Here is a 49,357-nt window from a genome sequence, read left to right as displayed (position 1 = left end):
GACTAAGCGTACATGGTGGATGCCTTGGCAGTCAGAGGCGATGAAGGACGTACTAACCTGCGATAAGCCGTGAGCAGTCGGTAAGAGACATTACGACTCACGGATTTCCGAATGGGGAAACCCACTTAGCATAAGCTAGGTATCGCTACGTGAATACATAGCGTAGCGAGGCGAACCGGGAGAACTGAAACATCTAAGTACCCCGAGGAAAAGAAATCAACCGAGATTCCCTCAGTAGCGGCGAGCGAACGGGGATTAGCCCTTAAGCATCTTGGAAGTTAGTGGAACGGTCCTGGAAAGGCCGGCGATACAGGGTGATAGCCCCGTACACGAAAACAACCTTGATGTGAAATCGAGTAGGGCGGGACACGTGACATCCTGTCTGAATATGGGGGGACCATCCTCCAAGGCTAAATACTCCTGACTGACCGATAGTGAACCAGTACCGTGAGGGAAAGGCGAAAAGAACCCCTGTGAGGGGAGTGAAATAGAACCTGAAACCGTGTACGTACAAGCAGTGGGAGCCCTTCGGGGTGACTGCGTACCTTTTGTATAATGGGTCAGCGACTTACATTTTGTAGCGAGGTTAACCGTATAGGGGAGCCGTAGGGAAACCGAGTCTTAACTGGGCGTCTAGTTGCAAGGTGTAGACCCGAAACCGGGTGATCTAGCCATGGGCAGGTTGAAGGTTGAGTAACATCAACTGGAGGACCGAACCCACTAACGTTGCAAAGTTAGGGGATGACCTGTGGCTGGGGGTGAAAGGCCAATCAAACTCGGAGATAGCTGGTTCTCCCCGAAAGCTATTTAGGTAGCGCCTCGGACGAATACTACTGGGGGTAGAGCACTGTTTGGGCTAGGGGGTCATCCCGACTTACCAACCCCATGCAAACTCCGAATACCAGTAAGTAATATCCGGGAGACACACGGCGGGTGCTAACGTCCGTCGTGAAGAGGGAAACAACCCAGACCGCCGGCTAAGGTCCCAAAGTTCTGGTTAAGTGGGAAACGATGTGGGAAGGCTCAGACAGCTAGGATGTTGGCTTAGAAGCAGCCATCATTTAAAGAAAGCGTAATAGCTCACTAGTCGAGTCGGCCTGCGCGGAAGATGTAACGGGGCTCAAACCAGGCACCGAAGCCGCGGATTCACACTTATGTGTGAGTGGTAGGGGAGCGTTCTGTAAGTCTGCGAAGGTGTATCGAGAGGTATGCTGGAGATATCAGAAGTGCGAATGCTGACGTAAGTAACGATAAAGGGGGTGAAAAGCCTCCTCGCCGGAAGACCAAGGGTTCCTGTCCAACGTTAATCGGGGCAGGGTGAGTCGACCCCTAAGGCGAGGCCGAAAGGCGTAGTCGATGGGAAGCAGGTTAATATTCCTGCACGACTTGTAATTGCGATGGGGGGACGGAGAAGGCTAGGTGGGCCAGGCGACGGTTGTCCTGGTGAAAGTGCGTAGGTGGTGTTTCTAGGCAAATCCGGAGACACAACACTGAGACACGAGACGAACGCACTACGGTGCGGAAGCCATTGATGCCCTGCTTCCAGGAAAAGCCTCTAAGCTTCAGATTACAAGTCATCGTACCCCAAACCGACACAGGTGGTCGGGTAGAGAATACCAAGGCGCTTGAGAGAACTCGGGTGAAGGAACTAGGCAAAATAGAACCGTAACTTCGGGAGAAGGTTCGCTCTTGATGGTGAAGTCCCTTGCGGATGGAGCTGTCGGGAGTCGCAGTGACCAGATGGCTGGGACTGTTTATCAAAAACACAGCACTCTGCAAACACGAAAGTGGACGTATAGGGTGTGACACCTGCCCGGTGCCGGAAGGTTAATTGATGGGGTTAGCGCAAGCGAAGCTCTTGATCGAAGCCCCGGTAAACGGCGGCCGTAACTATAACGGTCCTAAGGTAGCGAAATTCCTTGTCGGGTAAGTTCCGACCTGCACGAATGGTGTAACCATGGCCATGCTGTCTCCACCCGAGACTCAGTGAAATCGAATTCGCCGTGAAGATGCGGTGTACCCGCGGCTAGACGGAAAGACCCCGTGAACCTTTACTACAGCTTGGCACTGAACATTGAACCTACATGTGTAGGATAGGTGGGAGGCTTTGAAGGCGTGACGCCAGTTGCGCTGGAGCCGTCCTTGAAATACCACCCTTGTATGTTTGATGTTCTAACGCAGGGCCCTGAATCGGGCTCGCGGACAGTGCCTGGTGGGTAGTTTGACTGGGGCGGTCTCCTCCCAAAGAGTAACGGAGGAGCACGAAGGTTGGCTAATCCTGGTCGGACATCAGGAGGTTAGTGCAATGGCATAAGCCAGCTTAACTGCGAGACGGACAGGTCGAGCAGGTACGAAAGTAGGTCATAGTGATCCGGTGGTTCTGAATGGAAGGGCCATCGCTCAACGGATAAAAGGTACTCCGGGGATAACAGGCTGATACCGCCCAAGAGTTCATATCGACGGCGGTGTTTGGCACCTCGATGTCGGCTCATCACATCCTGGGGCTGAAGTCGGTCCCAAGGGTATGGCTGTTCGCCATTTAAAGTGGTACGCGAGCTGGGTTCAGAACGTCGTGAGACAGTTCGGTCCCTATCTGCCGTGGGCGTTGGATGATTGAAGGGAGTTGCTCCTAGTACGAGAGGACCGGAGTGAACGAACCTCTGGTGTTCGGGTTGTCACGCCAGTGGCACTGCCCGGTAGCTAAGTTCGGAATCGATAACCGCTGAAAGCATCTAAGCGGGAAGCGAGCCCTGAGATGAGTCATCCCTGACCCCTTGAGGGTCCTAAAGGGCCGTTGGAGACCACAACGTTGATAGGTGGGGTGTGTAAGCGTAGCGATACGTTGAGCTAACCCATACTAATTACCCGTGAGGCTTAACCATACAACACCCAAGAAGTGTTCTGAGACTTGTAGCAGATACCGAGAACGAATAACTAAATCAGCTTTTTCAGATTGAAGATTTTTGCCTGGCGGCAATAGCGCAGTGGAACCACCTGACCCCATGCCGAACTCAGAAGTGAAACGCTGTAGCGCCGATGGTAGTGTGGCATTCGCCATGCGAGAGTAGGACACTGCCAGGCACCCAATACAAGAAACCCCGCTCACTCGAGCGGGGTTTTTTTATTGCCTGAAATTTATTTTTTAGATAATAAGTCTGGATAATGCTAAAAATACAGTTTATTACATCGGTAAACATTGCTATTCAGCCAGTATCACTGCCTTTCAAACGGCTCAATCTCTCTTTCTCACCAGGTTGAGCGTCAAGTATCTCCGGCTCAAACGCTATTCCCTTCCTTGATAATCACTATCGCCGGAAACGGGAGTGACAAGTACTTCAGGATCCATAGACTGTTTCTTTCATGTACAAGGAGCTGTCTATGTTGGGGATCCACGATCTGGCGTTGTTTGTCGTTTCTGGCCTGCTGTTGAACATGATGCCTGGGCCTGACTCCCTGCTCATAATGCTGCGCAGCGGCTCCCAGGGCTGGCGTGCAGGGTCCATGGCGGCATTGGGTATCGGGACAGGTACCATGGTGCATGTGTTGGCGGCGGCGCTGGGACTGTCTGCCCTGTTGAGTGCCTCCGCCGAGCTGTTTGCCGTCATCAAGCTGATGGGGGCGCTCTATCTGGTCTATCTCGGTGTGTCCATGCTCTGGCAGAGGAGTGGCACTTCAACGTCTGTGGATGGGGCTGTGGCGCTGCCTGCGCTCTCTTATGGGCGCATCTTCCGGCAGGGGTTGCTCACCAATGTCCTCAATCCCAAGGTGGCGCTCTTTTTTCTCGCTTTTGTGCCCCAGTTCATCGATCCCGCTTCACCGCAAAAGGCGATGGCATTCATCGTGCTGGGCTGCATCTTCAATCTCAACGGCATGATCTGGTGCCATCTGCTGGCGTTTTCCACCGCGTTTGCAAGCCGCAAGGTGCGACTACCCACCCGGGTGGCCACCTGGCTGAATCGTGTGATGGGGGGGCTGTTCGTGGGGCTTGGTATCAAGCTGGCGGTGGAGTGAGCAGGTAAACACCGGGCATAGAAAAAGGCGTATCCCATCGCTGGGATACGCCTTCGTCTGCACTGCAGCAGAATGACCGGGATCAGTTCATGCCGTAACGCTTGAGTTTCTTGCGCAGGGTGCCGCGGTTGATGCCCATCATCACGGCGGCGCGAGTCTGGTTGCCACGGGTGTACTGCATGATCACGTCCAGCATGGGAGCTTCGACTTCGGAGAGAACCATATCGTACAGATCAATCACTTCCTGACCGTTCAACTGGGCCAGGTAGTTACGCAGGGCCTGTTGCACAGAGTCACGCAGGGGGCGTTGGGTCGGCTCGGCAGCGTGATTGTGAGTAGTTGTTACCAATGCATCAGAAGTCAGGGTTTGTTCGAACATATTCGGTCGGCTCTTTAGTTATGCGTTAACCTAATCCATCGAAATACGCTTCGAGTGCCTCGAGTTGTGCGTCTGCACAATCCAGGGCATTGAAGTGCTTACGGAATTCTCGGCCCGCCTCTTCTTCATCCAGATACCAGCCCACGTGTTTACGGGCAATGCGCGCTCCCAGATAGGCACCGTAAAACTGGTGCAGATTGGTGACATGCTCGTTCATCAGGGTGCGAACCTCTTCCCTGTCGGGAGGCGGCAGCTTGGTGCCCGTTTCAAGAAAATGGCGGATTTCCCGGAAAATCCAGGGTCGTCCTTGCGCAGCACGGCCGATCATCACGGCGTCGACACCGGTATAGTCGAGGACATACCGGGCTTTCTCCGGGCTATCGATGTCGCCATTGGCGACAACAGGAATCGATACGGCCTGCTTAATCGCCCTGATAGTGTCGTACTCCGCTTCGCCCTTGTAGAGGCAGGCACGGGTACGACCATGCACGGCAAGGGCCGCGATACCGCAATCTTCGGCGATTCGGGCGATCTCCTCGCCATTGCGGTTATCCGGATCCCATCCTGTGCGGATCTTCAAGGTGACAGGTACTTCCACCGCATCCACCACGGCCCGGCAGATGGATCTGACCAGGTCTGGCTGACGCAGCAGGGCGGAACCTGCCAGCTTCTTATTCACTTTTTTTGCCGGACATCCCATGTTGATGTCGACGATCTGAGCGCCCTGCTCCACGTTGTAGCGGGCAGCAAACGCCATCATCTCGGGGTCGGCACCGGCAATCTGGACCGATCGCAAGCCGCCTTCAGCAGAGTGATCCATTCTCATCCGGGTTTTCTGGGTATCCCAGACATCCGGGTTGGCCAGCAGCATCTCGGAAACGGCCATACCGGCTCCCAAACGTAAACAAAGTTCACGAAATGGTCGGTCTGTTACACCGGCCATGGGGGCCACGATCAGGGGAGTTTCAAGCGTGTGGGGACCTATCTGCATTCCACGGTTACCATCGGCTTAGGGCGGCGTATATTACGCATTTTTTAGTCAGGAGAAAAGGTTAGTATTTGAGCGTCAGCCATTTTTTTCTGAAAAAAACGTCGCGCCAAGGCTTGCAAATTCAGGAGTGCTTGAAAATCGGACATATTGTCTGTGACCATGGTCAGGAGGGCGCGAGTGAGGGAGATGGTGATTTGTGAGTCTCCCTCTCAAGCCGGTTTAGGCTATGATAGCGGGCCTGAATTGAGCAAAGACTCTACACAATTTCATTACAAACGGATCGGGGATGTATGACGGTAAAGTTCATCAAGTCGCTCTGCCCATGCCTGCTGGGTATCGTGCTGGGGTCGGCTCAGGCGCAGACGGTCAGCTTTACCGAGGCCTGGAGCCGGGTCATCCAGCAGGATGACGGCTTGGCGGCAGAGCAGGCCGGGGTGGAGCGGGCCCAGCAACTGCGGGAGGCGGCCAAGGCCATGTACCTGCCCAAGGTGGATGTGGGGGCCAGCTATACCCATCTCGATCAGCCGATGGAGCTGGACATGCTGGATCTCAACCCCATCGCCAATCATCCGGAATTCGGCAAGGTGCTGGGGCCTGTGATGCAGGCACTCAACCTCAGCCCGAGCGATTTCGTCACCCCCCTCACCAAGCAGAACGTGGTGACCAGTTCGGTCAAGATGCTATGGCCGCTCTTTACCGGCGGGCGCATCGATGCGGCCCAGGATATTCGTCAGGCCCAGGTGAGCGAGGCTGAGCAGTTGCTGGTGCTCAAACAGCAGTCCACCTTCGAGAGCCTCTCCCAGACCTACTTCGGGGTGGTGCTGGCGGCGCAGGTGGTGCAGACCAAGCAGGAGATCGAGCAGGGACTGGCACACCATCTGGATCATGCCAAGAAGCTCGAAGCCCAGGGGCAGATCGCCAAGGTGGAGCGCCTTTCGGCCCAGTCTGCCTATGACAGGGCACGTATCGATACCCAGAAGGCCAGGCGCAGCCTGGAGATCGCCCAGCTAGCGCTCGGCCACATGCTCAAGCTCAAGCAGGCTGAGCCCAATACCGCCCTCTTCATCAACGAAGGGATGCCAGCCTTGTCTCCCTTTGTGGAGGAGACCCTGTCGGTGCATCCCGGTCTCAAGCTGTTGACGGCCAAGAAGGAGCAGGCCCAGGGGATGATCAAGCTGGAGAAGGGCAAATACGCCCCCGAGCTCTTCCTGTTCGGCAACTACAACCTCTATGAAGATGATTCCATTGTCTCCAAGACCACACCGGACTGGCTGGTTGGTGTCGGGGTCAGCATGCCGCTGGTGAGTCGTGATGGCCGCTCCGAGACGGTCCAGGCAGCCAAGAGCGCCGAACTCCAGGTCAACCTGCTGCAAGCCAAGACCCGCCAGGATCTGGAGCTGCTGGTCGAGAAGACCTGGCGCGAGGCTGCCCAGGGACTGGAGGAGTATCACTCTCTCTCCTCGACCCAGGCGCTGGCCGAGGAGAACGTGCGGTTGCGTGACAAGGCATTCGGTCAGGGGCTCTCCACTTCCCTCGATGTGGTCGATGCCCAGACCCAGCTTGCCGGGGTCAAGACCCAGCGCGCCGCCGCCGCCTATCAATACGTGATCTCTCTAGCCCGCCTGTTGGCACTCTCCGGTCAGATGAACAGGTTCAACCAGTATCAGCATGGCCAGGCGATCGAGGTGAACTCATGATCGCGCGCTCTTCCACTCCGTTATTCATGTCCGTTTCGACCGTCAAGGGTCGCCCGTTTGCCGAGGTGAATTCATGAGTCATCCCCCCATCAAGAAGAAGATGAGCCAGGGCAAGCCCTGGCTGCTGCCACTGGCGCTGGTATTGCTTGTGCTCTGGCTTGGCTGGCGCTTCTGGCTGGCCTATCAGCCGGAGCCGGTGCGTCTGCAGGGGCAGATAGAGGCGCAGCAATATTCGGTTTCTTCCAAGGTGGCGGGCCGCATCGACGAGGTGCTGGTGAAGAAGGGGGATCAACTGGCCAGGGGCCAACTGGCGTTCACTCTGGCGAGCCCGGAGATCGAGGCCAAGCTGAGTCAGGCCAAGGCCGGGCAGGCCGCGGCTGGTGCCATGGCCGAAGAGGCCGAGAAGGGGGCGCGAGTGCAGCAGATCGCGGCCGCCAAGGATCAGTGGCAACAGGCCAAGGCGGCTGCCCTGCTTCATGGCAAAACCTACGAGCGCATTGCCAGCCTGCATCGGGACGGCGTGATGTCGCTGCAAAAGCGTGACGAGGCCTGGACGGCCTGGCAGGCGGCGAAGTACAGCGAGGGCATGGCCTGGCAGCAATACCAGATGGCACTGGAAGGGGCGCGGGAAGAGACCAAGATAGCGGCCCGCGAGCAGGCCAAGGTGGCGGCTGGCGGCGTGGCGGAAGTGGAAGCCTATCTGGCCGATACCCGCATCGCCAGCCCACACGAGGGGGAAGTTGCCCAGGTGCTGTTGCGTAGCGGCGAGCTGGCTCCCCAGGGCTTCCCTGTGGTGACCTTGCTCGACATGAAGGATGCCTGGGCCCAGTTCCATGTCCGTGAGGACCTCTTGCCAAGGTTCCCGGTCGGTACCGAGTTTGATGCCCGTATTCCCGGCCTGGGGGATCAGCTGGTGCGCTTCAAGGTGACCCATGTGGCCGTGATGGGGGATTTCGCCACCTGGCGTGCCACCGACACCCGCCAGGGGTTCGACATGAAAAGCTTCCAGGTGGAAGCGCGCCCCTTGCAGCCGGTTGACGGGCTGCGGGTCGGCATGAGCGTGCTGGTCGAGCTCTGATGGGACGCGAATGGCGGTTGCTCTGGCAGGACCCGTTCGGCCGGGCGCTGGCGAGCTGGGTCCCCTTGCTGCTGATAGGGATCCTGTGCTGGATCTTTTCAGCCGGCCTGGCGCGGGATCTCAAGGTCGGTCTGGTGGATCTGGATCGCAGCACCCTCTCCCGTCAACTGGCGTTCTCTCTCGATGGCTCCGCCGGGCTCAAGGTCGCCCAGCAGTTTGATTCCATCGACGCAGGGGCCAGGGCACTGCGAGGGGGGGACATCTATGCCCTGGTGGTGATCCCCTATCACCTGGAGCGGGCTGCCCGCGAGGGGACCCAACCCAGGGTGACCGTGTTCAACAATGGCCAGTTCATCCTGATTGCCAAGCTGGTCAACTCCGCACTGGCCCAGGTGGTGGGAACTCTCAATGGCCAGGTGGGCGTGCTCTCGGCCATGGCCGACGGCACGACGCTGCCCGGTGCCCTGGGACAATCCGTACCCATTGCGAGCCAGGTTACCGCGCTCTACAACATCAATTCCAGCTACGCCCAGTTTCTGCTGAGCGCCCTGCTGCCTGCGGTGTGGCAGATCCTGGTGGTGCTCTATGGCCTGAACGCCCTGGCCCGCACCGATCGCCTCGGGTTGGACTGGACCACCAGAGGGGTCTGGTTCGGCCTCTGGCGTACCCTGCTACCCCACGTGCTCATCGGCTGGGGGTGGGGTCTGGCGTGGAGTCTGCTGCTGTTCAAGGGGCTTGGGTACCCCATGCAAGGCAGTTGGCTGGTGCTGACGGCGGGGCTGGGACTGGCGTCAGCCGCTTGCGTCACCATGGGGGCTTTCTTCTACGCCATCATCCGGGATCCGGCGCGCGCTCTGTCGCTGGCGGGGGCTTACACGGCTCCCGGTTTCGCCTTTATGGGGGTCACCTTTCCGGTCACCGCCATGGGGGATGTGGCCCAGTTCTGGCGCAGCCTGCTGCCCATCTCCCACTATGTGGAGCTGCAAATCGGGCAAACCAACTACGGTCAACCGTTGACGGCGGCCCTGCCCCAGCTCGGGGCCCTGCTGCTGTTTCTGCTGCCCCTGCTGCTGGTGGTACACCGCTACCGGACGCCGTCGGGCGCGGCCCTGCCCCATGAGGAGTCCAGGCCATGATGGGATTCTGGGATCTGGTGCGCCTTGAGCTGCGCACCCTCTTGGCGGATCGCGCCATCATGCTGACCCTGTTTGGCGGCGTCTTCTTCTACTCCTTCCTCTACCCCCAGCCCTACCTGCACCAATTGCCCAGGGAAGAGCCCGTGGTGGTGGTCAACGAGGATGGCAGCCAGCTCTCCCGCCAGCTGGAGTTTATGGCCGATGCCACGGCGCAGGTGAAACTGGTGGCCCGTGCCGGTTCGCTCGACGAGGCCCGCCAGATGATGCTGACCGGCAAGGCGAGCGGCATCTTGCACATTCCCCGCCACTTCTATCGGGATCTGATGCTGGGCAGGAGCGTGACCCTGGGTTATGCCGGGGATGCCTCCTACTTCCTGGTCTATGGCACCATTGCCGAAGGGCTGGCCCAGGCGGGGGGCACGCTCGCCGCCCAGGTGAAGGTGGCCAGGCTGCTGAGCCAGGGCGAGGCGCTGCCCCAGGCCGCCATGGGCTGGAACGCGGTGGCCCTCAATGTGCTGCCGGTATTCAACTCCACCATGGGCTATGTGAACTACGTGGTGCCTGCGGTATTCGTGCTGATCCTGCATCAGGTGTTGCTGATGGGGACCGGCATCCTGGGGGCGACCCAGAACCAGCGCAGCCGCCGTGGCGAGTCAGGCTACTGGCAACATGCCCCCGTGCCGGCCTTGTTGCTGGCCCGCACCCTGGTGGTGGGGGCTCTTTTCGTCCTTCCGGTGACCTACTTCTTCGGCTTCTGCTTCGATCACTACGGTATTGCCCGCACCGCTGTACCCGGCGAACTCTGGCTCTTTACCCTGCCGTTCCTGTTGGCCACCACCTGGCTCGGGATCGTGCTCGGCGCCCTGTTCACCCGCCGTGATCTACCGACCCAGGTGGTGCTTGTCTCCTCTTTGCCGCTGGTCTTCCTGGCCGGCTTTATCTGGCCCCTTGAGCTCATCCCGGCACCCCTCAACTGGCTGGCCCAGTGGGCGCCGAGCACGCCGGCCATCGAGGGATTCCTGCGCCTCAATCAGATGGGGGCCGACTTTGCCCAGGTCTCCCGCTACTGGTGGCAGTTGTGGGGGCTTGCACTGTTGTATGGCGCTCTGGCGTGCTGGTTGCTCCGCTGGCGTCAACCGTGCCCTGCAACGGGGCCGGATGATGGGGCGACAGCGTCTTCCACCGACTAGGCCCCCTTGCAACAACACGGTCAGCCCTCGGGCTGACCGTGTTGCCATTCACAGGGGTCATGGTTGACTCAGACCCGGATCGCCGATGGCATAGATCTGGCCGCACGCCTCCTGGTCGGTGAGCAGTTGCAAACCCCGTATCGTCACATCCTGGCGCCTGACCAGGCCATGCCTCTCTTGCCCCTAGCTCAGGATGGCCTGACCCGTGGGCTCCCCATCCTGCAACCCTGCGGGGCGTAAAATGGTCCACTCAAGGGTGCTTGTCTGCAGCCAGCTTTCCGCCAAGCTCTTGAGGCGTACCTCGTGTCCGAAGGCGGCGCGAGCCCGCTCGGGCAGGTATTGCCAGCTGTCGCCACAACCGAGGGAGGTGACCAGCAGCAGGCGGCTGAGCCCGGCGCGCTCCATCTCGTCGATCACATGGCGGTTGCCCTGATAATCCACCGGTGCACTCTGGCGAAAGCCGCCGAGGGTGGAGACTACCCGGGCATCCCTGTCCGCCAAGTGGCAAGCCTGGGCCACGGCCTGGGGGGCCAGGGCATCCCCGATGACGACCTCGACTCCCAGGGTATGCAGCTCGCTGGCCATGTCGGCATGGCGCACCAGGGCAACGACCCTGTGGCCCAGTTGCAGTGCGTGGTCGGTGAAGGCGCGGCCCAGTCCGCGACTGGCACCGAAGATGAGTGTGGTTGGCATGACAGGCCCTCTCGAACAAAAGAGCAAGCCTAGAGCCTGGATGGCTCTCTGTAAATGAGAGTGGTTTTTATTTGTGAGGTGCAGGGGATATGAAGGGCCGGACATCAGGGACGCCGGCCCGACGGGATCAACCGTTGTAATGGCCGATGCTGGGACGGCGGCTGGGTCCGCTCAGGTGGATGTCCACCGGATTGAACGCCTTGATCGCCTCATAGCTAAAATCACCGATGGCCTGATGCAGGCTCTGGGGGCTGTGGTTGGTGATGATGATGACGCTTTTGGACAGGTTGCGACGACGGCGCAGCAGGTGGCCGAGGAAGCTGGACTGACTCTCCGCCATCTTGGCGCGGTTGGCTGCCACCTCGTCGATGATCAGCAGGTCCACCTCTTCCAGGGCGCGGCGGTACTGGTTGCGCTCCTCCTGATCCTGGATGACGTTGAAGAAGAGCCTGTCCACGATGGAGGCCCACTGCTGGAAGATCACCGACTTCTGGTGGCGCGCGATCAACTCGTGGGCCACGGCACCCGCCAGGGTGGATTTGCCGGTGCCGTAATCGCCGTAGATCAGCATGCAGCCCCCGCCGCTCTTCTCCCAGTGCTCGAAACCGCTGATGAAGTAGCGGGCTGTCTCGATGGGGTATTGCAGGGCCGGGTCACCGGAATCCATCTTGTCGAAGATCCAGTCCGGATTGAGGTCGGCCTGGGCGATCAGCTTCTGGATCCGCTCCTGGCGGGCGGCCTTCTGCAACTCGCGCACTTCGGCATTGGCCTTGGCGTCGTACTCCTTGCGCAGGGTCTCGTAGTCGTACTGGCTGCCGCCGGTTGCGGCCCGCAGTCGGAGAATACGTTGCTGCAGGCTGCTGACGTGACGCTTGAGCTCGGGATCATGAGCCCGTTGCTCCTGTCTCGCCTTGGCGATTTTCTGGCGTTTGGCCTCGATCTCTTCCAGTGCCTGGCGCATCGGGTCGTGCGGATCTGTCATGGAATTCTCCTTCTGCTAGGGCTGTGGCTGGATGGGCAGGGGGTCAATAGTGCACTTCGTGGCCGCCTGGTATCAATCATTCTCCGGCTCCTGAGCTTGTGCCAGCCGTTTGGCCTCATCGATCATCTCTTGCGCCCGGCGGCTCGGGCCAGCCTCTACCGGGGCTGGCGCGACCTGCTGGTACCCGGTGACCACGGTCGCCGGGCGGCGGGCGTAGCGCCGACTCTTGAGGGCCCGAATAAATTTCAACATCCACTGGTGCTGGGAGTCGAACACCTCGGGGCGGCCGAGCCAGTAGGCGATGAACTCCCCGAGATCCTCTTCGCTGTAGCTGGCATCGATCACCCCGCACAGGCGTGCGAGAGCAGGCAGTTCTTCGTCCGGACGCCACTGCAGGTGCATCTGGAACGGGCGTGCCGGCAGAGGGCTGCGCACCCGCTGGCTCAGCAACGGCAACTGGAAAGGGCACTGGTGGTAGTGCTCACTGTCAGCCTGGGCCTCGACCTGAAGCAGTTCGGCCTCCATCAGCTCGTCGAGCAGTTCGGTCAGCTGGCGAGCGTTGACCTGATAGCTGAAACCACCGGGATTGCCCGGATCGACGACAGCCAGTGCCCGGCCAAGCTCGGGATAGTTGAGTCGGGCCAGCCGATTTTCCAGCACCAAGCGGCGCAGTTGCAGGGTATAGAGGCTGCGGGCCGGATGGGAGAGTCTGGGATGGGCGAGGGCGCTGTATTCGGCTGGCGTCATGGTCTGCTTCACGATCTGGAGTGGAGGGCATTATCCCTCATGGCGGTGCCTCATACAATTCATGGTGCCGACCTGCGAGATAACGGCTGCCGGGCGACGGTTGCCGACCATCTCTGCGCAAGGGGGCGATCAAAATAGTCGGACCATTTCAAACGCTTGGCAGATACCAAGGCCAGCCCGGCTCGCTGCTCGACAATATTGTGTGGCGGTATCCAGCGCCCATGATCTAGTCTTAATGCTCAAATAACCATTTGACTAATAAGAGCTTTGTCAAGATGTCAAAAGCCGGACTACGGATCTTGGTGGTAGAAGACGAAGCGGTTTTTCGCCACTCACTGGTATCTTATCTCGAGCACGACGGGGCCTGCGTCTTTCAGGCAGAAGACGGGATTGAGGGGCTCTCTGCCGCAGCGCTCTATCACCCCGATGTGGTGTTGTGTGATCTGAACATGCCGAACATGGATGGCCATGAGGTGATTGCCTGCCTCACCGCCCGCTATCCACAGGTGCCCGTCATCGTCATCTCCGGTCAGGATCAGATGGCTGCGATCGAGCGTGCGCTGCGGGCGGGGGCCAGGGACTTCTTCATCAAACCGGTGAATGACTATGAGCAGATCCGCCGCAGCATCGAGCAATGCCTGACAAACCTCGGGCATCAGAGCCAGCAACTGGAGCTGATGGAGCACATCGACTTCTTCCGTGGCCACGATCTGGCGAGCAGCCGGCTGCTCGCCTGGTTGGCCCCCCCTGGCATGCAGGAGTGGGGGCCCTGGCAGGTCACCTTTGCCGGCATGGGCAATCTCTTCATCCCGGATACCTTCAAACTGGACGACAAGCTGCTGGTACTGGTGATGGAATTGCCCATCCTCGGTGTGGATGCGGCCTTCTGTGGTGCCTTGGTGCGATCCCTGATGAACGGCCCCTATCGCCAATACCAGCAACAAGAGAGCCTGCTGTTGACCCAGCCACACCGATTGCTGGATTACCTCAATCTGCAACTGCTGGAGTCGGGCCTGCGTCACTCCTTTGCCATGGCGGCCCTGCTGTTCGATCAGGAGGATGGGCTGCTTTTTGCAAATGCCGGGCTCACCTCACCTCACTGGTTGATGCGTGCAGGGGGGTTGCCGCTCGGCTTGATGCGCAGCAGTCGCTACACGTTGCACAGGCGAAGTTGGCACGAGCCCTTTGATCTGCAGTTTCGCAGTGACAGCGGCAGCGCCCTGACGATGCAGGTTCGTCACCACTGACGCTGTGAAGTGAACACATGCAAACAGGGCGCCCATGGGCGCCCTGTTTGGTCTCTGCTGTCCTGACCGGTCAAACGGTCGCGGACTGCAGTTTCTGCTCTTGTTCTTCGGGCTCTTTGGCCGGGCCTTCGGCACCGTGCATCCAGTAGACCAGGCGGTTGGCCATGGTCAGCAGGATGAGGGCGCTGATCACGGCGGCCAGTGCGATGCCACCGAAGATGGCCATGGCACCGGACTCGCCGACGAAGGAGCCGATGAAGCCGGCGGCATAGTTGGCCAGGGCCACGAAACCGAACCAGGCACCCATCATCAGGGAGGCCAGGCGCAGCGGAGCCAGCTTGGTCACCATGGAGAGACCGATGGGAGAGAGGCAGAGCTCGCCCAGGGTATGGAACAGGTAGGCACCGACCAGCCAGAACATGGAGGTCTTGACAGCCTGATCACCACCTTGCTCCAGCACGGCACCGATCATGAACAGGAAGCCGACGGCCAGGAACAGCAGGCCCATGGCGAATTTCACCGGGGAGTTCGGCTCTTTCTTGCCGAGCTTGATCCAGATGGCGGCCACGACAGGGGCCAGGGTGATGATGAAGAAGGGGTTCAGGGACTGGAACCAGGCTGTCGGCACTTCGAAGCTGCCGATCATGCGGTCGGTATACTCCTGGGCATACAGGTTCATCAGACCACCGGCCTGCTCGAAGCCGGCCCAGAAGATGATGGTGAACAGGCCCAGTACCAGGATCACCTTGATGCGATCCACTTCCTGTTTGGTCAGGGGCGCTTTTTGCTCCTTGGAGCGTTGCAGGGCGGCACGCTGGGCGGCGGGCACACGGCCGATGTCGCCAAGGAAACGCTGGGCCATGGTGGCCTGCACAACCAGGGAGAGCAGCATGCCGATACCGGCGCTGACGAAGGCGGCTTGCCAGCCATAGGCGGTGGCGGCGGCGCCGCAGATCACGCCGGCCAGCAGGGAGCCCAGGTTGATGCCCATGTAGAAGATGGTGAAGGCGCCGTCACGACGGTGATCCCCTTCTTTATACAGGTCACCCACCATGGTGGAGATGTTCGGTTTGAACAGGCCGTTGCCCACGATCAGCAAGCCAAGGCCGGCATAGAAGACGGTGTTGACCATGTCAGGGAACATGGCGTGAGGCAGTGCCAGGGTAAACTGGCCGGCGGCCATCAGCACGGCACCGAACAGGATGGCACGGCGCTGGCCCAGGAAGGTATCGGCGAGCCAGCCGCCGATGACGGGGGTGATGTAGACCAGACCGGTATAGATGCCGTACAGCTTGAGGGCGTCGGCCTGGGTCCAGCCCATGCCACCGTTGGCGGTCAGGTCGGTCAGATAGAGGACGAGCACGGCACGCATGCCGTAATAGGAGAATCTCTCCCACAGTTCGGTACTAAAGAGCAAAAAAAGCCCTTTAGGGTGACCTAAAAAGGTCCCTTTGGACGGGTTATTCATTGGAACTTCCACCTGTGTCTTATATTTTTTTAGAAATTTTATGCAAGGGCTAGGAACAAGCCTTAATCCTTATAGAACAAGCGACTTTAAATTACAATATTATGATTTAGCGATATTTTATCTATCAATGGTTGAATATTTGTTTATAAAATGAAAAAGGGCATCGAATGATGCCCAGTTTTTTATTCTGCTTATCTTGTAAATATTCAGAGATTACAGCTCTTTGGCAAACTGCTTCAGCCAGCTGGTGAATTCTTTGCTGAGTTCCCGATGGCGCACGGCGTATTCCACATTGGCCTTCATATAACCGAGCTTGCTGCCGCAATCGTGGCTGCGTCCCTTCATGAAGTAGGCATTGACCTGCTCCTTTTCCATCAGCATGGCGATGGCATCGGTCAGCTGGATCTCGTCGCCGGCGCCGGCCGGGGTTTTTTCCAGCAAGGGCCAGATATTGGCCGAGAGCACATAGCGACCGACCACGGCCAGGTTGGACGGGGCTTCATCCCGGGGCGGCTTCTCGACGATGGCCTGCATCGGCAGGGACATGCCTTCGCTCAGGGCTTCCCCCTTGATGTCGGCGATGCCGTATTTGTCCACTTCGCTCTCGGGGACGGCTTCCACCATGATCTGGCTGATCTGCTCCTCTTCGAACAGATGCACCATCTCCGCCAGGTTGTCCTGCTTCAGATCGCTGGCCACCTCGTCGATGAGCACATCCGGCAGCAGAACGGCGAAGGGTTGATCCCCGATGAGGGGGCGGGCACACAGTACTGCATGGCCCAGGCCTTTTGCTTCCCCTTGACGCACGTGCATGATGGTGACGTCTTTGGGACAGATGTGCTGAACCTCTTCCAGCAGTTGGCGCTTGACCCGCTTCTCCAGGGTCGCCTCCAGCTCGAAGCTTTTGTCGAAGTGGTTCTCGATGGAGTTCTTGCTTGAATGGGTCACCAGGATGATCTCCTTGATGCCGGCGGCGATGGCTTCGCGCACCACATACTGGATCAGCGGCTTGTCGACCACGGGCAGCATCTCCTTGGGGATGGCCTTGGTGGCGGGCAGCATGCGGGTACCCAGACCGGCAACGGGGAGAACGGCCTTGCGAACAACGAGCGGTGTCTTTTTCATGGAGTGAGTCCGAAGATACAAAGTGGGCTCATGATACCCGAAGAAAAATAGGGCAGCCACAGGCTGCCCTCGGGATGATAGGGATTCAAACCGGTTACTTGACGATAATCATGTCCCGGTTTGCTTCCAGCGTGGCAGGTCCGATGCCACTGACGTCCGCCAGTTGATCGACGGAGGTGAACTTGCCCTGCTTCTCCCTGTGGTCGATGATGGCCTGTGCCTTCTTCTCGCCAATGCCTTTCAGGGCGGTGAGCTCGCTGGCACTGGCGGTATTGAGATTGATCTTGCCGCTTTCCTTGACTTGGGTGGTGGCCACAGGCTTGGTCGCCGCCTTGTCGGCGGCCAGCAGAGGTTGGCTCAACAGGGGGAGGCAGCCCAGCAGTAGTGCGGCGATCAGGGTCTTCTTGTTCATATCGTCATGTCCTTATGTGGCGTTAGTGCCACATTTATCATTAGCTGTGTTGCGCCACTTTTTGTCTGTCAGTTTTGACACTGTATAAGTCAGTGCAAACGGCTATAAGCCGAAGATACTCACTCGGTTACACTGACCAACCCTTTGAGCGAGAACTCTTTTCCATGTATCTACCCGCCATTTCCGAACTGGAGCCCATCGCCCGCGCCGCCGGTGAGGCCATCATGTCCATCTACAGCCAGCCCTTTGCGGTGGAGTACAAGCAGGACGAGAGCCCGCTGACGGCTGCGGACAAGGGGGCCCACGAGGTGATCGTTCAGGCGCTGGCGCGTCTCACTCCCGATATCCCGGTGTTGTCGGAAGAGTCCTCCCCCGAGGTGATGGCTGCGCGACTCGGCTGGTCCCGCTACTGGCTGGTGGATCCTTTGGATGGCACCAAGGAGTTTGTCTCCCGCAACGGCGAGTTCACGGTGAATATCGCCCTGATTGAACAGGGGACCCCGCGCTGGGGGCTGGTCTATGCCCCGGTACTGGACAAGCTCTGGTATGGGGGCAAGGGGATTGGCGCCTGGCGTGTGGCCGATGGCAGGCACGAGACCATCCAGACCCGTCCTCATGACGCAGGGCAAGTGTGGCGCGTGGTGGGCAGTCGCAATCACCTGTCGCAGGAAACCCTCGAGTATCTGGCCCGTTTTGGCGAACTGGAGCGGGGCGAGATTGAGTTGGTTTCCATGGGCAGCTCTCTCAAGTTTTGCATCATTGCCGAGGGGGAGGCCGAGCTTTACCCGCGGCTCGCGCCGACCTGCGAGTGGGATACGGGGGCTGCTCAGGCGGTACTGGAAGGGGCGGGGGGCAGCGTCACCCAGCTCGATGGTTCGCCGCTTTGCTACAACAAGCCCGATATCCTCAATCCCTGGTTTGTGGCCAGGGCATGAGTCACCATCGGATACGAAAAGGCCGGACAGTGTCCGGCCTTTTTCTTGTCAGCCTCGATGGGCTCAGAAGACTTTCTTGAACGGTTTGATGGTCACTCTGGCGTAGACCCCTGCCGCAACATAGGGGTCCGCATCGGCCCAGGCCTGGGCGTCGGCCTGACTGGCAAAGTCGGCGATTACGGTGCTGCCGGTGAAGCCCGCATCGGCCGGATCCTCGGCATCGATGGCCGGGTTGGGGCCGGCCGTCAGCAGGCGGCCCTCATCCTGCAAGGCTTGCAGGCGGGCCAGGTGGGCAGGGCGTGCCAGCTTGCGCTGGGGCAGGCTGCCCGCGACATCTTCGGAGTAGATCAGATACCACATGGAACAATCCCTTTCTGGTTGCGGTTATTTTTTCTGTTCTGCGTTCTGCTCGGCCGGCATGTGGCGATAGAGATAGACGCCGCTGAGCAGGGTGAAGACCAGGGTCATGCCCAGCAGGCCGAACACCTTGAAGTTGACCCACATCTCCTGGGAGAGGTTGAAGGCCACGTAGAGGTTGAGCAGACCGCACAGGGTGAAGAAGCCGACCCAGCCGAGATTGACGTTGTCCCAGACCCGGTCGGGGGCTTGGAGCTCCTTGGCCAGCATCTGCTTGATGAGGTTCTTGCCAAAGCCATAGCGGCCGATGAGCAGGGCGAGGGCAAAGAGCATGTTGATGACGGTCACCTTCCACTTGATGAAGGCATCGTCGTGGAAGAAGACGGTGAGGCCGCCGAAGAAACCGACCAGCACGAAGGTGAACAACTGCATCTTCTCGACCCGGCGATAGCGAAGCCAGCTGTACAGGAGTTGCAGGCCGGTGACGACCACCAGGGCGCCAGTGGCGGTGTAGATGTCGTAAAACTTGTAGACCGCGAAGAAGACGATCAGGGGGATGAACTCGATAAACTGCTTCATGCTGGGCTCTAACCTCAAAATTTCACTCAGTGTACCTGCCCGTCAGACAACGGCAAATGAATAAGACCGTCCATTCTGCAGGCAGTTCCTTACCGGGGCGGCGGGTTACTCGAACAGCTGGCTGGCAATCTGGTTGCCAAGGCGCACCTGATCGTCCAGCAATGCGCGTATGTCTGCTTCCTCGATGAGGGGGTTGAGCAGGACGGCGCGCAGCAGCGTGAGCGGTTGCTCGCCATAGCGGGACACTGCGCGCTGGGTGCGTGAGACGAAGCTGTGCCCTTCGGCGCGCTGGGCTTTTTGCAGGGCGACGTTGAAGAGATTGATCTGTTCGTTGGCCGCCACATCGGGCACCTGACCTTGCAGGTGGGGCGGAATGCACCGGTAGGAGAGCAGGTTCATGACAGGTGCCGACATCAGCTCGAAGGCGGGACTGGCGTCGATGAGCGCGGCCATTCGCCGCGCCCTGTCGTAGTTGGCGTCGATGAGTTGGGCATAACCCTGCTGTCCCAGCATCTGGAAGGCGGCATCCAGATAGAGCGCGTTGGCGGGACGGGTCCCCTCCAGAGTGAAGCGCCCCTGATCGAAGGAGGTGGCGCGGATGGCGTAGGGAGCCTCGCGCTTCACTGTCATCATCAGGTCCGGTTGGCGGCAGAGCAGCATGCCGGTACCGAGCGGGACCAGCAACTGCTTGTGACCGTCAAGGGTGACGGTATCGGCGTGCTCTATCCCCGTAAGCAATCCCTGATAGCGGGGCGAGAAGAGGGTCGGACCACCCCAGGCCGCGTCCACGTGGAAGTGGATTTGCTCGCGCCGGGCGATGGCGGCCAGTTCCGGCAGCGGGTCGACGGAGCCAAAATCCGTGCTGCCAGCCACGCCGACCAGCGCCAGCACCTTGAGCTTCTGCTCCCTGCATTGTTGAAGGGCCTGTTCCAGTGCCGCCAGACTGAGCCGGTTGTGCTCGTCTGTGTCGAGACGCCAGACGCTGCGAGCCCCGAGTCCCAGCAGATCCATCCCCTTGTCGAAGGAGTAGTGCATCAGCCGCGATCCCAGAATGACGGCGCCGCGATAGCCCTGCTCGGCGAGGGCGAACAGGTTGTCGCCACAGGCCCGGTTGCGAGCCAGCCAGAGGGCGGTGACGTTGGCGATGGTACCGCCACTGGTCATGACGCCGAGGGCTGCATCCTTGGCATGCATCTGGGCTGCATAGAAGGCGTCGTCCTCGCGGTAGACCAGACGGTGCAGCTTGGCCAGCACTTCCCGCTCCAGAAAACTCAGCAAACGGGAGGACTCCATCTTCATCGGGTTCTGGTTGAGCATCACCAAGAGCCGGGAGAGCTCGGCGGTGAAGGCCGGCAGCGGTGCCGTCATGTGTCCCATGTAGCGGGGAGAGGTGAGGTGCGATGCCCCGGGTACCAGGGTGGTGAGCCGTGCCAGATAGTCCCGGGGAGAGATGCCGATGGCGGGCATGCACGACTGATCGAGCTGGTGGGTGAAGCTGCCCCGCTGATAGGGGGCCTGACTGTCGTCGGAATGATGGAAATGCTCCAGCAGGGCCGTCATGGCCTTGCCGAAATCAGGATCCGGTTGTGTAAACAGTTCAGTGAGCTTCATCGGGTTCTCCAGACCAGATTGTCGGGCAGACGCGGCCATCCGCATGGGCGGCGTCGGCGGCAGAGCATACACCAAAGGGGCGGGGGGCACAGCCATCTCTGGCCCTCCCTCTCCTCGCGCCTTTATTTTCAGCTAACACTTGTAGCCTGAAAAATCGGCCGCTAGAGTGGGCCGGTAATGGGTTGGAGGTAATGATGGATGTGACGGGGTACTCCCCACGGGAAGAGTGGGCGAATCGCCTCAGCCATGGGCTGGGGCTGCTGCTGGGCGGACTGGGACTGGTCTTGCTGCTGCACAAGGGGTGGGATCAGGGGCCCAGGGTACTGCTGAGCTACGGCGTCTACGGTGCCAGCCTGGTATTGCTCTATCTCGCCTCGACGCTCTATCACAGCGTGAGCTCGGTGGCGGCCAGACGCTGGAGCAAGCTGTTCGATCACTGCGCCATCTATCTGCTGATCGCCGGCACTTATACCCCCTTCCTGCTGGTGGCGCTCGATACGCCGCTGGCGCAAGGACTGATGGTGGTGATCTGGGGGCTGGCCCTGGCGGGGGTCGTGTTCAAGCTGATCTTCATCAATCGTTTCAAGAAGGTGTCGCTATTTACCTATCTGATGCTGGGCTGGCTGTCGCTGGTGGTCATCTACCAGCTCTATCTGCATCTGGATGGTACCGGGCTCCTGCTGCTGGGGCTGGGTGGTCTCATCTACAGCCTGGGAGTGATCTTCTATGTGGCCAAGCGCATTCCCTACAACCACGCCATCTGGCACCTGTTTGTGCTGGGTGGCAGTCTGTGTCACTTCATGGCCATTTATGGCTATATCTGATGGCTAACCCTTAATTGGTATTTTTGTGCTCATGAAAGCCTGAATTCGTGCGGCACCCCACAGTTGCCCCCTTCGTTTGCTGACAAGCTAGTGCCAGTTCAGTTTGGAAAGGATGCAAACGATGAGTGAGATCGCGCTTTCCATCAGCATGCTGTCGCTGGTGGCAGTGCTGGGGCTCTGGCTGGGAAACTGGCGAGTCTATGGCGTGGGTTTGGGTATTGGCGGGGTGCTGTTCGGCGGCATCATAGTGGGCCACTTCGCCGGCTTGTCCGGGTTGAAGCTGGATGAGCAAACACTTCATTTTATTCAGGAATTCGGCCTGATCCTGTTCGTCTACACCATAGGCATCCAGGTCGGTCCCGGCTTCTTCTCTTCTTTGCGCAGTTCGGGCCTCAAGCTCAATGGCTTCGCGGCCCTGCTGGTTCTGCTCGGCTGCCTGGTGGCGGCAGCGTTGCACCAGCTGTTCGATGTACCGCTGCCGGTGATCCTCGGGGTCTTTTCCGGGGCCGTGACCAATACCCCGTCCCTGGGGGCTGGCCAGCAGATCCTGGCGGAGCTCGGGGCGGCTCCTGGCTCCACCGGCCTGATGGGGATGGGCTATGCGGTGGCCTACCCGTTCGGGATCTGCGGCATCCTGCTCACCATGTGGCTCATCAGGATGTTCTTCCACATCAAGATCGAGGAGGAGGCGGTCGCTTTCGAGCAGCAGGCTGGCAAGACCAAGGAGAGTCTGCAAACCATCAACATTGCCGTGCGCAATCCCAATATGCATGGCCTGATGCTCCGCGAGATCCCGAGTCTGGACGAGGCGGACGTCATCTGTTCCCGCCTCAAGCGTGGCGACGAGCTGATGGTGCCAAAGCCCGACTCGCGCATCGAACTTGGCGACCTGCTGCACCTGGTGGGGGAGCGCCATGCCCTGCACAAGGTGCTGCTGGTGCTTGGAGAGGAGGTAGACACCTCCCTCTCCACCCGAGGGACCGATCTGCGGGTCGAGCGGGTGGTGGTCACCAATGAGCAGGTGCTCGGCAAACGGATCCGCGATCTCGACATCAAGCAGAAATACGATGTGGTCATCTCGCGCCTGAATCGGGCCGGCATCGAGCTGGTGCCGACCAGTCAGACCAGTTTGCAGTTCGGTGACATCCTGAACCTGGTGGGGCGGCTCGATGCCATCGAGGCGGTCACCAGCGTGGTGGGCAACGTGCAGCAGAAACTGCAGCAGGTGCAGATGCTGCCCGTCTTCATCGGTATCGGGTTGGGGGTATTGCTCGGATCCATTCCCTTCTACCTGCCGGGATTCCCGGCGGCGCTCAAGCTGGGGCTGGCAGGGGGACCGCTGGTGGTGGCGCTCATCCTGTCTCGTATCGGCAGCATCGGTAAGCTCTACTGGTTCATGCCGCCGAGCGCCAACCTGGCGCTGCGGGAAATAGGCATAGTGCTCTTCCTGGCGGTGGTGGGGTTCAAGTCCGGGGCCGGCTTCATCGACACCCTGATCAACGGCGACGGTCCCGCATGGATGATGTACGGTGTGGCAATCACCCTCATCCCGCTGCTGCTGGTGGGTGTGCTGGCACGCCATTATGGCAAGCTCAACTACCTCACGCTGTGCGGTCTGCTGGCCGGCTCGATGACGGATCCTCCCGCTCTGGCATTTGCCAACGGCATGCACCCCACCAGTGGTGCCAGCGCACTCTCTTACGCGACCGTCTACCCCCTGGTGATGTTCCTGCGGATCATCTCGCCCCAACTGCTGGCCATCCTGCTCTGGGCCGGTGTCTGACACCTCACGGACGGGAGCCGATGAGGCTCCCGTCTTCGTTTTGTCACAATTTATGCTATTGATTTAATTAATTTTATTCATCTTCGGCGTCCCTTCGTTTTCACCCCGAAACCCGGCTTCATTTCGGTCTGTTCATTCGATTTTTCTCACTGGTTTATGGCCTGATAAACGGGCACATTGGAGGCTGGAGCAATATGCCCTTCGATATTTCAGGAGAAACCATGAGCAATCAGCGCATCGTATTGGATCAGGATGTCGTCGTTACCCACTTGCAAGGCAAAATGTATCTGGTCGCCGCCGACGGGAGCCAGAGACTCGTTGCAGAAGGCGATGTACTGCCCAAGGATGCGGTATTGCTTGCGCCCGAAGGGGCCAGCTTCCAGGGAGGAGAGACCACGTTCACCCTGGGTTCCGGCGAGCGCCCCGAACAGGGTGACGCCGTGCTGGCGAACGCGGGTACGCCCGATGACATCGCCGCCTTGCAGCAAGCGATTCTGGACGGGACCGACCCCACCAAGGCATTCGAGGCGTCGGCGGCGGGCGGAGCCCCGGCCGCAGGCAATGCGGGGGGCGTGGCTGGTGCCAGCGGCAACGGCGGTTTCGTCACTATCGATCGTACCGGTGATGCAACCATCTCCAGCGCAGGCTTTGACAGTGCGAACCCGGCTGGCGCGGCGCCGCTGGTGGATGCGCAAAGCAGCGAGGATGAGCTGGTCGACCTCACCGCTCCCGTCATCACCGTCTCTGCCCCCGACAACACCAACGATCGGACGCCGACCCTGACCGGTACCACGGATGCCCCTGCTGGCAGCACGGTGACCCTGGTGGTGACCGATGCCAACGGCAATCAGCAGACCCTGACCGCGACGGTACAACCGGATGGCAGCTTCAGCGTGGATGTCACCACACCGCTGGCCGAAGGGGACTATCAGGTGACGGCTTCCGTGACCGATCCGGCCGGCAACACCGGCACCGCGACCGATGATGGCAGCGTGGACAGTACCGCGCCCTCGGCGCCACAAGTCGAAATCCAGGACGGCGCGGACAATGTCATCTCCGCCAACGAGCGCGAAAACGGGATGGATGTCATCATCCGGCTGCCGGGCGATGCCAAGGCTGGCGATCGTCTCGATGTGGACTGGAATGGTGATGGCGTGCCTGACTCCAGCAGAATTCTGACGACTGACGACATCGGCCGTACCCAGGTCACCCTTACCATTCCCACTACGGATCTGCCAGTCAACGGCCCCATCACTGTGGATGCTACCCTGACCGACCCTGCGGGAAACACCTCGCCCAAGGGGACCGACAACAGCGTGGTGAATGCCGCGCCTCTGCCGGGGGACGACCAGTTCACCGTGGCGGAGGATGGCACCGTCACCATCAATGTGCTTGGCAACGACACGGATGTGGATGGTGATCGCCTCACTATTACCGCCATCAACGGCCAGACCATTGCCGAAGGCGGCTCGGTAGCGATCAGCAATGGCTCCGTCACCCTGAGCAATGGCCAGCTGATCTTTACGCCGGCCCCGGATTTCAATGGCAACATCGTGTTTGAATACACCATCACCGATGGCCTAAACAGCGCCACAGGTGGGGTGACGGGGACTGTTACGCCTGTCAACGATGCGGCTGTCATTACCGGCACCGACACCGGTGGCGTGGTGGAAGACGAAACCAACCCGATCCTGACCGAGACCGGCACTCTGAGCGTGACCGATCTGGACGGGGCCGATGAAGCCAAGTTCCTGGCCGGCAACGGCACCCCGAGTGCCGGCGCACTGGGCAGCCTTGCCATCGCCGAGGGCGGCGCCTGGACCTACCAGGTCGACAACAGCAAGGTGCAGTACCTGGGCGAGGGGGAGACCAAGGTCGAGACCTTCACCGTGCAGTCTGTGGATGGCACCGAGCACACCGTCACCATCACCATCACCGGCGTGAACGATGCGGCGGTCATTACCGGCAGCGACACCGGCAGCGTGACCGAAGACGAGAGCACCCCGACCCTGACCGAGACCGGCACCCTGAGCGTGACCGATCTGGACGGGGCCGATGAAGCCAAGTTCCTGGCCGGCAACGGCACCCCGAGTGCCGGCGCACTGGGCAGCCTTGCCATCGCCGAGGGCGGCGCCTGGACCTACCAGGTCGACAACAGCAAGGTGCAGTACCTGGGCGAGGGGGAGACCAAGGTCGAGACCTTCACCGTGCAGTCTGTGGATGGCACCGAGCACACCGTCACCATCACCATCACCGGCGTGAACGATGCGGCGGTCATTACCGGCAGCGACACCGGCAGCGTGACCGAAGACGAGAGCACCCCGACCCTGACCGAGACCGGCACCCTGAGCGTGACCGATCTGGACGGCGCCGATGAAGCCAAGTTCCTGGCCGGCAACGGCACCCCGAGTGCCGGCGCACTGGGCAGCCTCGCCATCACCGAGGGCGGCGCCTGGACCTACCAGGTCGACAACAGCAAGGTGCAGTACCTGGGCGAGGGGGAGACCAAGGTCGAGACCTTCACCGTGCAGTCTGTGGATGGCACCGAGCACACCGTCACCATCACCATCACCGGCGTGAACGATGCGGCGGTCATTACCGGCAGCGACACCGGCAGCGTGACCGAAGACGAGAGCACCCCGACCCTGACCGAGACCGGCACCCTGAGCGTGACCGATCTGGACGGCGCCGATGAGGCCAAGTTCCTGGCCGGCAACGGCACCCCGAGTGCCGGCGCACTGGGCAGCCTCGCCATCGCCGAGGGCGGCGCCTGGACCTACCAGGTCGACAACAGCAAGGTGCAGTACCTGGGCGAGGGGGAGACCAAGGTCGAGACCTTCACCGTGCAGTCTGTGGATGGCACCAGCCATACCGTCTCGGTCACCATTATCGGCACCAACGATGCGCCTACACTGAGCATCGACAAGGGGGCCGTGGTCTCCGAAGAGGGGCTTGCCGGCGGCATTGCCGATACGTCAGGCAGCAGTGATACCACTGACCGCGTGGCTGCAAGCGGCAAGATCACGGTCGGCGACGTCGATAGCCAGGATAGTCTGACCATCAGCCTGAATGGGCCGGCGGGTCTGACTTCCGGGGGGGCTACGGTGCAGTGGAGCTGGAATGCTGCCACCAAGGTGCTGACCGGGTATACCGGCACACCGGGTGGTACCGACTACAAGACTGTCATGGACGTGAAGCTGACCGCGCCGGTTGGTGGCAGCAAGGGTGAGTGGAGCTACGATGTGACCCTCAAGGCCCCGGTTGACCATCAGAATCCAGATAATGAGGATGTAAAAGACATCAAGATTGGTGTGACCGTATCGGATGGCAAGACAAGTGCCTCTAGTGACCTGCTCATCTCGGTCGAGGACGACTCGCCGGTGGCAGGCGACATGGATGCCGTGGCCGTGACCAGAACGAATATCCCTGACACCCTGACTGGTCTGTTCGATCTGACCAAATACAGCGGCAATCAGGCCACCCTGAATGCGAACGGCTTCAGCATCACGGCGATGGGCTTCACTTCGGCAACCGACTCGACGCTGATTGCGGCGAGCGTCAATGGCTCCAGCTCGGGCTTGGGAGTGGCCAGCAGTGAGGCGCCTTACCACAACCTCGCCAATGAAATTGACTTCCGTCACTTTGCTGATGGCTACTCCGTCTCCGAGCGACTGATTGTCACGCTGGATGCGGGCAAGGTTGCCTACGGCGCCAACATCAAGTTCAGCAAGATGTTTGGCGGCGAGCTGGAGAGCGGGGTCGTGGAGTTCTACCGAGACAACGCATTGATTTCCACACTTTCATTCAGATCGGATGCAGCGGGCGGAGAGTTCAACCAGAACTTCCAGGTGCAGCAGGGTGGCTTCGATACCATGGTGATCAAGGCGACCAACAACGGCAACACCAATATCTCCGACAACAGCGACTTCACCGTACAGAGCATCGAGTTCCTCGGTGCCAACACGGCGCAGGCCATCGCCTATGGTTCGGGTACGGTTGCACCGCAATGGGGGGCTGATGACAAGGGGCATATAGCGCTTTTGGGATCCAATGAAGTGGGTTTGATGACAGCTACTGGTAAAGAGATCTCAATTTCCAGCAAAGCAGGTCTACCCAATACCCTGTATGGCGAAGCCAGTGACGGCACTTTGGTGTTCAGGTTGGAGTTCACCCCGACCACCGGTAAGTGGGAGTTCTTCCAGTACCAGAACATGTCCAAACCCCTGGGAGATGGCGACATCGACTTCCAGATCCGGGTGGTGGATGGTGACGGTGACGCCAGCATTGGCTCCTTTGCCACCAAGCCTCTCTTCACGCCGCTGGTTCAGGGTGTCTCCAGCGAGAGCGTGACTGAAGGGGGCAACCTGTTGCACAAGGTCACCTTGTCCGATGCGACCCAGGAAGCGACCGAATACGATTTCGCCATTCGCGGATCGGGCAACAACCCCGCCTCCAACCAGGACTGGGGCAATGCCCAGTTCAGCAACGGCGTGACCTACAACAGCACCACCGGCAAGATCACCGTGCCGGCGGGCGTGACAGACTTCACGGTGACCATCCCGACGGTGAACGATCGTCTGGTCGAGACGAACGAGACCCTCTCGGTGACCATCGGTGGTCAGAGCGGGACCGGTACCATAGTGGACAATGATCGGGCGCCGATGGCGGCTGGCGGCCACAGCGTCGGTGCCGAAGATCAGCCCCAGGTGCTGACCTGGTCCCAGTTTGGTGCCAGCGATGATCAGGCTGCGAGCGATCTCAGCGTGAAGATCGGCACCCTGCCTCTCAGTGGCAAGCTCGAGTATCTCAATGCCGCGGGTCAGTGGGTGACCGTCTCGAGCGGTGCCCTTATCTCTTATGCCGAGGTGAACGCAGGTCATCTGCGCTTCGTGCCAGGTCTGAACGAATCGAGCACCCATGCCGCCAACGGCAACGGCGCCGTGGTCGGCAACATGAAGGGCGACTATGCCAGCATCGGCTATCAGATAAGCGACGGTGCCAACCTAAGCAACGGCAGCAAGCTGGTGATCGATGTGGCGGCGGTGGCCGACAAGCCCACGGTCAACGTCACCCTGATGGGGAATGGCATGCCGTCTTACAGCCAGAGCTTCCCGAGCGCGGGGATCTCCACGGGCCAGTTCCAGTCCGGCAACTTCGACAAGGGGGCCCTCGGGATCACCAAGACCCTGACCGATAGCACTTCTAGTAAGGACTCCGTGGTGGGCGGTGATGGCAACGACTACATCGTGAGCCAGAAGGGGGGCGGCGACCACTTCGTCGGTGGCAACGGCAATGACGTGCTGGTCGGTGGCAACTCAGTGTCGGGCGATACCCTCGACGGCGGCGTTGGAAATGACATTCTGGTCGCTGGGTTGGGTGGCGATACTCTCTATGGCGGTGCTGGTGATAAAGATATCGCTGTACTGTCCGGCAACCGTGCCGACTACGCCATCACAAAGGGCAGCGGATACTCGATCAATGATCGCTGGTTCAACTTCTCGGTCACGGAGAAGGGGGTCGGTATCACCAAGGCGCTGCACGACGTGGAGTATGTCCAGTTCGCCGACGGTGTCTACCAGATCAATCAGGATACGGGCGTGCTGACCCTGGTGCAGCCGGTGGTGGTCGATTATCCGCTGGAGGTGAGTGCCTCCCTGAGCGATCGGGATGGTAGCGAGCAGTTCGACAGCCTGGTGCTGAGCGGCATGCCGCAAAACACCCTGCTCTACAACGGCAACCAGCGGCTGGGCACCGCTGGAGCCGACGGCAAGATCACCCTCACCGCCAGCAGCGGTCTGTGGAGTGCGAGCGCGCTGGATGTGAAGCTGAGCGGGCTGACCCTGCGAGTCCCCGGTAACAGTGCCGGCCAGGTCGATCTCAAGGTTGAGGCTATCGCCAAGGAGGTGGGGACCGATCAGACCAGCTCCGCCACCGACGATGACAGCATCCGCCTGAGCTACTTCAATGCCACCGAAGGTGAACCTGGCGATCAGAACCGGACCTATGGCAGTGAACACAATATCGTGGTGGGGGATCTGGACGGCAGCGTGGTGTTGCCCGGCCAGAACTACAACCTTGCCTTTATGGTCGACAGCTCCGGCAGTATCGGCAGCGATGCCATGAAGACGATAAAGACCCAGCTGGATAAGATTTTCTCCAGCCTCAAGACCAGTGCGGGTAGCGAGGGTGCCGGTACTGTCAACATCATGCTGGTTGACTTCGATACCCTGTCGAACGCCAGCATCAGTGTGAATCTAAAAGACAGCAATGCCCTGAGCCAGCTGCAGTCGGTAATCAACTCCATGAGCAGTGGGGGCGGTACCAACTACGAGGATGCGTTCAAGACGGTGGCCAACTGGTTCAGCAGCTCGACCGTTCAAAGCAACACCAATGCGAAGAACCTAACCTACTTCATCACCGATGGTAAGCCGACCTATTATCTCGGTAGTGAAGGTTCTAATCCGAGGGTGTTGAATTACTGGGGTAGCAGCTATGACGTCTATCTCAACGACGTTATCGGCAGTACATATGTTCCCGGACGCGTCTATAGCGCTGATGGATATACCATTATTGATAGCGCTGGCAATGTGTATGTTAATGGCCGATATAACAACCCGGTCGGCTATATGCGCCCGGATGGTAAGGGTAGGTACACCTACTCGACTCTGGACGGCGATGGTGACTATACCTCCAGCACGACTATCAGCAACTCGGTGGCAGGCTTTGCCTTGCTTACCGCCATGGGGATTTCGGTAGAGGCTATCGGTCTGGGTGCCAACATCTCCTACGAAGACCTCAAGTCCTATGACTCGGACGGCGTCATCATGACCGGTGTCAATGCCAGCGATCTGGCCAATGCCATCCTGGGAACGCCGATCAACAACCTGCCTGGCAGCGACCGGATCGATGGCGGGGCCGGTGACGACATCCTGTTTGGCGACGCGGTACGCTTCACCGGCATCAGCGGGGAAGGGTATGCGGCCATCAAGCAGTATGTGAGCGGCAAGCTGGGGGCAGGGTCGGTGACCGATGCCCAGGTGCACGCCTACATCACGGATCATGCCAGCGAGTTCGATCAGTCGTCGACCAATGACAAGGGTGACACCCTCCTCGGCGGTGATGGCAATGACATCCTGTTCGGTCAGGGGGGAGATGACTTCCTGTACGGCGGTGCCGGCAACGACACCCTGTTCGGTGGTAGCGGCCACGATCGCCTCTATGGGGAGAGCGGCAACGATCGCCTCTATGGTGGCAGTGGCAACGACACCCTCTATGGCGGTACCGGCAACGACATATTGAGCGGCGGGCTGGGCAACGACATCCTGATCGGGGGGGCCGGCAACGACATCCTCATGGGGGATGCAGGTGCCGATACCTTCACCTGGCTGAAGGGGGATACCGAGGCTGGCAAGGTGGCCAAGGACTACATCGTCGATTTCAGCAAGTCGGAAGGGGACAAGCTGGATCTGAGCGACTTGCTCGACAGCGATGGCAGCAAGAGCGAGAGCTCCCTGAAGAGCCTGCTCTCGGTGTTCCAGGACAGCGAAGGGGTGCATCTGCAAGTCAAGGAGAGCAGTGCGGCGCCGGTGACCCAGGAGATAGTGCTGATGAACCACACCTTCGACTCCCTGACGGGGGGCTCGGGGACCACGGCGAACCAGGTGATCGATTACATGTTAAATCCGAACAATCACATGCTGGATATCGACAAGTAATCCGGCCAGGGGATCAGAAAGCGGCAGAGCAATCTGCCGCTTTTTTTTGGTTCATCGCGGCTTTCCGGGGAAGGCCGCCTTGATTTTCAGAAAAAAGTATTCTGAGTCCCTAAATCCATATGCCATACGCTTTATCACTTTGATCTTGTTGTTCACCCCTTCCAGCACACTCGTGTGCATCGGGTAGTTTGCACTCGCCAGGATCCCCCGCATATATTTCGATAAATTTCGACCAAATCGTTGCAGCGGCGCTAGCCCGCTTTCCTTCACCTGCCGCATCCAGCTCCGCCATCGTTGCCATCCTTCCCACACGCTCGGCGCATACCAGATGCCCTTCAACGCCTCTTTCAGCACGTACACCATCGCCAGCGGTTGATTCGCCGCCAACAGCTCCTGCAACGTCACATCCTGTTTTTCACTCAGCTTCGCCCGATTACGTAGCAGCAACCAACGCGCACTTTTGACCACTTTTCGCGCCGGTTTATCGCTTTTCAGTGCATTCGCCTGCTCCACTCGCACCCGGTCCACCACCTCTCGGCCATAGCGAGCCACCACGTGGAACAGGTCGTAGACCACCTCCGCCTGCGGGCAGTGTTGCTTCACCTCCAGGTCGAACGCCGTGTTCATGTCCATCGCCACCGCCTCAATCTGCTGGCATCGCTCGCCGAGCTGCTCGAAGAAGGGACGGATAGCGGCCCGGCTGTTGCCGTGCCCCACCCACAGGACGCGGGTTCGCTCGGCATCCATGATCACGGTGGCATAGCGGTGTCCCTTGTGCAGGGCAAACTCATCCATCACCAGCCGCCGCACCTCCCCAAGTTCGATGGTGCCCACACTGGTCTGCAAACGGCGCTTGTCGATCTCCTTGATGGTGTGCCAACCGACCCCGGTGAGCTGGCTGACATGGCGGATGGGGAGGTACTGAACGAGCGCTTCAATCCAGCACTGCATGCGCCGGGTGAGGCGGGAGCCAGAGGGGAGCCAGTCGATATGTTCACTGACGCGACCACAGCGCAGACAGTCGACGCGGCGAACAGGCAGTTGTAACCAGACTTGTCGGTCAAATAGGTCTCGCTCACGCACCCGGCGGATACGTTGGTCGTGGATCAATGGCGTGGGTTGCAGGCATCGGCGACAACGGGGCAAGAAGTCGGCGCGAGGCTCAAGGGTAAACAGGGTGTGATGGTTGGCAGAAAGCGCTTGGGCGATGACGGTATAACCTGGCCAGAAGGAGGCAATATCAATATGATGCACGGCGACAGCAGGGTGATGGTGGTGGTGTGTTTGGAGACAGCCAGTTTACCAGCACCCTGTCTGTCAACTTCCACTTCCCCAAGATCCCGCGAAGAACCTTTTTTTTAGGTTCATCGCGGCTTTCCGGGGAAGGCCGCCTTGATTTTCAGAAAAAAGTATTCTGAGTCCCTAAATCCATATGCCATGCGCTTTATCACTTTGATCTTGTTGTTCACCCCTTCCAGCACACTCGTGTGCATCGGGTAGTTTGCACTCGCCAGGATCCCCCGCATATATTTCGATAAATTTCGACCAAATCGTTGCAGCGGCGCTAGCCCGCTTTCCTTCACCTGCCGCATCCAGCTCCGCCATCGTCGCCATCCTTCCCACACGCTCGGCGCATACCAGATGCCCTTCAACGCCTCTTTCAGCACGTACACCATCGCCAGCGGTTGATTCGCCGCCAACAGCTCCTGCAACTTCACATCCTGTTTTTCACTCAGCTTCGCCCGATTACGTAGCAGCAACCAACGCGCACTTTTGACCACTTTTCGCGCCGGTTTATCGCTTTTCAGTGCATTCGCCTGCTCCACTCGCACCCGGTCCACCACCTCTCGGCCATAGCGAGCCACCACGTGGAACAGGTCGTAGACCACCTCCGCCTGCGGGCAGTGTTGCTTCACCTCCAGGTCGAACGCCGTGTTCATGTCCATCGCCACCGCCTCAATCTGCTGGCATCGCTCGCCGAGCTGCTCGAAGAAGGGACGGATAGCGGCCCGACTGTTGCCGTGCCCCACCCACAGGACGCGGGTTCGCTCGGCATCCATGATCACGGTGGCATAGCGGTGTCCCTTGTGCAGGGCAAACTCATCCATCACCAGCCGCCGCACCTCCCCAAGTTCGATGGTGCCCACACTAGTCTGCAAACGGCGCTTGTCGATCTCCTTGATGGTGTGCCAACCGACCCCGGTGAGCTGGCTGACATGGCGGATGGGGAGGTACTGAACGAGCGCTTCAATCCAGCACTGCATGCGCCGGGTGAGGCGGGAGCCAGAGGGGAGCCAGTCGATATGTTCACTGACGCGACCACAGCGCAGACAGTCGACGCGGCGAACAGGCAGTTGTAACCAGACTTGTCGGTCAAATAGGTCTCGCTCACGCACCCGGCGGATACGTTGGTCGTGGATCAATGGCGTGGGTTGCAGGCATCGGCGACAACGGGGCAAGAAGTCGGCGCGAGGCTCAAGGGTAAACAGGGTGTGATGGTTGGCAGAAAGCGCTTGGGCGATGACGGTATAACCTGGCCAGAAGGAGGTAATATCAATATGATGCACGGCGACAGCAGGGTGATGGTGGTGGTGTGTTTGGCGACAACCAGTTTACCAGCACCCTGTCTGTCAACTTCCACTTTCCCAGGATCCCGCGAAGAACCTTTTTTTATGCGCGTCCTCCGCGTCTGGGGAGGAACTGTAAGAGGAAAGGGAACCCGGGAGCCGGGTAAAGCGAGGGCGCCAGCTCGAAGGAGAGGCGCCCCAGCGATCCTGTGACAGACATGGCTCAGCGGTCAGGCACTGACCCTGGCGAGGCGGGAGCCGCGCTGGAAGCAGTTGGCCAGCAGCAGCAAGGTGGTGACACCGACGGTGCCGAGCACCAGCCAGGGCAACCAGGGTTGCCCCTGGGCCATGGCGTAGTCGTGCAGGGCACCGCCCCCCACGTAACCCGTCATGCCCCCGAGCGCCAGCCCCAGTCGGCTGAAGCCCATGTAGCTGCCCCGCGCCCCCGGTTGTGCCAGCTTGGTCATCAGGGTTTCCCGCGCCGGCTCGGCGATGACGATGCCGAGATAGAAGCAGGCGAGCAGCAGGAAGACGGCGGGCAAGGTGGTGGCAAAGGCCACCAGCCCGATCCCCGTGGTCATCAGCAGCACCCCCGCCATCAGGCGGTTCTCCAGCTTGAAGTGGCGCTCGCCGAACCGGGCAAGGGGGTAGAGCAGGGCCAGGGAGATGGCCGTCTCCAGGGTATACATCCAGCCCACCGCCGTGGTGCTGCCTGCCATCTGTTTGACCAGGATGGGGAAGATCAGCATGACCTGCACCCAGAGCGCGTAGTAACCGCTTAAGATCAGCACCAGTCGGCAGAAGGCCTTGTCCGCCAGCACCTGGCCGAGGCCGTCCCGGATCGGCGTCGGACGCACCGAAAGCTTGTAAGGGGGCAGGATCAGCAGGTTGCACAGGGCGGCGCAGACGAACAGGCCGGCACCCAGCAGGCAGACATATTCAAAATCGAAGTTGAGCAGCCAGCTGCCGAGCAGGGCTCCCACCACGGCGCCGGCGCTCTCCAGCATCATCAGCAGGGAGATGTAGCGACCCCGCTCCCGTGGCCGGGTGAACTTGATCACCAGGGCGGCGCGGGGGGGATCGAACAGGCAGCCACCCAGCCCCGAGATGATGCAGGAGAGGATCAGCTCCAATCCGCTCTGGGCATAGGCCAGGCTGGCAAACCCCAGCGCCCGCAGCAGCATGCCGTAGACGATGAGGGGGCGCGCCCCGAACTTGTCGGCGAGGGAGCCGCCAAAGACCCCCAGCCCTTGCTGGGTAAGCTGACGCAGCCCCAGTGCCAGTCCGACCACACCGGCGGCCCAGCCCAGTTGGTCGACGAAGCGCAGGCTGATCATGGGCATCACCACGAAAAAGCCCAGGATCACCAGCAGGGAATCCAATGCCAAGAACCACCGCCCCAACCGCCTCGCCCGATCCACCATGACCCTGATACCTCTGTTTGCTTCGCTGATATTGTTGTCTTTCTTGCCCGAACGGCGCCGTCACCAAACAGAGCCAAGGAGGGTGACAACTCCCTGGCTCGGTGGCGTTCAGCCGGTTCATGACGATTGATGCTGCTATTCTGGTGGGGCTCCAGATATAGTGGTAGCCGACAACTGGCTATATTTCATATTGGATTTGGTTATGGCTATGACCCTCGACGATTTGCAACTGCTGCTGGATGTGGCCAACCGTGGCAGCTTCAGCAAGGTGGCCGCCATTCGCGGCTGGTCACAACCCATGGTGAGCCAGCGCATTGCCGTGCTGGAGCAGGAGCTGGGCCAGTCCCTGTTCCGTCGCCATCGTCGGGGGGCCACCCCGACCCCGGCCTGCGAGCAGTTTCTGCCTGCCGCGACTGCGGCCCTGAGCGCACTGGAAGGGGGGCGGTTGGCGATGCAGGGGGCGCCTGCATTGCCGCGGATCCGGCTCTCCTGCCTCCCCTCCCTGACCACGGCGGTGTTCGGCCCCCTGCTGCTGGCCCTGGTGGACGAGACCTTCGAGATCCGCTGCAACACGGATCACTCTGGCATCATCATGCAGGAGTTGCTGACCGGCGAGACCGACGTGGGCTTCATTCTCAAGTGCCCTGCCATCGCGGGCATCCAGCTCGAACTGCTTTACCGTTCCCCGATCATCGCTGTGGCCTGCGCCACCCACCCGCTGGCCGGGCGGCAGGGGCTGACCCTGCAGGACATCGCCAACGAGCGGCTGGCCCCCCAGCAGTGGGGGACGGGCTGCGACGAGCTGATCCTGCAGTTGCGCCTGCTGCGCCAGGTGGCGAGCCCGCTGCACGCCATCCAGCCAGCGAGTGCGGCGCGGGAGCTGGCGCTGGAGCACGGCTTCATCACCCTGATGCCGGCGCTCGCCATCACCCGGGATCTGGAGTTCGGTCGCCTGGTGAAGCTGGACGTGGTGGATCTGCCACCGGATCACTGGGACGTGATGATGGCCTGGCGCAGCGGCAAGCGCCCCAATCCCGCCAAAGAGCGGGTGCTGGAGGCGGCCCGTACCCTTGCCCGGCGCTGGTCGGGCAAGCGGACATAAAAAAGCGCCGGACCAGGCCGGCGCTCTTCGCTTATTCCCCTTGATGCCCGCTCAGACTCAGTAGCTGGCCTTGAGGGTGACGCCGGAGAAGGCGCTGAACCCGCTCAGCTGCACGTGCCAGGTCCCCGCCTTGGGGGCGTTCAGAGTACAGGTTTCGGCATTGCCGCTCTTGTAGGGGCGGCAGTCATAGCTGCTGGCGGTCGGCGCGCTGCCGAACTTTACGTAGAGATCCGCATCCCCGCTACCGCCGCTGCTGGTCACCACCAGCTGGCTTCTGCCGGCGGGCACCTCGACGGTGAAGTTCAGCTTGCCCCCCTTGGCGGCGGTGAGATTGCTCACCGGTACCCCGTTTTGCAGCACGCTGCCCGGTTGGGGCGTGGTGCCGCCGCAGGTGGCATTGACCCCGACGGCGGTGAAGGCGGCTGCCACGTCGCTCACGCTGTAGCCGAGATCCGTGGCGGCCTTGGTCACCCCGCACGCCCCCTGATCGAAGGTGGTGTTGGGGCCCCAGTAGAGGCGGTTGGCCAGCACGAACACCTCGAACGCCTTGCGGGTTTGCCAGCCGCTGGTGTTGGCCAGCAGGTAGAAGGCGCGGTTGTAGACCCCGGAACTGTGGTGTACGTCGATGCCGTCATAGTAATCGCTGGCGTGGCCGATGGACTTGCCGTCCCGGGCCGGGTCCTCGAAGTAGCGCAAGGAGCCGTTGCCCTTGAAGATCTGGGCCCCCACCAGCCAGTCGTTGCTGCCCTTCATGTAGTATTCGGCCGCTTCCCCCGCCATGTCGGAGAAGGCCTCGTTGATGCCGCCGGACTGACCGGAGTAGACCAGTCCTGAGTTCTGCTCGGTGAAGCCATGGCTCACCTCGTGGGCCGCCACATCCAGGCTTACCAGTGGATAGAAGGTGGTGGCCCCGTCGCCGAAGGTCATCTGGCTGCCGTCCCAGAAGGCGTTCTCGTAGTTGCGGCTGTAGTGCACTCGCATCTTGAGCTTGAAGCTCAGCGGCGCCGTGTTGTACCAGTTGCGGTACATGTCGAACACCACGTTGCCGAAGTAGTGGGCATCGTTGAGAGGAGAGTAGGCACCGTTGATCTCCTTGACCGTGTTCTCCGGGCAGGTGAACTGGTGGATGGTGCCCCCCGTGGTGCCGTGATTCATGTTGAGGGTGTCCACATTGGTCCCCGTCATGCGGCAGTTGTCATCCACCTGAAGGGGGCCAAAGTCGGCGCCGTAGAAATACTTGCCGGTCTTGACGTTGCCCCCCTGGCCGGTGGCGTCCTTGTGGTTGATCCCCTCCCAGCGTTTGAGCTCGCTGCCGGTCTGGGCGTCGATCATCACGAAGGGGCGGCTCGGTTCCTTGCTGGCGGCGAGCCAGGAGACCAGATAGACCAGTCTGGCCTGGTCGGTCTCATCCTGCATCACGAACAGCTTGACCTGTTCGTTGCTCCCCTTGGCACCGCTGCGAGCCTGGCGTGCGGCGTCGCTGGCGGAGAGGGCAACGGCCGGGCCCGTCAGGTCGGCATCGATCTTGCGCAGCATGGTGCCGGACACCTGATTGACCTGGCCCCCCAGCGCCTGATCGGCCACCAGGACCTGGCCCCACACTGGAATCCCCTGCCAGGTCTGCTCATAGCGTATCCGCTGCTGGCCATTGGGCAGCGTTACCGCCCGCACCTTGCGAAACTCGCCATCCCCGGCGCCAAGGGCGCCAATCTTGGCGGCGCCGCTCACCGCACCGGCCAGATCGGAGACCTGGTTCACTTCCACCTGTTCTGCCGCCATGGCGGCGCTTCCCCAGCAGGCCAGCATGACGGCCAAATAGACTTTGTTCATCTCGTCTTTCCTTAGTCGATGAAGATTACACGCCGGGTCCGTTGCCCGGCGCTCTTACACTAGTGGGAAGGGGGAAAATAACGGCCTGTCATTTGTCACAGGGCAGCGAAAACAGGTAGCACGATTCACTTTTACAGCGCCAATCATCCACGAATACTGGTAATGGCAGCATGTTGAACCGCTGTGAGGGGTGATTGATGACTTTGGGATCAAGGTGCCCGCATGGGGATCGCCATATGGGGGTTGCCAGCGGGGAAGCCGGTTGAAAAGTCCTTGGCAAACAAGGGATTGATTGACTACATTGGCTCCCATGACGGCAGATGGCCGGAGTGGAACCGGGGAGGAGTGGCGATGTTTTCATGGCAACTGGATGACGAGCTGGCGCTCCTGTTCCTGCAACCCGACATGGCCAGCGAGCTGTTTCGCCTCTGTCAGCGCAACCGCGACTACCTCTCCCAGTGGCTGCCCTGGGTGCCCCACATCCAGCAGCCCGCCGACAGCGCCACCTTCATTCGCCACGCCATCGAGAAGTTTGCCCGGGGGGAGGGGCTGACCACGGCCATCGAGTATCAGGGGGAGGTGGTCGGCGTCATCGGTTACAACCAGATCGATCAGGATCTCGGCAAGGTGACCATCGGCTACTGGCTGGCGGAGCGCTGGCAGGGGCACGGCATCATCACCCGGGCCTGCCAGGCCCTGATCCATCACGCCTTCGAGGAGATGGGGATGGAGAAGGTGGAGATCAGCGCCGCCCTCGAGAACGAGACGAGCCGGGCCGTGTGCGAGCGGCTGGGAATGACCCAGGAGGGGATCACCCGGCGGGCGGAGCGGCTGGCGGACAGGGTGGTGGATCACGTGCACTACGGCCTGCTGCGGGACGAGTGGCTGAGGCTGAGGGATCTCTGATGACCCTTCTGTCCGCTTCCAACCTCCTGAGGGCGAGATGACGACGCTGCCCCACATTGTCACCCCCCGCACCCGGCTGACCGTGCTGACCCCGGAGCGGGCCTGCCTGATGGTGGATTTCTATCTGCGCAATCGCGCCCATCTGTCCCCCTGGGAGCCCAGGCGGGAGGAGAGCTTCTACACCCTCGCCCACTGGCAGACCCGCTTGCGCGACGGTTACGGCCACTATTTCGAGGGCAGTGCCGTGCAACTGGTGGCGCTCGATCCCAGGGGGGAGCGGGTGATCGCCACCTGCAATTTCACGAACATTGTGATGGGCATGTTCAAGGCGTGCCACCTGGGCTATGCCATCGACAAGGAGCACGAGGGGCAGGGCCTGATGCAGGAGGTGGTGGCCGCCGGCATCGATCACCTATTCCGGGAGCGGGGCCTGCATCGCATCATGGCCAGCTACATGCCCGCGAACCTGCGAAGTGGCGCGCTCCTCGAACGGCTGGGGTTCGAGCAGGAGGGGTACGCTCGGGACTATCTGATGATCAACGGCCGCTGGGAGGACCACGTCCTCACCGCGTTCATCAACCCCGCTGGCTAGCAGAGCCGTTGTCGAAAGGGAGGCTGGCGGGTGACCGCCATCGCTTTTTCACTGCAAGATCGCACTATCTGTACGCCTCTCATACCCCTGGGGATAAAAGCGTGTAAAATTGCGCCCTGAATTTTCCCGGCCGGCAGACGCAGGCCGCGACTCCATACATGCAAGGCAGACATTGTGACAGAAGTAGATAGATTCGCGGACATTCGCCCCTATCGCGATGAAGAAGTACCGGCTGCCATCGAGCGGCTGATCCAGGATGACGAGTTTATCGGCGCCATCGCCAAATACCGCTTCGGTTCCCTGATGAGCTGGCTGGGCTGGGCCATTCGCCCGCTGATCCGCCAGTTCCTGCGCCACAAGTGGGCCAAGGTCAGCACCATCCATCAGGTACAGATGGGGGTGACCCGCTACATGACCCGGATGATCGCCACCTCCACCCAGGGGGTGAGCTTCTCCGGGCTCGAACACCTCAAGAAGGAGCAGGGCTACCTGTTCGTCTCCAACCACAGGGACATCGCCATGGATCCGGCGTTCGTCAACTGGGGGCTGCACACCCACGGGTTCGATACCGTGCGCATCGCCATCGGCGACAACCTGCTGCGCAAGCCCTGCGCCACCGAGCTGATGAAGCTCAACAAGAGCTTCATCGTCAAGCGCTCCGCCAAGGGACCGCGGGAGATGATGAAGGCCCTCGGGGAGCTGTCGGCCTACATCGGCCAGTCGGTGCACGAGGGGCACTCCATCTGGATCGCCCAGAAGGAGGGGCGCGCCAAGGACGGAGATGACAAGACCGATCCTGCCATCCTCAAGATGTTCTACGTGGACGGCAAGAAGCAGAAGATCGATTTCGTCGACTACATGCGCAGCCTCAACATCGTGCCGGTGAGCATCAGCTACGAGCTGGATCCCACCGACAAGGCCAAGGCGCGCGAGCTCTACGAGAAGTCGGTCAACGGCAGCTACGAGAAGGGCGAGTTCGAGGACATCGAGAGTATCGTCGCGGGCATCGTCGGCCAGAAGGGGCGGGTACATGTCTCCTTCGGCGCCCCCATCACCGAGGGCTTCAGCGATCCGGACGAGCTGGCGGCGCTCATCGACAAGGCGATCTGGAGCAGCTATCGCCTCTTCCCGGGCAACTACCTCGCGGCGGATGTGCCCGGCAAGGCCAGCACCATAGAGCAGAGCGCCTTCCTGACTCGCCAGTCCGAGGTGCCACAAGAGCACAAGGCCATCTGGCGCGCCATGTACGCCAAGCCGGTGGAAAACGCCGGCAAGGTTTGAATGGCACCGCTTTGAGCGGGTGATGGAAAAAAAACGGGAGCAGATGCTCCCGTTTTTGCGTCTGGTCAAAGTCGGGGGAGATTGGGTAGTGAATAATATTGTTTCAACTGGTACGATCATCGGGTGAATGGGCGAGTATCTCTTGGCAGGGGCGGACGAGTATGCAACAGTGACTCGGCGCCATCGGCTTGGAAGCGACAGCGCCCCCGTCTGCACGGATGGCAGACGAGACGATAAAAGGACCTTCAATGGTCCTTTTTCATTGGTGCACAAAGATAGACCACAGATATACCTAAGGATGCGAACCTCATGATCACCGGCAGTCTGGATACCTTGCAACGCACCCCCTTGCCCGCCCCCCTGAACCGTATCGTGGCCGAGGTGGTGCAAAGCGTCGAACGCTGGCTGCACGCCCCCCTCGGCAAGCAGGAGGTCGACGGCCTCACGCTGTTTTGCCTTGTGAGCGAGGATCTGACAGAGCCGGTGGCGGATCGCCGGGGCGAGTTTCATGAGCAGTATCTGGACATCCAGCTGCTGCTGCGCGGCGAGGAGTGGATCGGCGTGGGCCCTCACGCCTACAGCCGGGACGGTGCCGACCATCCTCACCCCGATCTCTGGTTCGTCGATGACGAGCAGACCAGTTATCTGGCGTTGCAGCCCGGCGACTTCGCCATCTTCTGGCCGGGAGAACTGCATCGCCCCCTCTGTACCCTGACGACCCCAGGTCCGGTCAAGAAGCTGGTCGTCAAGGTTCACCAGTCGCTGCTGACCGGCGCCTGAGTGGCAACCGGGGCCTGGAGTCCCGAGTGATTGGGCCAACAGAGGCCCGTTGCGAATCGCTGATTCGACGCGCGCGCCAGACGAACGGTCTGCGCCCAACGATTTGAAAAATTGGACGCACCCTCCTGCGACCATAAGCCCCCGGCAGGGGAATCCCATCCATCGCTGGATGACACGACACTGTCGGCGTAAAGCCGAAGCACAGGAAGATGTAGAACATGAGCAAGTTGGTATTGATCCTTAACTGCGGTAGCTCTTCCCTGAAATTTGCCGTAATGGACGCTGAAACGGGCGAGGACATGCTGTCCGGCCTGGCCGAATGCTTCAATCTGGATGACGCACGTATCAAATGGAAACTCCACGGGGTCAAGGGCGACGCCATGCTGGGCGCCGGTGCCGCGCACCAGGAAGCCCTCGACCACATCGTGGGCCACATCCTGCCCCAGGATCCCGCCCTGGCCGATCAGCTGGTCGCCATCGGCCATCGCATCGTGCACGGCGGCGAGCAGTTCTCCCGCTCCGTGCGCATCGATGAGGGCGTGATCGCCGGCATCGAGGCCGCCATTCCGTTCGCCCCCCTGCACAACCCGGCGCACCTCATCGGCATCCGTGCCGCCCTCAAGGTGTTCCCGGCCCTGGCCGACAAGAACGTGGCCGTGTTCGACACCGCCTTCCACCAGACCCTGCCAGAGGAAGCCTACCTCTACGCGCTGCCCTACAAGCTCTATCGCGAGAACGGCATCCGTCGTTACGGCGCCCACGGCACCTCCCACCGCTTCATCGCCGAAGAGACCGCCAAGGCGCTGGGCAAACCGCTCCATGAGCTCAACATCATCAACTGCCACCTGGGCAACGGTGCCTCCGTCTGCGCCATCAAGAACGGCGAGTCCGTCGACACCTCCATGGGGCTGACCCCGCTGGAAGGGCTGGCGATGGGCACCCGTTCCGGTGACATCGACCCTGCCATCGTCTTCTTCATGCACGACAATCTGGGTTACAGCGTGGACAAGATCAACCAGGTGCTGACCCGCGAATCCGGCCTGCTGGGCATGACCGAGGAGAGCAGCGACTGCCGCTACGTCACCGGCAACTACGCCACCGACGCCGGTGCCAAGCGTGCACTGGACGTCTTCACCTATCGCGTTGCCAAGTACGTCGGTGCCTATGCTGCCGCCATGGATGGTCGCCTGGACGCCCTGGTGTTCACCGGCGGCATCGGCGAGAACGCCGCCATGGTGCGCGAGATGGTGCTGGCCCGACTGGCCCTGCTCGGCTTCAAGATCGACAAGGAGGCCAACAACGCAGCCGTGCTGGGCGGTGAAGGCCCCATCACCGTCGAAGGCAGCCGTCTGGCCCTGGTGATGCCCACCAACGAAGAGCTGGTGATCGCCCGTGATGCCCTGAGCCTGGTCGGCTAAGGCACCCTCTGGTGATGACAACGCCCGGCCCCTGCCGCAATGCTGTTCAGATAAGCACATTTTTGACTAATTATTCATAAATGCGACTTGAGTTGGGGGAGCAAGGCTGTTTCCAGTCGATGTTCCTTCAGCCTTTATCCAGCGTGGCTTGCAATAGAAAGAGGGAGGCATCATGCCTCCCTCATTTTTTAGCCCTGATACTACGTGGACTGGAACTCAAATTCTCTTAAGTGAACAGCATTGCGGCCCCTGCCGGGCGTTGTCGTTTCGGCAATAGTGATCGGCCTGTCATTTGACATGGGGGACCAGATGCGTACCCTGACCGCTGTGTGACATTGCGGAGGTAACGATGAAAGAGATGTTTTTCAACTGGTTGTCAGGCCTGGGGGTCGATGTGACCCCCATGATGGCCCTGGTGATCGCCCTGGGGTTCATCGTGCTGACCGCCATGGTGCTGCACCTGGTGCTGCACCGCATCCTGCTGGTGCGCCTGGTGGGGCTGCTTGGCAAGACCAAGCAGATGTGGCTGCCTCCCCAGTTGCAGCAACGCCTCTTCTACCGGCTCGCCTTCGTGTTCCAGGGGGCCGTGCTGCTCGGTCAGGCGGAGATCTGGCTGCCCAAAGCGTCCGAGAGCCTGGCGCTTATCGAGTTGCTGGCCCAGCTCTGGATCCTGCTGTTCCTGCTGCTGGCCCTGTTCGCCCTGCTCGACTGCCTGCTCTCCCTGAGCCGCCATACCCGGCTTGGGCGGGATCTGCCCCTGCGCGGCATCTTCCAGGGGGTGAAACTGGTGGCCAGCATCCTGGTGGGCATCCTGATGATCGCCCTGCTGCTCGGCAAGTCGCCGCTCTTCCTGTTCAGCGGCCTGGGGGCCATGACCGCGGTCCTGATGCTGGTGTTCAAGGACCCCATCCTCGGCCTGGTGGCGGGTATCCAGCTCTCCGCCAACCGCATGCTGAGCGTCGGTGACTGGCTGCAGATGGACAAGTACGGGGCGGACGGCGAGGTGACCGACATCGGCCTCACCACGGTCAAGGTGTCGAACTGGGACAAGACCATCACCACCATCCCCACCTATGCCCTCATCTCCGACTCCTTCAAGAACTGGCAAGGGATGACCGAATCCGGCGGGCGCCGCATCAAGCGCAGCGTCAACATCGACATGACCAGCGTGCGCTTCCTCACCTCGCAGGAGCAGTTGCAGCTCAAGCAGGCCAGGTTGCTGGCACCCTACCTCAGCCGCAAGGAGCAGGAGCTCAGCAGCTACAACCAGCAGCTCAGCGATGCCATCAGCTGCCCCATCAATGGTCGCCACCTCACCAACCTCGGCACCCTGCGCGCCTATCTGGACGCCTACCTGCGGGCCCATGCGGGCATTCGCAAGGACATGACCCTGATGGTGCGCCAGTTGGCACCGACCACGGACGGCCTGCCGCTGGAGATCTACTGCTTCACGGCGACCACCGCCTGGGCCGAGTATGAAGGGATACAGGCTGATATTTTCGACCACATATTTGCGATAATTGAGCAATTCCATCTGCGTTTGCATCAGTCGCCAACCGGTTATGATATGCACAGTTGGAAAAACGGCTGATCCCGCTTATGACAAGGTGCCGTGGCGCAGCGCGGCACCGTATTTAATCTCCGACCCGTCAGCACGTGGCGGTTGAAATTTGCATGGCAGAGGAGAAAAATGGCGGCCTTCTCTTCGCCCCGGGCGCGCCCGTCGCCTCCGCGCTGGCCAGAGTGCTGAACCACCCCCTTTATCACAGGAAAGTTATGAAGCTCCTCCACAACACGGCGGCCGCACTGTGCTGCTCCCTGATCCTGGCCGCCATGCCCGCCCTCGCCATCGAATATGCCCTGCCCGCAGCCAACAGCCGCCTGGTGGGGGAAAACCTGGACTACGTGGTGTCCCCGGAAGAGGCGGGCCAACCCCTGGAAGCGGCAGCGGCCAGATTCCAGCTCGGCTTGACCAACATGCTGGAAGCCAACCCCAAGGCAGACCCCCTGCTGCTGCAGGCGGGCGAGAAGCTGGTCGTGCCGCATCAGCTGATCCTGCCGGATGCCCCCCGTGAAGGCATCGTACTGAATGTCGCCGAGATGCGCCTCTACTACTACCCCAAAGGCAAGAAGGTGGTGGAAGTGCTGCCGATTGGCATCGGCCAGCTCGGCACCGACACCCCGGAAGACTGGGTGACCAGCGTGCAGCGCAAGAAGGCGGGCCCGACCTGGACCCCGACCGCGAAGATGCACGCCGAGTACGCCGCCCGTGGCGAGACCCTGCCTGCGGTCTGGCCGGCCGGTCCGGACAACCCCATGGGGCTGTTCGCGCTCTACATCGGCAAGATGTACGCCATCCACGGCACCAACGCCCAGTTCGGCATCGGCCTGCGGGTGAGCCACGGCTGCGTGCGTCTGCGCAACGACGACATCGAGTACCTGTTCAAGCAGGTCCCGGTCGGTACCCGCGTCCAGTTCGTGAACCAGCCCATCAAGGCCTCTGTCGAGCCGGATGGCCGCCGCTACCTGGAAGTGCACCAGCCTCTCTCCCGCAACCAGGAGGAGTTCAACTCCAGCCTGCCGGCCCCGCTGCCCATGTCCACCGCCGTGACCCGCTTCATCGCCCACGCGGACAGCGACTCCCAGTTGGTCAAGCAGGCCCTGGAGCAGCGCAGCGGCATGCCCATCGCCATCAACCGCTGATCCCGCCCGTCGGTATTCCGAGCCCCGGCCACTGTCGGGGCTTTTTTATGGCGCGGGGGAGGGGATCATCAGGGTAAACCCTTGGCAGATCGGGATAAAATCCGGCCTTATTGCAATTGAGTGGTTGCTTGGTTAGGTGTTAAACGTTTTCCATGTGTTTTTTATTTGTTAAAAGTGGTTGTGGTCCGGCGATCTGCTGATTACTCTAGGCCGGTTTTTTTAAGGAAGAGTCCGTCGCAAGAACGGGCACAGACGTCACATAACGGAGTTTTGAATGACAGCTAGCACCCCCATGCTCATCACCTTTCTGGTGTACATCCTCGGGATGGTGTTGATCGGCTTCATCGCCTATCGCGCCACACGTAACTTTGACGACTACATTCTCGGCGGCCGCCGGATGGGGAGCTGGGTGACCGCCCTCTCCGCCGGTGCCTCCGACATGAGTGGCTGGCTCCTGATGGGCCTGCCTGGCGCCGTCTTCATCGGCGGCATCTCCGAGAGCTGGATCGCCATCGGCCTCATCATCGGCGCCTACTTCAACTGGCGCTGGGTGGCCGGTCGGCTGCGGGTTCACACCGAGAAGAACCGCAACGCCCTGACCCTGCCGGACTATTTCACCTACCGCTTCGAAGACAAGAGCCGGGTGCTGCGCATCCTCTCCGCCCTGGTGATCCTGCTGTTCTTCACCATCTACTGCGCCTCCGGCGTGGTGGCCGGTGCCCGCCTGTTCGAGAGCACCTTCGGCATGAGTTATGACACCGCCCTCTGGATCGGTGCCGCGGCCACCATCACCTACACCTTCTTCGGCGGCTTCCTCGCGGTAAGCTGGACCGACACCGTGCAAGCGACCCTGATGATCTTCGCCCTCATCCTGACTCCTGTGTTCGTCATCATCGCCGTGGGCGGCATCGACACCGCCATGGTGCAGGTGGCGGCGCAGAACGCCAGCAACCTCGACATGTTCAAGAACCTGGACTTCATCGCCATCATCTCTCTGATGGCCTGGGGCCTGGGCTACTTCGGCCAGCCCCACATCCTGGCGCGCTTCATGGCGGCGGACTCCCACCACTCCATGGCCAGCGCCCGTCGCATCAGCATGACCTGGATGGTGCTGTGCCTGGGTGGCGCCGTGGCCATCGGTTTCTTCGGCCTGGCCTACTTCTCCACCTTCACCGAGCAGGCGGGCGGCGTGACCGCCAACCCGGAGCGCGTCTTCATCGAGCTCTCCAAGATCCTGTTCAACCCCTGGATTGCCGGCGTTCTGCTCTCCGCCATCCTAGCTGCGGTCATGAGTACCCTCAGTTGCCAGCTGCTGGTCTGCTCCAGCGCCATCACCGAGGATCTCTACAAGCCCTTCCTGCGCAAGAACGCCTCCCAGAAAGAGCTGGTGTGGGTCGGCCGCGCCATGGTGCTGCTGATCGCTCTGGTGGCCATCGCCGTCGCCACCAACCCGGAAAACCGGGTGCTGGGGCTGGTGAGCTACGCCTGGGCCGGTTTCGGTGCCGCCTTCGGCCCCGTGGTGCTGCTCTCCGTGCTCTGGTCCCGCATGACCCGCAACGGCGCCCTGGCGGGCATGCTGGTCGGTGCCCTGACCGTCATCATCTGGAAGCAGTTCGGCTGGCTGGGTCTGTACGAAATCATCCCGGGCTTCCTGTTTGCCACCCTGGCCATCGTGCTGTTCAGCCTGCTGGACAAGGCCCCCTCCAAGGCCATGCAGGATCGCTTCGCAGAAGCCGAGCAGGAGTTCCAGAGCCCCATGGCAGACGCCATCGCGGCAAAATAACCCCCGCCTCGACGACAAAAGCCCCGCAACTGCGGCAATGCTGTTCACTTAAGAGAATTTGAGTTCCAGTCCACGTAGTATCAGGGCTAAAAAATGAGGGAGGCATGATGCCTCCCTCTTTCTATTGCAAGCCACGCTGGATAAAGGCTGAAGGAACATCGACTGGAAACAGCCTTGCTCCCCCAACTCAAGTCGCATTTATGAATAATTAGTCAAAAATGTGCTTATCTGAACAGCATTGCGCAACTGCGGGGCTTTTTAATGGGCAAAACATGCCCATGGCAGGGATTAGGCGGGGCGCCTGCCCAGTCGCTGCACATCCTGGCGGGCGGCGGCCCCGGCCTGGGCAAGCCAGCGCTGGCGGGCCCCCTCATCCGAGGTGTGGACGGGCCCCAGATGCTGGCGGTGGGTCAGCCGGATACCGCACAGCCCCAGCACTGGCTTGTCCAGGGTGCGCTCCAGGGGGGCTCCCTGCCACCAGCGGTAATACCAGGGGGGGCTGTCCATGGTGAGCAGCAGGCGCGCCGTCTTGCCGGCGAGCAACTGCTCCGGGTGCGCCTTCCCCGGCTGGTAGCGAAAGGCGAAACCCGGCAGCAGGGTGCGATCCAGCAGCCCCTTGAGCCGGGCTGGCAGGTGGCCCCACCAGACGGGGGCGACGATCACCAGATGGTGGGCTTGCGTCAGGCTCTGCTGCACCGCCTGCAGATCCGGTTCGAGGGGCTGCACCTCGTCATAGGCATGGTGAAGATCCGGCGCGAAGGCGAGCTCCCCCACGTGATGCAGGGTGACGCGCGCGCCCCCTTGCTCGGCACTGCGGGCATACTCTCGGGCGAGGGCGTGGCAGAGGCTGTCGGGTTTGGGGTTGCCGTTGAGAACAAGCAGGTTGGGGGTCATGGTATGGCTCCTTGAAGTGAGCCCCCATTACACCCCTTGTCCCATGGGACAGAGTCAAGCCACCTTTTGACCCCGATCCGCGGCGGCGGGATGATCCCGCCCGTCTGGGGATTGCCGCGCCGGGGCGCCATAGCGGCAGGGGTGCTGCGCCAGCAGCGTGGCGCACTGGCTCAAGCCCTGATGCTGGCGTTGCAGCCTGGCGACCTCCGCCTCGATCTGCGCCAGCTTGTCCGCGATAAGCTGCTCCACCTTCTGCCAGGGGAAGTGGTCGAGGCTGGTGACGTCCGCGAGCAGGGGAACCAGCTCCCCGAGCTTGCAGCCAAGCCGCTGGGCCTCGCGGATAAAACCGACCCACTCCAGATCCTCGGCCCGGTAGACGCGATACTTGCCGCGCCGCCTGGGCTCTGGCAGCAGCCCGATCTGCTCGTAGAGACGGACCGCCTTTGGGGTGGTGCCCGCCAGCCGGGCAAATTCGCCGATATACATGGTGCTGCTCGCAAAGGTTGTTCGAGTAGGGGCTCACTATAGGTTAGTGGCAGGGGGGAATGCATCCCCACGGAGGAGGGGCAGTCGGCGCAGTACAGGGATGATAACGCTGTGGTTCTGGAGCTACATAGCCGCGTCCCTGGCACGGCACAGGAGCAGTGTATTGCGCCGACTGCGCTCTGGATATGGCGATGCTCCATCGAATGTGAGGGCCTTGCACCCGTCCGGCCGAGGCGGGTGCAAGGCCGCGCTGACCCCTGATGGGGCCAGAACGGGTGTAAATGGACTGGTGATCGCCACTATAAGAGAAAATGTGGTCATCCACGGAGAACCAATAAATTCCATTTATAGTGATTCTGTCTAACCAGACAGGGCCCTGGGTGGCCAAAAGTGGTTCCCTCAGGGGATTTTCCGATCCTGAAGGAGGGGGGGAATATCTCTATTTGTAGGTCTGATTAGGGAAGGTGCGAATAAGTCATATGGCACGAGAGCATTTAATGGTAACCCATTGATATTAAATGACTAAAATTTTCATTTTTTGTTCGTGGGATACTTGTTCGCACTTTCCCAAGCCCTCCGATGCCATATCGGCTCTTGAAGCTGGCTGAGGGTCATGGGTAATCAGGAACGT

General features: G+C 60.7%; 35 protein-coding genes, 2 rRNA genes and 1 pseudogene (1 of these 38 running past the window's edge). 21 read left to right on the top strand and 17 right to left on the bottom strand.

Annotation, left to right across the window (positions count from 1 at the left end):
* From I6L36_RS08985 to I6L36_RS08975, 3 genes are all read left to right on the top strand, one after another.
* A 23S ribosomal RNA gene (locus I6L36_RS08985) occupies nucleotides 1-2,882 on the top strand; it begins 8 nt to the left of the window's first position.
* An 84-nt stretch (nucleotides 2,883-2,966) separates the two neighbouring features.
* A 5S ribosomal RNA gene (rrf, locus tag I6L36_RS08980) occupies nucleotides 2,967-3,081 on the top strand.
* 297 nt (nucleotides 3,082-3,378) lie between these two features.
* A complete protein-coding gene (locus I6L36_RS08975) occupies nucleotides 3,379-4,011 on the top strand; it encodes a LysE family translocator (RefSeq protein WP_045521897.1) in 633 nt (210 codons plus the stop codon).
* A gap of 82 nt (nucleotides 4,012-4,093) precedes the next feature.
* On the opposite strand, the gene fis is transcribed toward I6L36_RS08975, so the two are convergent.
* Both fis and dusB read right to left on the bottom strand, forming a co-directional pair.
* Nucleotides 4,094-4,390: a DNA-binding transcriptional regulator Fis gene (fis, locus tag I6L36_RS08970; protein ID WP_005309538.1), complete on the bottom strand. Its 297-nt coding sequence runs from the start codon at nucleotides 4,388-4,390 to the stop codon at nucleotides 4,094-4,096.
* 25 nt (nucleotides 4,391-4,415) lie between these two features.
* Nucleotides 4,416-5,381: a tRNA dihydrouridine synthase DusB gene (gene dusB, locus I6L36_RS08965; protein ID WP_010675552.1), complete on the bottom strand. Its 966-nt coding sequence runs from the start codon at nucleotides 5,379-5,381 to the stop codon at nucleotides 4,416-4,418.
* A gap of 290 nt (nucleotides 5,382-5,671) precedes the next feature.
* On the opposite strand from dusB, the gene I6L36_RS08960 reads away from it, so the two are divergent.
* The 4 genes from I6L36_RS08960 to I6L36_RS08945 all read left to right on the top strand — a co-directional run bounded on the left by I6L36_RS08960 (nucleotide 5,672) and on the right by I6L36_RS08945 (nucleotide 10,482).
* A complete protein-coding gene (locus I6L36_RS08960) occupies nucleotides 5,672-7,078 on the top strand; it encodes a TolC family protein (protein WP_162540557.1) in 1,407 nt (468 codons plus the stop codon).
* 73 nt (nucleotides 7,079-7,151) lie between these two features.
* On the top strand, nucleotides 7,152-8,156 hold the full coding sequence (locus I6L36_RS08955; protein WP_109112327.1) for an HlyD family secretion protein: 1,005 nt from the start codon (nucleotides 7,152-7,154) through the stop codon (nucleotides 8,154-8,156).
* Nucleotides 8,156-9,292, top strand: coding sequence for an ABC transporter permease (locus tag I6L36_RS08950; RefSeq protein ID WP_109112328.1), 1,137 nt, complete (start codon nucleotides 8,156-8,158; stop codon nucleotides 9,290-9,292). Before I6L36_RS08955 ends, I6L36_RS08950 begins: the two co-directional genes overlap by 1 nt.
* Nucleotides 9,289-10,482: an ABC transporter permease gene (locus tag I6L36_RS08945; RefSeq protein WP_109112329.1), complete on the top strand. Its 1,194-nt coding sequence runs from the start codon at nucleotides 9,289-9,291 to the stop codon at nucleotides 10,480-10,482. Before I6L36_RS08950 ends, I6L36_RS08945 begins: the two co-directional genes overlap by 4 nt.
* Before the next feature lie 57 nt (nucleotides 10,483-10,539).
* Here the strand turns inward: I6L36_RS08945 and I6L36_RS08940 are convergent.
* The 3 genes and pseudogenes from I6L36_RS08940 to I6L36_RS08930 form a co-directional block, all read right to left on the bottom strand.
* Nucleotides 10,540-11,175: pseudogene (locus I6L36_RS08940) on the bottom strand (SDR family oxidoreductase).
* Nucleotides 11,176-11,302: 127 nt separating this feature from the next.
* Entirely contained in the window at nucleotides 11,303-12,157 is an 855-nt protein-coding gene (locus I6L36_RS08935; protein ID WP_010675546.1) for a DnaA/Hda family protein, read from the bottom strand.
* Nucleotides 12,158-12,229: 72 nt separating this feature from the next.
* Complete coding sequence (locus tag I6L36_RS08930; RefSeq protein WP_039041329.1) at nucleotides 12,230-12,904, bottom strand: DnaT-like ssDNA-binding domain-containing protein; 675 nt, start codon at nucleotides 12,902-12,904, stop codon at nucleotides 12,230-12,232.
* 275 nt (nucleotides 12,905-13,179) lie between these two features.
* On the opposite strand from I6L36_RS08930, the gene I6L36_RS08925 reads away from it, so the two are divergent.
* Nucleotides 13,180-14,151 (top strand): response regulator, encoded by a 972-nt coding sequence (locus tag I6L36_RS08925; RefSeq protein WP_029314797.1) that lies wholly within the window; start codon nucleotides 13,180-13,182, stop codon nucleotides 14,149-14,151.
* A 70-nt stretch (nucleotides 14,152-14,221) separates the two neighbouring features.
* Here I6L36_RS08925 and I6L36_RS08920 read toward each other — a convergent pair whose 3' ends face one another.
* The 3 genes from I6L36_RS08920 to I6L36_RS08910 all read right to left on the bottom strand — a co-directional run bounded on the left by I6L36_RS08920 (nucleotide 14,222) and on the right by I6L36_RS08910 (nucleotide 17,156).
* Complete coding sequence (locus I6L36_RS08920; protein ID WP_052815577.1) at nucleotides 14,222-15,619, bottom strand: peptide MFS transporter; 1,398 nt, start codon at nucleotides 15,617-15,619, stop codon at nucleotides 14,222-14,224.
* A gap of 213 nt (nucleotides 15,620-15,832) precedes the next feature.
* Nucleotides 15,833-16,744, bottom strand: a complete 912-nt coding sequence (gene galU / locus I6L36_RS08915; RefSeq protein WP_010675542.1) for a UTP--glucose-1-phosphate uridylyltransferase GalU — start codon at nucleotides 16,742-16,744, stop codon at nucleotides 15,833-15,835.
* A gap of 94 nt (nucleotides 16,745-16,838) precedes the next feature.
* Nucleotides 16,839-17,156, bottom strand: a complete 318-nt coding sequence (locus I6L36_RS08910) for a ComEA family DNA-binding protein (protein ID WP_043156043.1) — start codon at nucleotides 17,154-17,156, stop codon at nucleotides 16,839-16,841.
* 164 nt (nucleotides 17,157-17,320) lie between these two features.
* Between I6L36_RS08910 and cysQ the strand changes: the two genes are divergently transcribed.
* Entirely contained in the window at nucleotides 17,321-18,091 is a 771-nt protein-coding gene (gene cysQ / locus I6L36_RS08905) for a 3'(2'),5'-bisphosphate nucleotidase CysQ (RefSeq protein ID WP_039041322.1), read from the top strand.
* Nucleotides 18,092-18,154: 63 nt separating this feature from the next.
* On the opposite strand, the gene I6L36_RS08900 is transcribed toward cysQ, so the two are convergent.
* The 3 genes from I6L36_RS08900 to I6L36_RS08890 form a co-directional block, all read right to left on the bottom strand.
* Entirely contained in the window at nucleotides 18,155-18,451 is a 297-nt protein-coding gene (locus I6L36_RS08900) for a YciI family protein (RefSeq protein ID WP_010675539.1), read from the bottom strand.
* 24 nt (nucleotides 18,452-18,475) lie between these two features.
* Nucleotides 18,476-19,027: a septation protein A gene (locus I6L36_RS08895; RefSeq protein ID WP_039041321.1), complete on the bottom strand. Its 552-nt coding sequence runs from the start codon at nucleotides 19,025-19,027 to the stop codon at nucleotides 18,476-18,478.
* Nucleotides 19,028-19,132: 105 nt separating this feature from the next.
* On the bottom strand, nucleotides 19,133-20,638 hold the full coding sequence (locus I6L36_RS08890; protein ID WP_043156041.1) for an aminotransferase class V-fold PLP-dependent enzyme: 1,506 nt from the start codon (nucleotides 20,636-20,638) through the stop codon (nucleotides 19,133-19,135).
* Nucleotides 20,639-20,829: 191 nt separating this feature from the next.
* Here I6L36_RS08890 and I6L36_RS08885 point away from each other — a divergent pair, with 191 nt between their 5' ends.
* From I6L36_RS08885 to I6L36_RS08875, 3 genes are all read left to right on the top strand, one after another.
* Nucleotides 20,830-21,462, top strand: a complete 633-nt coding sequence (locus I6L36_RS08885; protein WP_039041319.1) for a hemolysin III family protein — start codon at nucleotides 20,830-20,832, stop codon at nucleotides 21,460-21,462.
* A gap of 121 nt (nucleotides 21,463-21,583) precedes the next feature.
* A complete protein-coding gene (locus tag I6L36_RS08880) occupies nucleotides 21,584-23,245 on the top strand; it encodes a putative transporter (RefSeq protein ID WP_109112330.1) in 1,662 nt (553 codons plus the stop codon).
* A gap of 221 nt (nucleotides 23,246-23,466) precedes the next feature.
* A complete protein-coding gene (locus I6L36_RS08875) occupies nucleotides 23,467-30,960 on the top strand; it encodes a retention module-containing protein (RefSeq protein WP_216987105.1) in 7,494 nt (2,497 codons plus the stop codon).
* Nucleotides 30,961-31,011: 51 nt separating this feature from the next.
* Here the strand turns inward: I6L36_RS08875 and I6L36_RS08870 are convergent, their stop codons facing one another.
* From I6L36_RS08870 to mdtH, 3 genes are all read right to left on the bottom strand, one after another.
* Nucleotides 31,012-32,214, bottom strand: coding sequence for an ISL3-like element ISAeme19 family transposase (locus tag I6L36_RS08870; protein WP_216987104.1), 1,203 nt, complete (start codon nucleotides 32,212-32,214; stop codon nucleotides 31,012-31,014).
* A 110-nt stretch (nucleotides 32,215-32,324) separates the two neighbouring features.
* Nucleotides 32,325-33,527 carry an ISL3-like element ISAeme19 family transposase gene (locus I6L36_RS08865; RefSeq protein ID WP_080988673.1) on the bottom strand — a complete coding sequence of 401 codons (1,203 nt, stop codon included), beginning with the start codon at nucleotides 33,525-33,527 and terminating at the stop codon, nucleotides 32,325-32,327.
* 230 nt (nucleotides 33,528-33,757) lie between these two features.
* The gene (gene mdtH / locus I6L36_RS08860; protein ID WP_109112754.1) at nucleotides 33,758-34,951 is read right to left on the bottom strand and encodes a multidrug efflux MFS transporter MdtH; all 1,194 of its coding nucleotides are present in this window, start codon (nucleotides 34,949-34,951) and stop codon (nucleotides 33,758-33,760) included.
* A gap of 202 nt (nucleotides 34,952-35,153) precedes the next feature.
* Here mdtH and I6L36_RS08855 point away from each other — a divergent pair, with 202 nt between their 5' ends.
* The gene (locus tag I6L36_RS08855; protein ID WP_029314793.1) at nucleotides 35,154-36,053 is read left to right on the top strand and encodes a LysR family transcriptional regulator; all 900 of its coding nucleotides are present in this window, start codon (nucleotides 35,154-35,156) and stop codon (nucleotides 36,051-36,053) included.
* A gap of 57 nt (nucleotides 36,054-36,110) precedes the next feature.
* Here I6L36_RS08855 and I6L36_RS08850 read toward each other — a convergent pair whose 3' ends face one another.
* On the bottom strand, nucleotides 36,111-37,883 hold the full coding sequence (locus tag I6L36_RS08850; RefSeq protein ID WP_109112753.1) for a M4 family metallopeptidase: 1,773 nt from the start codon (nucleotides 37,881-37,883) through the stop codon (nucleotides 36,111-36,113).
* A 351-nt stretch (nucleotides 37,884-38,234) separates the two neighbouring features.
* Between I6L36_RS08850 and I6L36_RS08845 the strand changes: the two genes are divergently transcribed.
* The 8 genes from I6L36_RS08845 (at nucleotide 38,235) to putP (ending at nucleotide 47,346) form a co-directional block, all read left to right on the top strand.
* Nucleotides 38,235-38,789: a GNAT family N-acetyltransferase gene (locus tag I6L36_RS08845; protein ID WP_109112752.1), complete on the top strand. Its 555-nt coding sequence runs from the start codon at nucleotides 38,235-38,237 to the stop codon at nucleotides 38,787-38,789.
* Between the two features lie 37 nt (nucleotides 38,790-38,826).
* Entirely contained in the window at nucleotides 38,827-39,381 is a 555-nt protein-coding gene (locus I6L36_RS08840) for a GNAT family N-acetyltransferase (protein WP_109112751.1), read from the top strand.
* Nucleotides 39,382-39,555: 174 nt separating this feature from the next.
* Nucleotides 39,556-40,662 (top strand): 1-acyl-sn-glycerol-3-phosphate acyltransferase, encoded by a 1,107-nt coding sequence (locus I6L36_RS08835; RefSeq protein WP_042016043.1) that lies wholly within the window; start codon nucleotides 39,556-39,558, stop codon nucleotides 40,660-40,662.
* 309 nt (nucleotides 40,663-40,971) lie between these two features.
* Nucleotides 40,972-41,442 carry a YhcH/YjgK/YiaL family protein gene (locus I6L36_RS08830; RefSeq protein WP_010675526.1) on the top strand — a complete coding sequence of 157 codons (471 nt, stop codon included), beginning with the start codon at nucleotides 40,972-40,974 and terminating at the stop codon, nucleotides 41,440-41,442.
* Between the two features lie 218 nt (nucleotides 41,443-41,660).
* A complete protein-coding gene (locus tag I6L36_RS08825; protein WP_041215759.1) occupies nucleotides 41,661-42,860 on the top strand; it encodes an acetate kinase in 1,200 nt (399 codons plus the stop codon).
* Nucleotides 42,861-43,209: 349 nt separating this feature from the next.
* Complete coding sequence (locus tag I6L36_RS08820; RefSeq protein WP_010675524.1) at nucleotides 43,210-44,451, top strand: mechanosensitive ion channel family protein; 1,242 nt, start codon at nucleotides 43,210-43,212, stop codon at nucleotides 44,449-44,451.
* 185 nt (nucleotides 44,452-44,636) lie between these two features.
* Nucleotides 44,637-45,563, top strand: a complete 927-nt coding sequence (locus I6L36_RS08815) for a L,D-transpeptidase family protein (protein WP_010675523.1) — start codon at nucleotides 44,637-44,639, stop codon at nucleotides 45,561-45,563.
* Between the two features lie 274 nt (nucleotides 45,564-45,837).
* The gene (gene putP / locus I6L36_RS08810) at nucleotides 45,838-47,346 is read left to right on the top strand and encodes a sodium/proline symporter PutP (RefSeq protein WP_045525661.1); all 1,509 of its coding nucleotides are present in this window, start codon (nucleotides 45,838-45,840) and stop codon (nucleotides 47,344-47,346) included.
* A gap of 288 nt (nucleotides 47,347-47,634) precedes the next feature.
* On the opposite strand, the gene I6L36_RS08805 is transcribed toward putP, so the two are convergent.
* On the bottom strand, nucleotides 47,635-48,240 hold the full coding sequence (locus I6L36_RS08805; RefSeq protein ID WP_109113276.1) for an NAD(P)H-dependent oxidoreductase: 606 nt from the start codon (nucleotides 48,238-48,240) through the stop codon (nucleotides 47,635-47,637).
* 54 nt (nucleotides 48,241-48,294) lie between these two features.
* Nucleotides 48,295-48,726: a MerR family transcriptional regulator gene (locus tag I6L36_RS08800; protein WP_109113277.1), complete on the bottom strand. Its 432-nt coding sequence runs from the start codon at nucleotides 48,724-48,726 to the stop codon at nucleotides 48,295-48,297.
* Nucleotides 48,727-49,357 lie beyond the last annotated feature (631 nt).

This window comes from Aeromonas sp. FDAARGOS 1406, assembly GCF_019048565.1.
GTDB lineage: Bacteria > Pseudomonadota > Gammaproteobacteria > Enterobacterales > Aeromonadaceae > Aeromonas > Aeromonas caviae.
The sequence above is the reverse complement of the archived record's forward strand: the minus strand, read 5'-3'. Positions and strand labels throughout refer to the sequence as shown.

Bases quoted from the DNA above. Each gene is read 5' to 3' on its own strand.
- I6L36_RS08955 (WP_109112327.1), top strand. From the start codon at position 7,152: ATGAGTCATCCCCCCATCAAGAAGAAGATGAGCCAGGGCAAGCCCTGG.
- I6L36_RS08840 (WP_109112751.1), top strand. From the start codon at position 38,827: ATGACGACGCTGCCCCACATTGTCACCCCCCGCACCCGGCTGACCGTG.
- galU (WP_010675542.1), bottom strand. From the start codon at position 16,744: ATGAAAAAGACACCGCTCGTTGTTCGCAAGGCCGTTCTCCCCGTTGCC.
- cysQ (WP_039041322.1), top strand. From the start codon at position 17,321: ATGTATCTACCCGCCATTTCCGAACTGGAGCCCATCGCCCGCGCCGCC.
- I6L36_RS08910 (WP_043156043.1), bottom strand. From the start codon at position 17,156: ATGAACAAGAAGACCCTGATCGCCGCACTACTGCTGGGCTGCCTCCCC.
- I6L36_RS08815 (WP_010675523.1), top strand. From the start codon at position 44,637: ATGAAGCTCCTCCACAACACGGCGGCCGCACTGTGCTGCTCCCTGATC.
- I6L36_RS08805 (WP_109113276.1), bottom strand. From the start codon at position 48,240: ATGACCCCCAACCTGCTTGTTCTCAACGGCAACCCCAAACCCGACAGC.
- I6L36_RS08920 (WP_052815577.1), bottom strand. From the start codon at position 15,619: ATGAATAACCCGTCCAAAGGGACCTTTTTAGGTCACCCTAAAGGGCTT.
- putP (WP_045525661.1), top strand. From the start codon at position 45,838: ATGACAGCTAGCACCCCCATGCTCATCACCTTTCTGGTGTACATCCTC.
- I6L36_RS08945 (WP_109112329.1), top strand. From the start codon at position 9,289: ATGATGGGATTCTGGGATCTGGTGCGCCTTGAGCTGCGCACCCTCTTG.
- I6L36_RS08880 (WP_109112330.1), top strand. From the start codon at position 21,584: ATGAGTGAGATCGCGCTTTCCATCAGCATGCTGTCGCTGGTGGCAGTG.
- I6L36_RS08930 (WP_039041329.1), bottom strand. From the start codon at position 12,904: ATGACGCCAGCCGAATACAGCGCCCTCGCCCATCCCAGACTCTCCCAT.
- I6L36_RS08845 (WP_109112752.1), top strand. From the start codon at position 38,235: ATGTTTTCATGGCAACTGGATGACGAGCTGGCGCTCCTGTTCCTGCAA.
- I6L36_RS08800 (WP_109113277.1), bottom strand. From the start codon at position 48,726: ATGTATATCGGCGAATTTGCCCGGCTGGCGGGCACCACCCCAAAGGCG.
- I6L36_RS08830 (WP_010675526.1), top strand. From the start codon at position 40,972: ATGATCACCGGCAGTCTGGATACCTTGCAACGCACCCCCTTGCCCGCC.
- I6L36_RS08900 (WP_010675539.1), bottom strand. From the start codon at position 18,451: ATGTGGTATCTGATCTACTCCGAAGATGTCGCGGGCAGCCTGCCCCAG.
- I6L36_RS08825 (WP_041215759.1), top strand. From the start codon at position 41,661: ATGAGCAAGTTGGTATTGATCCTTAACTGCGGTAGCTCTTCCCTGAAA.
- I6L36_RS08935 (WP_010675546.1), bottom strand. From the start codon at position 12,157: ATGACAGATCCGCACGACCCGATGCGCCAGGCACTGGAAGAGATCGAG.
- I6L36_RS08895 (WP_039041321.1), bottom strand. From the start codon at position 19,027: ATGAAGCAGTTTATCGAGTTCATCCCCCTGATCGTCTTCTTCGCGGTC.
- I6L36_RS08950 (WP_109112328.1), top strand. From the start codon at position 8,156: ATGGGACGCGAATGGCGGTTGCTCTGGCAGGACCCGTTCGGCCGGGCG.
- I6L36_RS08850 (WP_109112753.1), bottom strand. From the start codon at position 37,883: ATGAACAAAGTCTATTTGGCCGTCATGCTGGCCTGCTGGGGAAGCGCC.
- dusB (WP_010675552.1), bottom strand. From the start codon at position 5,381: ATGCAGATAGGTCCCCACACGCTTGAAACTCCCCTGATCGTGGCCCCC.
- I6L36_RS08975 (WP_045521897.1), top strand. From the start codon at position 3,379: ATGTTGGGGATCCACGATCTGGCGTTGTTTGTCGTTTCTGGCCTGCTG.
- I6L36_RS08820 (WP_010675524.1), top strand. From the start codon at position 43,210: ATGAAAGAGATGTTTTTCAACTGGTTGTCAGGCCTGGGGGTCGATGTG.
- I6L36_RS08885 (WP_039041319.1), top strand. From the start codon at position 20,830: ATGATGGATGTGACGGGGTACTCCCCACGGGAAGAGTGGGCGAATCGC.
- I6L36_RS08890 (WP_043156041.1), bottom strand. From the start codon at position 20,638: ATGAAGCTCACTGAACTGTTTACACAACCGGATCCTGATTTCGGCAAG.
- fis (WP_005309538.1), bottom strand. From the start codon at position 4,390: ATGTTCGAACAAACCCTGACTTCTGATGCATTGGTAACAACTACTCAC.
- I6L36_RS08875 (WP_216987105.1), top strand. From the start codon at position 23,467: ATGAGCAATCAGCGCATCGTATTGGATCAGGATGTCGTCGTTACCCAC.
- I6L36_RS08855 (WP_029314793.1), top strand. From the start codon at position 35,154: ATGGCTATGACCCTCGACGATTTGCAACTGCTGCTGGATGTGGCCAAC.
- I6L36_RS08960 (WP_162540557.1), top strand. From the start codon at position 5,672: ATGACGGTAAAGTTCATCAAGTCGCTCTGCCCATGCCTGCTGGGTATC.
- mdtH (WP_109112754.1), bottom strand. From the start codon at position 34,951: ATGGTGGATCGGGCGAGGCGGTTGGGGCGGTGGTTCTTGGCATTGGAT.
- I6L36_RS08925 (WP_029314797.1), top strand. From the start codon at position 13,180: ATGTCAAAAGCCGGACTACGGATCTTGGTGGTAGAAGACGAAGCGGTT.